Raw genomic sequence first — 55,384 nt, forward strand, 5'->3', positions numbered from 1 at the left:
GAGATCCATGCCGCGGCCATGCGCGAAGCGCAGCATGTCCGGCATCTCCGCCTCGTTGAAATCCTTCAGCGCCACGGCATTGAGCTTGATCTTCAGACCGGCCTTCTGGGCTGCATCGATGCCTTCCATCACCCTGGCGAAATCGCCCCAACGGGTGATCTTGCGGAATTTTTCCGGATCGAGCGTGTCGAGCGAGACGTTGATGCGGCGCACGCCGCAATCAAAGAGTTCCTGCGCATGGCGGGCGAGCTGCGAGCCGTTGGTGGTAACCGTCAGCTCGTCGAGGCCGAAGCCGATCTGCTTTCCAAGCTGGCGCACGAGATGCATGATGTTCTTGCGCACCAGCGGCTCGCCGCCGGTCAGCCTGATCTTGCGCACACCCTTGGCGATGAAGGCGGAACAGAGCCTGTCGAGCTCTTCCAGCGTGAGCAGATCCTTCTTGGGCAGGAAGGTCATGTTTTCCGCCATGCAGTAAGTGCAGCGGAAATCACAGCGGTCCGTGACGGAGACACGCAGATAGGTCACCGCACGACCGAAGGGGTCGATCATCGGGCCTGCACCAGCTACCAGCGGGGAGGCATTGCCAATCGTTCCGACACTGCTGTTCACGTCTGTCTCCGTACTCGTTTCAATGTGGGCATATGCTATTGTGGCGTCAAGGGAAACAGGCCGCGGCATCAAGCGAATTTGCGCTTGCGCCGAAAAAGATCAGCGCCTACTCCTCGCATCAGAAGAGGACATTGACATGAGCGATATCTGGCCGACCGAAATCAGGATCTCGAAGGACCGCCAGAGGCTGGTGATAAGCTTCAATGACGGCCAGAGCTTCGATCTCTCGGCCGAGCTGCTGCGCGTACTGTCGCCCTCGGCCGAGGTGCAGGGGCACGGGCCAGGGCAGAAGGTCACGGTGCCGGGCAAGCGCAATGTCGCCATCGTATCCGTCATCCCGACAGGCAATTATGCCGTGCGTATCGGCTTCGACGACATGCATGATACCGGCATATATACCTGGACCTATCTGCGCGAACTCGGCGAACGCGGCTTCGAACTCTTTTCCGCCTATGAAGAAGAGCTCAAGGAAAAGGGGATGAGCCGCGACGTGACCGAACGGCCGCGCTAGAGCTATACACTTTTGCTGGAATTGCTTTGAATTTCACCAGCTGCCGGGGGGCACATGACGCAAACGCATAACAAGAGCTGGCTGCGGGCCCATGGGCATACCGGCAGCAGGGTCACATTCCTGGAACTTTTCTTCGATCTCGTTTTCGTCTTTTCCGTCTCCCAGCTCTCGCACGCGCTCTTTGCGCATTATACGCTGCTCGGTGCTGCCGAAGCCGCACTGATGATGTTTGCCGTCTGGTGGGTGTGGATCTTCACCGCATGGGCCACGAACTGGCTGGACCCGGAGCGCATGCCGGTACGATCGATGCTGGTCGTGCTGATGCTGCTCGGCCTCGTGCTCTCGGCTTCCATTCCCGAGGCCTTCGGCGAGAAGGGTCTGCTCTTCGCCTCGGCCTATGTGTTGATGCAGGTCGGCCGCTCGCTCTTCACCACCTATGCGATGCGGGCTGCAGGCCGCTCGGCCGTCATCAATTTCGTGCGCATCACCATCTATCTTGCGGCGGCCGGTGTCTTCTGGATTGCAGGCGGTCTGCTGGAGCATGAAGCGCGGCTGATCTGCTGGGTGATCGCGTTGCTGATCGAATATACAGGACCTGCGCTTGCCTTTGCCGTACCCGGTCTCGGCCGGTCGAAGACGGAGGAATGGGACGTTTCCGGCGCGCATATGGCGGAGCGTTGTGCGCTCTTCATCATCATCTGCCTCGGCGAGGCGATCCTCGTTTCCGGCCGCACCTTCTCGGAGATGGAATTTTCCGCCATCACCGGCGTCGTCTTCCTGATCGGCTTCATCGGCACGGTCGCCATGTGGTGGCTCTATTTCCGCTTCGGCCATGAGCGGGCGGCGCACCGTATCGAACATGCCGATACGCCCGGCAGTCTCGCGCGGCAGGCCTTCACTTATGCGCATATCCCTGTTCTTGCCGGCATCATCGTGCATGCCGTGGCGGTGGAATGGATGTTCGAGCATCCATATGACACGGGCAGCCTCGCCATCGCTGCTTCCGTGCTCGGCGGCTCCGGACTGTTCCTGGTCGGCAATCTCTGGTTCAAGGGCGCCACCAGCGGCCGCATGCCGCTATCCCATCTCGCCGGCATCGTCATCCTGATCCTCTGCACATTCTTCGCGCCCTTCATGGAAGTCTATGTGTTGGGCATCCTGGCGGCACTGGTGCTGATCGTCGTGGCGGCCTGGGAATACAAGTCGCTGACGAAAGCGCCAGCCGGCCCGGCGCTGCACTGAGGCGGCTGGACAGTATTCCGATCCTGTGAGAAAACCGGCGCATGGAACAGGTTTGCGCCAACCGCCCGCTGATTATTCGCACCATCTTGTGAATGGTGGGTTTGCGCGCATAAAGCTTCCAGAATGCGACCCGCCGGCGAGGCGGGTTTTCTTTTGTCCGTCGCCCGGCCCTACAGGAGACAGACATGGCATTTCACGAACTAAAGACCGTTATCGATGCAGCCGACCGCGCTATCATGGCCGAGGATTTCGATGCGCTGATGGATCTTTACGACGAGCAGGCAACGCTCGTCATCCGGCCGGGGCTGGAGGTCTCGGGCAAGGAGAAGATCGGCAAGGCCTTCGTGGCGATCGCCGATTATTTCAACCATTCGCTCAAGATCACGCAGGACAGGATGCAGGTCGTCGAGGGTGGCGATACCGCGCTCGTTCTTGCTGAGGCGGTGCTGGAGACGACGGGAGCCGATGGCGTGGTGAGTAAGATCACCCGCCGGGCGACCTATGTGTTCCGTAGGCTTGATGGCAAATGGCTTTGTGTGATCGATAATTCCTATGGGACCGATCTGCTTGACGAGGGCCGGACCACGGAGACATAAAGCAACGAGAACAAAAGCTGGCTCGTCTCTGCGGAAGTCATTTGGGATGAAAGTTATGGAAAACGAACCATCTCCGCGCGTGCTCGATCAGCGAGTCCGCAACAGGATCATCGAGGTAATCGGTATTCTGGCGGATGGCGTCGATGGTTTGCGCCTCTTCGGTGTCAGCGGCTACTTCAATTTCTTTTTCGATTGGGTTGCCGACGAAGGCGATATCGCTCCGAATTCAGCGATGTCTATCGAAGAGCGCGAGCAGTTAATGGTGCTGCGCCGGTTGGTCGTCGCGGCGTGCGACGATACTCCGGCTACCATTACAGAGCACGCTCTCATCGAAACGGGTTGGCTCGACCGCATCGTCCCCGAAGCGAAGCGGGCATTGGAGGTTTTCCTAAAGCGCGGCCGGTTCGATGAAGAAAAAGAAGAACTGGAGCCTTCCGCCTAGAAAGGCCTATTCCTCGTCCCGCAAATCCTGCAACAGCACGCCGATGATGCGCTCCATCGAATCGGCCGTTGCCATGCATTGCTCGATCGGTTCTGCCGAGAGCGTGCGCTCGATCAAAGCGGTCTGGATGGCCATGGCCTCCTCGGCCAGCTTGCGGCCCTCGGGGGTCAGGTGCAAGCGCAGCACGCGCTTGTCGCGCTCGTCGTCGCGGCGAAGGATCAGGCCGCGCTTTTCCATCTGCGGCAGGAGCATGCTCATATTGGAGCGGCCGACCAGGAGCTTGCGGGCCAGTTCCTGCTGCGAAATGCCCTCGAAGCGGTAGAGATTGACGAGGATATCGAGATGCGGCGGCTTGATATCGAGATCGGAGAGCGAGCGGGTGAGGGACTGCTGCATGAGCTGGCAGGCGCGAGCCACCGCGATCCAGCTGCGAAAACGCGGATGATCCCAGGGCAGGGATTGATTTTTGTTCATCGTTGTACTTTATTGTTCAGTGTTGAACATTATTGGAATCCCATCATGGCAAAATTTGCGCTGGAGGTCACGCGCCTCGGATTTTCGCTCATGCAAGCCGTTTCCCCACGCCTTGCCGGCGAGGCGGCCTTCCGGCTGTTCTGCCGAACGCCATCCGCCAAGCCGAAAGGCGAGAAAGCCAGGGCAGCGTATGCGGCAGGTGTCGCCAGGCTGGCCGGCGCGGAGCAGTTCACGTTGCCCGTGGAAGGCCGGCGCGCGCATGCGTACCGACTGAATGGCGGGGCGCTCGGGCGGCGCAAGCGTTATCTCGTTACCCATGGATGGGGCTCCGGCATGGCCTATATGGCCGATCTGGTGACGATGCTTGCCGGGACGGGCGCCGAAGTGATCGCACTCGATTTCCCCGGTCACGGGCGCGCCGGCGGGCGCTTCCTGCATATGGGGCTGGCGGTCAAGGCGATTGCGGCAGCGGAAGCGCGTTTCGGGCGGTTCGATGCGGTCATCGGCCATTCCTTCGGCGGCGCCGCGCTAATGGTCTCGGCCTCCGCCATTCTGCCGGACATAAAGCCCGTCTCGTGCGAACGCATGGTGCTGATCGGCTCGCCGAGCGAAATGCAATGGCTGTTTACCGATTTCGGACGGATGCTGCGGCTGAAATCGGCCGCACAGGCCGCGCTCGAGGATGCCGTGCAGCGTATCACCGGCCGGAGACTAGAGGATTTCGACGCGGGAAAAACGGCCGCAGGCATCGGCAAGCCGGTGCTCGTCATTCATGCCGAGGACGACAAGGAAGTCAGTGCCGCCCACGCGCGGCGCTATGCGGCTTCGGGCAGTCACGTGCGGCTTTCCTGGGCGAATGGCTTCGGCCATCGCCGTATCATGTCGGCAGGGCCGGTTCTCAGCGAAGTCGTGGCTTTCCTTGCCGACGAAGACATCAAAAAAGATGCTGAGATCATTCCGATATCAGAGCTTCCGGCGCGGCGCGCATCGGTGTAGCGTCCGGCCGGCCGCAAGTCAGGCGGCCGATACCATGGCGGGACACAGATGAAGATCATCAGCACGATCGAAGAGCTCAATGCGATCTATGGAGGCGGGCTGTCGCAGGCTTCGGTCGACAAGGTAACGAAGGCGCTGACACCGCTCTACCGCGGCATGATCGAGATTTCGCCCTTCGTGGCGCTGGCAACTATCGGGCCTGAGGGGCTCGATTGTTCGCCGCGCGGCGATATCGGCGGCGTGGTGCGTATCGTCGACGATACCACGTTGCATCTGCCGGACTGGCGCGGCAACAACCGCGTCGATTCGCTCTCCAACATCGTGCGCGACGCGCGCCTCTCGCTGATGTTCCTCATTCCCGGCTCGAACACAGTGATGCGCATCAACGGGCGCGGGGTAGTGTCCAATGACGAGGCGCTGCTCGAAAGCTTCGAGATGGACGGCAAGCATCCTCGCACGGTCATCGTCATCAGCATCGTCGAGGTCTATTTCCAGTGCGCCCGTGCGGTGATGCGCGCCGAGCTCTGGAATGCCGAACATTTCGTCGACCCTGCCAATCTGCCGACGCCCGGTCAGATGCTGAAGGATGCTGTTGGGGATTTCGACCACGAAACCTACGATCGCGAATGGCCGGCACGAGCTGCGAAGACGATGTGGTGAGGGGGTTGCTGCGTAAGGCTCGTTTTAGAGGCGACAAGGAACCCGCCCCAAACCCTCCCCACAGGGGAGGGCTTAATTTGCGGCCCCCGCTCTCTAGACCTTCGAGGTTTGAGAGGAAGTAAGGAGTTAGCCCCTTCCACCTGTGGGGAGGAGTTTGGGAGGGGCCTTGCCGTGATGTCGTGAGGCTGCTTCCCTCCTCGGAAACAGCACAGCTTCCGACGCCGTCTTTACTCCATCAATCACAAGCGGCGCCCCGTACACCTCAGGCACCGCAATTCCCAATCTTCCATGCAATGCCACGGCGGAGCGCGGCAGAAACGGCAAGAGGCAACGCGCCACCACCGCCAACCCATAGACCTGCTCGGCAATGCAGGCACCGAGGCGGTCGCCGGTCGCTTTCCTCTCCGCCGTCGTCAGATCCCCCGCAAGTGCCTTTGCATCTACCCACGGTGCACCCTTGGCGAAGCGCCGGTTCGCCTCACCGACGAAGGCGAAGATATCCGCAAGGCCGACATGCAGCTCATAAGCGTCGAAGGCCTCAGCCACTTTCGCTGGAAGCCGTGCCGCCTCCTGCGTGAAATCACTCTCCTGCAGCGGCGGAACGACCCCTTCGAAAGCTGAAGAGACCAGTGCCAGGACCCGGTTGGCGAGATTGCCGAGCTGGCCGCCGAGCTCTCCTGTCCAGGCTGCCTCCAGACGCTCGGCTGAGAAGTCGCCATCATCGCCCGAGCGGATATGCCGGAGCAGGTAATAGCGCAGCGCATCCGGCGTACCGTAGGCATCGATGACGCTATTGGGGTCGATGCCATTGCCGGCGGATTTGCCGATCTTTCTGCCGTCGACCGTCACATAGCCATGCACCAGGATCGACGACGGTGGCGGCAGACCGGCCGAGAGCAGGATGGCCGGCCAGTAGATGGCATGGAACTTGGAGATGCCCTTGCCGACGACGTGGATGCGCTCACCGCCAGCGGTCCAGTAGCGATTGAAGAGTTCCCCATCGGTGCCGTGGCCGAGCCCGGTCAGGTAATTCGCCAGCGCATCGAACCAGACATAGACGACCTCATCGCTCAGAGGCACGGGAACACCCCAACCCCGCGCCCGTTCGGCGCTGCGCGAGACGCTGATATCCTCAAGGCCGCGCCGCAGCAGCGCCAGCACTTCGTTGCGCCGGTGGGCCGGCACGATCTTCAGTCCGTCGCTCTCGATGAAGTGCAGCAGCCGGTCGCCATAGCGTGAGAGGCGGAAGAACCAGTTCTCCTCCCGCACCAGTTCGAGCGGAATGCGGTGCTCGGGGCAGCGCCCATCGATGAGTTCGGATGGCTCATAAAACTGCTCGCAGCCGACGCAGTAGAGACCTTCATAGGCCTTGCGGTAGAGGTCGCCATTGTCAGCACAGGCATTCCACAGGGCATGCACGCAGGCGACATGCCGCGGGTCGCGCGAAGTGCGGACGAACTCGTGGTTGGAGATATCGAGCCGTGTCCCCAGCTGCTCGAAGCGGTCGGCATTGGCATCGACGAAATCCGCCACAGGCAGGCCGGCAGCTTCCGCCGAGCGAACGTTCTTCAGGCTGTTGTCATCAGTGCCGCACTGGAACCGCACATCGCGGCCGAGCAGTCGGAAGTGGCGCGCATAGGCATCGGCCTGCACGAGTTCGAGCGCAAAGCCCACATGCGGGGCAGCGTTCACATAGGGGATCGAAGTGGTGATATAGATCTTGTTCATCGGTTGATCCTTTCGAGGGCTAGTTGCCCCGCGAGACGGATCGACTCATGAAAAGACCGCCTCGAGGGCGGTCGCTGGTGCATTATGGACGCACGAAACCCGCCACGCTATGAGCGCGGCATCATCATCACCGACGTGCTGATCACGGTTCTGTCCATGCGGAATTGGTAACACCTGGAGCCGCATCCGACAAGCGGGGTGCTTTCGACGCATTGTCAGCTATTCTGCGGTACCTTGATGCGTGGAGGAAGCGATGGTGACGGAAAGCGTGAGGATGGGTGGCTGTATGTGCGGCGCGGTGCGCTACGAAGTCGAAGGCGAGCCATATCAGTCCGGGCTCTGCCACTGCACCAAGTGCCGGAAGCTGACGGGCTCGATCTTCTCGGCCACAGCGAACTGGCGGCGCTCGAAGTTCAAGATGGAAGGTGAGATCAGCACCTACGACAAACGGTCGTTCTGCCCGATCTGCGGCTCTCGGCTGTTCTTCATGCTCGACGACGCTGTGGAAGTCTTCATCGGCACCCTGGATCAGGCACCGAACGACATCCACCCGATGGTCGAAGTCTGGACTATCAGGCGCGAACCCTGGCTGCCCGCTGTACCCGATGTCCGGCTCTATGACGAAAACGAGCATGCGCCTGAGCCCTGACATTGCCACCCGAGCCGCTGGCATCGCGCCGGATTCACCAGTTGACGCGCAATCCGACCTTGCCGTTCCAGGCGTAGTTGTCGCCGTCGAAACTCGTACTGAAGCCGACGTTGCCATACAGCGAGGTGTTGTTCGACACCTGTCTCGTTCCCCCGACGCCCACCTCGATCCACGTCTCGTCGAGATCGGTCGAGAACGGTACATAGCCATCCGCCGATGAGATCTCCGTCTGCGCCTTTGCAGTGAACTCATGCCAGAGGTTGACGCGTCCCCATATCGTCGCGAGGCGGGCAGGCTCCGTGGCTGTCGCTTCTTTGGCCTCCCAGGTGCGAGCGATCCGCGCGCCGATGCGCCCAGCCAGGGAGTTCAGCTCGTCGTAGCGGATATCGGCCGCGCCGTCGTTGAAGTCGCCCATGTGGATGGTCTGCCAGACGACCTGCGCCTGCGGCTCGAGCTGCCACCCGTTGCCAAGGTCGAAGGGGTAACCGCCTTCGAGGGAGGCGGCGAAACCGAAGCCGTCTACATCCTGATCCGGAAACCCGAACTCAGTGGCGCGGTTCGATCTGGTCGTCATGTCGTACCAGGTGCCCTGCAGGACGCCGTCGAGATACCAGCCGTTCTCGCCGAAGCGCGTCCAGTAGCCGCCGACGGAAAATGCATTGAACTCGTTCCGGCCCGCATCCCTGGTTTCGATCAACCTGTCCTGGGTCACATCCATCACGCCGCGACCGTAAGCGAGATACATGCCGGCATGGTCGGTGACGCTGCCCGTCTCGCTCCTATAGAAGTCGAGCCCTCCCTGCATAGCGCCAAAACGATAGTCGAATTCCGGTGCGCCATCGTAAATGCCGTTCGGGTCGCCGTTACGATGCCCCCAATGGCCGATGCCACGCATCCAGAAGCCGTTAAAAGTCTCATTCCCTCCGCCGTCGTCCCGGCTGCCGAGTTGCTCTTCCTCGCCGACGCGTTCGTGCAGCGTGTCGATCAGGTGCCGTCCGTAGATCGCCCCCATCGCGGGTATCGCGGCATAGAGAGAGACTTCGGGACGGTAATCGGGCGTCGGTTCCGGCCCCGGCCCGGGAGGAGAGGGTGAAAGGTCTGAGCGGAGGTACCAGTTCTGCGGACCTGAGGCGTCGAGGCTGCTGCGGTAGAGCGAATACTCGTAGGGACCTGCGACCGCCGGTCCGGCGAGATGGAATGCTCCGCTATCGGTCACGCCCCCGCTGATGGCGTCGACGACGAGGATACCGTTCCCGGTCGTCAACGCGCCGCCGCCGGTGGTGTCGGAAATCAATAGACCGGTCGTCCCCGTCGCAGTCCCGCCGTTTATGATCAGGAGGTCGGACGGCGACCCGTCTGCAGCGAGATAGGTGTTCAGTCCGATGCGGCCAGCGTTGCCGGCGTAGTTTACGGCCGTCAGCGCCTTGTAGGCGCCTCCCGCGGGATCGCTGAACTGGATCAGGCTGTCGTCGTTTGAAAGGGCGGTGATGTTGGAATTGCCGGTGAGGTTCCATACCGTCCCGTCGAACAGGGCGACATTGGAACTGCTGCCGGCCGCCGTGACGGCCGCTCCTGTCATCTGCGAGCCGAAGGCGTCGAGAGTGAGCGTCGCACCGCCGCCGATTTCGAGGGCCAATGGATTTCCGATGATCGATGAATTGATCAGATCCACGTTGAAGACGGCGGTAGCGCCAAACGCCAGGATGGCCGACGATCGAGACGACGTTATGTCCGCACCCGTGATCGTTGCGGTGTTGGTGCCTGGGCCGCCATAGATCGCCCTGGCGCCGCTGCCTGCCGTCTCGATCGAGCCGCCGTTCATCGTAAGGGCGCTACCGCCGCTGAGATACACGCCATAGGCGGAAGTCCCGGTGGTGCTGACCGCGGTGTTGTTCAACGTCACGGTTGCGCCGGTCGCGGTTTGGACGCCTATGGAGCTGCTGCGTATCGACGAGTCCGTCAGAGAGAGAAGGCCCTGCTGGACGTAAGCTCCCTGCACTGTGTTGGACGTGACTGCCACACCGGTCCCGATGATGCTGGAGTTTGGATTGACCCAAAGAGCCAGGCCGGACCCAGTCTCGACAATGCTGTTTTCGAGCGTAACCTGGCCGCCGGTAAAGGCGGCCACGCCTGTGCCAGTCAGAGCTCGAACGGAGCCGTTCGTCATCAGGATGCGGCCGTTCGTGCCGGCGATGAGGCCGTAACCGATGTTCTCCGTCAGAACGTCCGTGCCGATGGCCGTCACCAGGCTGCCGGCACCGGAGGAGACGATCCCATCGGCCTGGCTACCGGTGGTGTGGATCGTGGTGCCGTCGAAGAGATAGATGCGAGAATTCGAGAGCGCCTGAGCGCCGATGGCGCTGCTGCCGCGGGTTATGATCGTCAATGGAGAGAAGCTCTGGATCGTGCCGCTATTGCGGGCCCGCAGGGCGATGCCGGCGTCTCCGTTGATCGTGCCCATGTCGATCACGCCGCTGGCGATGACAGTGGTGCCGTCAGCGAAAACCTGCTGGGCAAGCGCCATATGCGGCCAGGACGACGCCAGGAAAGCCGCCGAAGACATCAGGAACAGCAACAGGCTGTTGAACGGTCTTCTTTTCCTCGGCGATTCCGCCAACGACAGATTGAACATCAGCATCTCTCCGTCACTTATGCGCGAAGATTAGCTCATGTCTTCCTGCTAAAGGAACCTTGTTACCGTAAACGTGTATCGCCTCAGCGTAACAAAAACGAAAAAATGCAGACCTTTCCTCGGCTTATCCCGATGCTGAGTCTGTGGTCAAACGGACGTAAATGGGAACTTTCGCGATTCAGTGGCGACTAAAACACTGAAAGGTTGATTCTTTGCGCTTGGCGGAGCGGCCATCAGAACCCGGTGATGAGAATGCGACATAGCGGTCGCTCAAGCATCTGCGTCAATCCCGGCGGCACCTGGCCGCCGAAGACGATCGCCTGCGGGTCGTAGATCGCCCAGATGGCATTGACGAGACGGTTATAGGCGGGGGTGATCTCCTCGACCCATTCCGCGACGCCTGGCCATTTCGGATCGAAATGCTTGCGCAGATAGGGGATCGACGGCACATCGAAATCTGCTGGCCACGTATCCTTTCGGCGCGACCGTCCGTCTTGGTTATTGTTGGCGGTCGTCCTCGACGTCGCCCCTTAACGAATTGGAGCGTGACAATGGATAGCAAGCAGAGTTTGGCAAACAAGATATACTACGAAACGAACGCGGAAGCTTGGCGCAACGGTCGGGAATTGCCACCGGAAGTCTCCGAGTGGTCGGTTCTGACGGCGGAACCGGGCGGCGTCGACTACATCGAGACGAACCTTGGCGGCAAGACCGCGCTGTGGGTGCAGCCCAAACTGGCGGCCAGGGATCGCGTCATGCTTTACGTACACGGCGGCGGTTATGTTGGCGGGTCGATCTGGACCCATCGCAAGATGGTCGGACACATCGCCAAGGCAGTAGGCTGCCACGCTTTGATCGTGAGTTACGACTACTCGTTTCAGAGCAAGTTCCCACGGCAGATAGAGCAGGTCGTGGCCGCGTTGGAGTGGCTGGCCGAGCAGGGCATAGGGCCGGAGCACACTATAGGTGCAGGCGATTCCGCTGGCGCGGGCCTGATCGTTGCAGCCGCGATGAAACTCCGCGATACGGGACGGCCGCTGCCGGCCGCGCTCTTCAGCATCTCTGGCTGGCACGATCTGTCGGCGAGCGGCCTGTCTTACGAGGCTAACCGCGAAAAGGACGCTTTCTTCCAGAAGGCGACCGTGGATATGTTGGCATCACAGGTGCTCGGAGGGGCCGATGCTCGAAATCCACTCGCCAGTCCAATCTTTGCCGATCTCAAGGGCTTGCCGCCGATCTGTCTGCAAGCTGGCGAAGACGAAACCCTGCTTGACGACAGCCGAGTGCTCGCAGACCGTGCGAAGGCGGCGGGCGTCGAGGTGCGCCTAGAGGTATTTCCGGAGATGCTGCACTCGTTCCAGATGATGGCTGGCCGCGCTCCCGAAGCCGATGAAGCGATAGAGCGGTTTGCACAGTGGGTTCGCCCCAAGCTCGGCCTGACCGGAGCCGCGGCAGCACGCCTTGAAAGTCGCGAAGTCGCATGACTCGTATCTATTTCCTCAAAAACGTTGGGATGTGACAGGTGAAGGACATGCGGGAGCGACCGATCGGTCTATTCGACGTGCGATATCGAGCCTTCCTCGAGACGGTGTCAGACATTCGTGCCCAACTGCATCGCTACTGCGCCCGCATGACCGGCTCACGGCTCGACGGTGAGGATCTCATGCAGGAAACGCTATTCGAGGCCTACATGAAGATCGAGACACTTGATGAGGCCCACAGGCTGAAGTCCTGGCTGTTTCGCATCGCTCACAATCGCTGCATCGACTTTCTGAGGCGGCGCGACGCGCGCGAGCGCGCGGAGAGCACCTATTCGGATGACATCGGCGTCGTCGTCGCGGAGCCGGCTGCGAGTGATGCACGTCGCGCCATCGAACGGCTGGTCGGCAGCCTGCCGCCCAAAGAGCGCGCCTGCGTCCTCCTGAAGGATGTGTTCGACTATTCGCTGGAGGAGACCGCAGAACTCGTGGATTCGTCGGTTGGCGGCGTCAAAGCCGCGCTCTCCCGTGGACGGGCGAAGCTCGCCGGCTTGCCCGCTGAACCGACCGGCGAACCGAGCCGTCCGCTTGATGCCGACACGGCGCTGCTGCTGCAGCGCTATGTTGACCTCTTCAACCGCCATGATTGGGATGGTGTGCGGGGTCTCACCAGCGCCGATGCCCGATTGCGGGTCGCCGACTGCTTCGACGGTCTGCTCAGAAACTCTCCCTATTTCGTCGAATACGAGAAAAACACGGAACCGTGGATCATGGAGTTTGGGGCGATCGACGGGGAGCCTGTCCTGCTCGTGCTCTTCCAGCGTGGAGACCTGTGGCAGGTCGCATGGCCGGTTCGCGTCCATGTCGTCGGCGGCATTATCGACCGCATCGAAGACTATTATGCCTGCCCGTGGATCATTGGAAACGCCTCGGAGGCTGATCTAGAACTCATGGCCGGGTCCGTCGTCTCGCAAGGAGGATGACGGAGGCGCAGAGGAAGTCTCGGCGGTTGCGAGTCCTTGGGGAGGCCACGGTTTCGGCTGATCGAGGCGAAACCAGGCCGGCTACCCGCAACGGGCGCGCCGACCTGCACCTGTCACAAGGCTATTTCACCGGCACGACGAGCGGCGAGCCCTTCGTGACGATATAGGTTGCGAGTTCGGAGGCCTTGCCGTCGCCGACATTTCTGGCGGAATGGGCAACGCCCGAGGGGATGAACAGCGACTGGCCGGCTTTCAGTGTCACCGGCTTCTGGCCGTCCAGCTCATATTCCAGCGTCCCTTCGACCACATAGGCGATTTCCTCGCCCGGATGGTGATGCTTCACGGCGAAGGCGCCGGGGGCGAAGTCGACGCGAACCTGCACCGCCTCGTGACCGGGCACGTCGATGTCGTTCTGAACGAGATCGGTACGCTGGATGGGCTGCTCGGCGTTGGCCTTGGTCAGCTGCATTGCACCCGCAATGAGGAGTGCGCCTGCTGCCATGATCATGATGGTCCTCATCTGTCTGTCCTTCCGTCAGATGGCTAAGGCCCGCAACCGGGCGACGGGTTCATATGAACAGACGGATGAATTGGAAATGTTTCAGCGGATGACGTTTTTTGTATCGCCGTGTATCTGCGAGCTGCTCTCGTCACTGATGTTCTTGAAGTGCTTCGAGGTGCTGATCCAGCGTCGTCCTGCCCCAATGGCGGCGGGTGGGCATTTCAAAGCCGGTGTCGATGGTGACCTCTGCCATCTTTGCGTAGCAACGGGCGGCAGCCCAGGAGAAGCCAAGTCCGAGATAATATTCCTCGAACCTTTCGCGAGGGATCGTCTCGGCTGTAACCGGGCGGCCGAGACGCGATGAAAACGCCTTGGCGACATCGGCGAAGGAATAACGCTCCGGACCTTCGACATGGTCTATCCCGATATCCTCGCTCGGGCTCCTGAGGCGCGCAGCTGCGGCTTCCCCCAGATCCCTTGGCGACACCATCGGTATCTTCATGTCCTCGGGGAAGGGGGTGAGCAGGCGCCCGGTCTCTTTCGCAGGCTGCAGAAGCATGTCGAGATTGGTGAAGTAATATGCACCGCGATTGATCGCCACCGGAATGCCGGTTGCCTTCACGAGGCGTTCGAATTCGTACAGCACCGAGAGATCGCCGATGCCGGAGCCATCAAGCGCTCCATAGGTGGACACCAGGACGAGCTTCTCGAGCCCGGATCCTTCAAGTGCGGCGGCAATACTGCTGGCTGTCTTCAGTTCCCCGGCGTTGGTGTCGCCCTTGATATCGGCCGGCGGGTTCAAGAGAAAAGCGCGACGCCCTTTTTGCAGGATCGATCGAAGCTGCCCGGTATCGGTGACATCGGCGACGACAGGTTCGATACCGTCGCGTGCGATGGCGGCGGCCTTGTCTGCACTGTGAGCGACAGCGATGACTTTCTCGCCCGACGCCCGCAATGCGTCGATAACGACAGAGCCTATATGTCCGGACGCGCCAAGGATGACATACATGGGTGAAACTCGCAGACAATTATCAGGATAACTGCGCACACCGCTTCGAGGTTCCGTCGCTGACGTCGCCGGAACGGTGAAGTTTGACTTTCGGGTAGGGACGCCGCCTACGCACGCCAGAAGGGTCGGTGGCTCTGCTCGAAGGCGGCTTCACGGGTCATACCGAAATCCCTGAGCGTTTCGTCGGGCAAAGTATCCAGCTCGCGTGCGAAAAGGCGACGTTCGGTCCAGCGTTCGCGCCACATGCGGAGCGTGTCGGTCATATGCATGATGAAATTTCCTTTCTCTGTTGGCAAAACTCACCTATGATTGACGAAGGTGGAGGCGAAGATTTCCACTCGCTTTGCTCTTGTGTCATGGTTTTATGCCCATATCTGAATTCGAAAAAGCGCGTTATCTTCACGTCATCCGTTAGAAAAACTCACACAAGAGAAGACCATGGCCCGCCATCTGCCGCCGCTCTCCTATCTCCGGGCCTTCGAGGCCACTGCACGTCTCGGTTCGGTGACACGGGCAGCCGACGAGCTGGGGCGCACGCACGGTGCCGTCTCGAAGCAGCTGCAGCTTTTGCAGGAGCAGCTTGGGCTTCCCGTGTTCGAGAAGTCGGGCACCGGCCTTCGGCTGAATGAGGATGGGGCAGCCTTCTTCACCACGGTGTCGCGGGCCTTCGATCTTCTGGAGGAGCGTTATCAGGAGCTGAAGTCGAGCCGGAACGAAGCGAGCGTGCATCTTTCCTGCAGCGCCACCTTCGCCATGGTCTGGCTGGTGCCGCGTCTGGCGGAATTCTACAGCCTCTATCCGAATTGCCGCGTGCAGCTGACCATGTCATCGAGCGCCCGCGACGCCGGTCCGAACCGGGCGAGGGACGGGGTGGATATCATGCTGAGCTGGGATCGCCTGTCACGGCCGCAGTTCAGACGCGAGCATATCCCGCTCGCCTCCGTCTCCTTTGGCCTCGTGTCGGCACCGGATTATCCGTTCAGTACCGATGGCGATGATTTCAGCTTCCCGGCCCGCATTTCGCCCGACAGTTTGAGCGAGCAATGGACAAACTGGCAGGCGGCGACTGGGCACAGGATCTCGGCGCAGTCGGAGCTCTACTTCCCGCATATGTATCTTTGTGTCAGCGCCGCCGTCAGCGGGCTTGGCGTGGCTTTGGTGGAGCGGCGTTTTGCGCTGAACGAGCTGAAAAGCGGCAAGCTGGTGGAACGGTCGGAATTCCTGACTTGCGAGAACGGTTTCGTGGCCGTCATCCAGCCTGGCCGTGCGCTGTCGCCGGCAGCGGGCCATTTCCTCGAGTGGCTGCGCAGCGCCTTCGTGCGGGAATAGGCCGGGTTAAACTCGCTTTCGCTTCAGTGACGAAACAGATCCCGCGCAAGCCAGAGGCAGAGGGCGGCTGCGAGAAGCCAGACGATCACGATCGCAACAAGCCCCGAACGGCTGACCGGGCGCTGCGTGCGCTCGGTGGCCATGTCCCTGAATTCCGACATCAGCGGCGCGGGAATAAGGCGGATCGCGATGAGGATGCCGAGCGGAACGATGATGAGATCATCGAGATAGCCGAGCACCGGCACGAAATCGGGTATGAGGTCAACAGGGGAAAGGGCGTAGGCAGCAACCGCGCTGGCGACGATCTTGGCCATCAGGGGCGTGCGATCGTCACGCGCGGCAATCCAGAGCGCGACGACATCGCGCTTCACGCTCCGCGCCCATCGTTTTGCCGCAGTCAACCATTCACCCATCATTGCGCCGCCTGTCGGTTCGAGGATTGGGATGATCGCACATGCAGTTTAACATTTGATCGATTGGACAAAGGGCGAATTGGAGCCCAGATGTTTTCTGTTTGTTCTTTTTCGCCGTTCAGTTACATTGCATGCGTGCGTGGCGTTTATTTTCGCGAAAAGAGAGTTGAATGAAGACGGTTTTGTTTGGGATTTTCTTGCTGACGGCCGGGAGCGCGTCTGCATCGTGCGAGCTGGTTTCGGCTCCGTGTTCCACCGACAGTTCAGGCAATACCTATATCAGGGAGCAGAATCTCGGCGGCGGCTATAACACCTATCGAAACGGCGATCTCTATTCGCAGACGCATCAGCAGCTCAACGGCACCTATCGAGAGACCTATTCGAGCGGCGGCTACCGGACTTATTACAGCGACCCCAACCGCAGCAGCCCCTATCAGGGTGATTCGAAGGGTACGGTTGGCCGCTGAGGCGAAAGCGATCTGCCGTACACTTGAGACGTTGTCGGCAACAACGGCGCTATCGCTGCTGCTCGCTACTCTCGCCGGAATTGCTCTAGTGATGCTTGAAGTACTGCACCTCGCGTTCATGCTTCTCAGCCGCTTCCCGGGTCTTGAAGGTGCCAAGGTTCTTGCGTTTGTTCGTCTTGGCGTCGGGTTTGCGGGAATAGAGACGATATTCGCCTGACTTCAGTTTGCGGATCATCGGAACCTCCTCTGCTGAGGGATAAATCCCCTCAGCCTCATCCGGTTCCGTTTTGCCGGAACGACCCTGCCTAAAGTCACCGTACGGCGACAACAGGCCTCAGCGCGTCGACAAGTTCGGTGGAGCCTTTTCGGATATCGCGCGCATTCGGCTCGACCTCGATGAGGCCGCCCCTGCTGTGGACCTCGTAAAGCTCGGTCAGAAGATCGGCGGCACTGGCGCTCATCACCCGGCCCAGGCTTTCCCGCCATTGCGAGCGGGGCAGGGCGTCAGCGGTAATCGTGCGCCCCAGCAGCTGGCTCAGCGCTGCAGCCACGTCGCTTGCGCTATAGCGGCGCGGGCCTTCCGCGTGAACGATCTGTTCGCGCGTCTCGATATCGGGCCGAAGCAGGAGATCGGCGGCGATGCGTCCGACATCCTGTGCCGAGACGTTGGGAATCTGCTTTTCGACCGGGTCATGAAAGCTCGGCAGGATGCCGGTTGCGATCGCTATCGGCGCGACGCGGCCCCAGCCTTCCATATGCTCGGCCGACCGCAGAAAGATCCGGCGCATATCGAGCTGGCGAAGGCGCTGTTCGAACAGGTAGAACATGCTCGGCATGGCGAAGCCTTCGCCAAGATGGGCGCCGTAATCGGAAATGGCAAGCACGAGGGCAGGGTGCGCCTCTTCCAGTGCCGCGGCAATGCTTTCGATCGAGCGGCGCATATCGCCTTTTATGTCTGCGGCCCGCGGGTCGGCCGGCAGAATGACCTGAACGCTGTCGGCATCCGATATCGCTGCGGCAAGCGCCCTGGCGTCCTGCAGATCGGCAAATGCGACTTCGCAGCCGATGGCGCTCAGGCGGTCAGCCTTTGCCGGATCGCGCAGGATGGCGCGCACCGGCACCCCTGCCTCGCGCAGCGTCCTGGCGGTCGAGTAGCCGATCTTTCCGGCCGCTCCGAGGATTGCAATCATGTCTTTCTCCTTGCTGGTGACGCGCAAGGACTAGGGGGCAGCACCGAAGGCGTCGCACAAATTCAGGCCGGTCTTTGCAATTTCGGGCGGAATTCGCCCACTTCGCGCAAGATCTCTCCGGGTGTCTGGCCGATGAGCCGTCGCATGGTCGTCGCCATATGGCTCTGATGGGCAAAGCCTGCGGCAAGGGCAATCTCGCTTGCGGCCATATCCGTCGTCGTCATCAGGGAACGGGCATATTCGACGCGGCGGCGGATGACATATTGGTGCGCGGAAAGGCCCGTGCTGTTGCGAAACAGGCTCTTCAGCCTTGTGACGCTGACGCCGGCAACGACAGCCAGATCCGCCAGATGCAGCTTCCGGTCCAGATGGGTCTCGATGAATTCCGTCAACATCCGCAATTGCCGGGACGAAAGTTTCTGTTCACGGCCGATCTCGGGCCGAGGCGCACCATTGCTCGACGTCTCGATCAGCCGGATGGCGAGCGCGTTGGCGAGAAGATCGATATAGAGCGGGTCGGACGGGATATCGGCCTCCAGATCCGCCTTGATTGCCCGGCAGATCGCCTCGATGCCGGCATCGCGCAGCTGGAATCTTGGCTGCAGCTCGATCTCGCTGAAATCCCGCCCGAGATCTTCCGCGACCTGCTGCAGCCGCGAGGGGGCGAGACTTACACGCAGGATCCGGCAATCGGCATCATCCTCCCAGGACCCGTCGAGGCCGGCCGGGACGACATCGATATCGCCCGGCTTCTGGACGCGGCGCATGCGCCTGCCGCCACAGTGGCAATCGGCATTGACGGGTGGACCGAAGTGGATGCCGAGACGATGCATGTCACCACCCGGTACGCGGGAGATTCCGCGCGGGATATGCAGGAACTCGGCCGCGAGCCCATTCCACGCCCGTCCAGCGCTGGTCAGCAGGGTCTGCGGCGAGGTCTGCAAGGATGAAGCTGCCATGATCTGTCTTTGCTTTTAGCAGGGCTTTTAGCTGGGAGCTTTCGGCTGGGGGCTTTCTGCTGGGGGCTTTCGGCTTGAGGCGGAGATGCTATGTCGCAATCGCCGCCTTGCCAACCGGGGTCGCCTGAACGCTCAAATGATCGCTTCGATGAGAAACGGCCCGCGGCGCCTGAGTGCGCTTTCGAAGAGATCGGCAAATTGCTCGCAGCTATGCGCGCCTGCGGCATCGACGCCCATGCCCTTGGCGATCGACACCCAGTCCCAGGCCGGGTGATCGAGGTTCATCATCCGCCGGGCGTTCTCACCGATACCGTTGACGCCGACATTGCGCATCTCGGCATGCAGCACGGCATAGGCGCGGTTGGCGAAGATGATCGTGATCACGTCGAGATTTTCACGCGCCTGCGTCCACAGGCCCTGGACCGTATACATGCCGCTGCCATCCGCCTGCAGGTTGATGACCTTGCGGTCGGGGCAGGCGACCGCTGCACCCGTTGCCAGCGGAATGCCGCAGCCGATCGAGCCGCCCGTGTTCATCAGGTAGTCATGCGGCGCCGCGCCGGCCGAAAGTTCGAAGAAACGGCGGGCGGAGGTGACACCTTCGTCGCAGACGATGGCATTGTCTGGAAGTCGCGCCGCCACCATCACGGCGATCGCATCTTCGGTCAGATGTCCGAACGGAACGATATCGTCGGAAAGCACCGGCGATCGCGATTGAGGCAGCGACTGCCTCACGTCGAGTTCATCCCGCAGCGCCTCCAGCGCGCCTTTCAGATCCTCGCCATGCCTGGCAAGCGTCAAAACCTTGCAGCCTTTGCGCACCAGACGTCCGGGCTTTCCCGGATAGGCAAAGAAGGCGACGGGCTCCGGCGCGCCCGCGAGCACCAGCACATCGATATCGGCCAGCAGGTCCAGCGCGGCGTCGATCGGGTAGGGGATGCGGGTGAGGGCGACACGGCCGCGGCCGCGCTCGACCCTTGGCAGCTGCATCTCACAGAAGAGACGCACATCCCTGGCGGCCGCAATTGCACCCGCGATCTCCAGGGAGTCTGCGCGGGCTGCCGCACCGCTAAGAAGAATGCCGACCTCGCCGGGCGCATCTCTGATGGCGTCGGCAACCCCGCGCACGCTGTCCATGTTTACGGCATGAGGCTCCGGCCGAGGCAGCCTGATCGGCTGATCCACTTCGACATCGCCCCAGGCGGCATCTGCCGGCAGGATGAGCGTTGCCACACCGGGCGGTGACAAGGAGGCGCGATAGGCAGCCTCCGTCGCGCCGACAATATCTTCCGGGCTGCTGATGCGGTGCACCCAGTTGGACATCGTGCCTGCCAGGCCCTCAATGTCGGATGTCAGCGGCGCATCGAGGGGCAGATGATAGGAGGCATGGTCGCCGACAATGTTGATGACAGGTATCCGCGCGCGCCGCGCATTGTGGAGATTGGCAAGGCCATTGGCGAGGCCCGGCCCGGTATGCAGCAAGGTCGCGGCCGGGCGATCGGTCATGCGCGCGTAGCCGTCGGCTGCGCCCGTCACCACGCCCTCGGAAAGACCGAGGATGCAACGCATCTCGGGCTTGCGGTCGAGCGCCGCCACGAAATGCATTTCCGATGTACCGGGATTGGCAAAACATACGCTGACATCGTTTGCCAGAAGCGTATCACACAGGCTGTCTGCACCGTTCATGACAGTTACCTCCCGCTTTCAACAGCCTTGCACGGGAAGAGCATGAGCACAACCTCCAATAATGTCTCAGGTAAGCGCGTTTTCGTGACAGGGTCGAAAGCCGCCACTATAGTCATTGCCATCGCTGCGGCGGCAGCCATTGGTGGAGTTGGCGATGAGCATGCTGTTCAGGAACGAGTTGCATGAGGATTTCGGCAGCTGGCCGATTGCCTATATTCCCTATGGCGGGGCGGATTTCGGCGAGATCCGGGCTGTGGCGGAAGCCGTCGGAGATGGCGATGACGGCGCATTTTACCAGGCGTGGATTTCGGCTGGCGACCGGCTGAAAGAAGAGGCCGAGGCAGCGCTCTCCAGGGGCCATAAGGTCAGCGCGCGCGAGCTTTATCTGAGAGCGAGCGTCTTTTATGCGGCTTCCTATCATCCGCTCTATGGTGCGCCCGTCGATCCGCGCCTGCTTTCCGCCTTCCGCAAGCAGACGGACGCACTGGAAAGAGGGCTTGCGCTCTCGGCGCCGACGATCGAGCCGCTCGCCATACCATTCGGCAAGACGCCGATGCCCGGATATTTCGTCCCGGCACAGGGTCTCGAGCATGAGGTGCGGCCGATCGTCATCTTCAACAACGGCTATGACTGCACCATCACTGACACCTATTTCGCCTGCGCCGTCGCGGCTTCGCGGCGGGGCTATCACAGCCTGCTTTTCGACGGTCCCGGCCAGGGCGCCATGCTCTACGAGCACGGCATTCCGCTGCGGCCGGACTGGGACGTGGTCATCAGGGCGGTGGTGGATTTTGCGGTCAACCATCCGCTCGTCGACCCTGATCGGATCGCGCTCAGCGGCTGGAGCCTCGGCGGGCTCCTGGCGCCGCGCGGGGCGGCGGGAGAGCTGCGCATTGCCGCGCTCATTGCCGATCCCGGCACGTGGAGCATTGCCGACGGTTTTCGCCGGGTCATCATCCAGAAATTCGGCGTCCCGGCGGAAGCGGCGGCCGATCTCGGCGCTCTCGGCCAGAAACTGCTCGATACGATGGACGCTTTCGTGCGCGCCAACCCGGTGCTGAACTGGAAGGTCGTGCAGCGCGGTTTCTGGGTGCATGGAGTGGATAATCTCAGGGCCTTCCTCGCCTCGGCCGAACTTTTCACCATGCGGGGACATGCCGAGCGCATCCAGTGCCCGACATTGATCACCCACGCCGAGAATGACGGGCTTGCTGCCGACGCCGGCTTCTTCTTCGCTGCATTGCGCTGCCCGAAGACGCTGATGCGGTTCACCGCCGCAGAGGGCGCGGATGGCCATTGCGAGATGAAGAACCGGTCACTGCTCAACAGGCGCGTTCTGGACTGGCTCGACAAGCAATTCAGGGCCTGATCGTCGGACACCCAGACATTGCTCAGGCCGATGTCAGATGGTCCAGAAGGTTGCGGGCGTGAACCGGCAGGTCCGCGCCTTGCGCCGTGCAGACCACCAGCCGTCGGGTTGCCCAATCGTCCGCCAGACCGATCACGACAATTCCGCATGATCGCTTCGCGCGGCGGGCGGCCGTATCCGGCACGATGCCGATGCCGGCGCCTGCACCGGCCAGCCGGCAGATGGCCTCGAAATCGCGCAACCGCACGCGGATCTTGAGCCTGACGCCGATGCGGCTCGCCTGGGCATCGATGTGATCCTGAAGGGCGCCGCCGGCAAGTGCGATGAAATGTTCGCAGGCAAGATCAGCGAAACGGACGCTGCTCTCCCGCGCCAGAGGATGGCCGCTGCCTACGATGACGACGAGCCCATCGGTCGCGAAAGGTCTCGCCGTCAGGCCGGCCATCTCAGCCGCGGCTGAGAGGATGCCGATCTCGGCATGGCCGGCTGCGACACTTCTCGCAATCTCGACGCTCTGGCGCTCCTTCAATTGCAGATCCACCTGCGGGTTGGCTGCCATCCAGTGCGCCAGCTTTTCCGGCAGGTGTTCCGATATGGCGGCTGTGTTGGCGAGAATGCTGATCGTCGAGCGCAGCCCGCGTGCATATTCGCCGAGTTCGCCGTGCATCTGCCTGAGCTGGCCGAGGATCAGGCGGGCATGATGAGCAAGTGCCGCGCCGGCCTCAGTCGGGGAGACGCCGCGCCGGCCGCGCTCAAGCAAAGCGACTTCGCCAAGCGCCTCCATGTCGCGCAGGCGTTCGCTGGCAGCGGCGAGCGAGAGGCCCACGTCTGCCGCCCCATGGGTAATGCTGCCGGCATCGACGACGGCCAGGAAAAGGCGAAGGTCAGTCAGATCGAAACGCATTTTTCAAGGATAGGCTATTTTCAGCCTTCGGACCAGCCGAAGGCTGGGCGAGGGACTTCCGCATTGTGCCGATACTGGAAGCTGCTACCGATGCGGCATGTCCGATCTTTCCATTACCTTTCTCGCAGCAGTCACCGCCACGTTCTTTGTCGCCGGCATCGTCAAGGGTGTCACCGGCATGGGACTTCCGACGGTCGCAATGGGTGTCCTGGGTGTCTTGACCTCGCCACTGACGGCGGCAAGCCTGCTAATTGCGCCGTCGTCAGTGACCAATATCTGGCAGTTGTTCGCGGGGCCAAGCTTGCTTCCGCTTCTGCGACGGTTCTGGCCGATGATGGCGGCAGTTATTGCGGGAACGCTTCTCGGATCGGCATTGCTGACCACAGGCGATACCAGCCTGACGACCAGAGGTCTGGGCGTCGCGCTGATGCTCTATGCCGCCTATGCGCTGTTCAGCCGCCAGATCCGCGTGCCACCGGCGATGGAACCTTGGCTTTCGCCCGTCATAGGCGCTGCCACCGGACTGGTGACGGGCGGTACCGGCGTCTTCGTCATTCCCGCCGTGCCCTATCTGCAAGCGCTCGCGCTTGAGAAGGATGATCTGGTCCAGGCACTCGGCCTGTCCTTTACCGTCTCGACGTTCGCCCTTGCGGCGTCGCTCGGGCTGCGTGGCGCCTTCGAAGCGGGCAATCTTGCGCTCTCCTGCCTCGCCATTCTTCCGGCGCTGGCCGGCATGTGGGCGGGGCAGGTGCTGCGAGGGCGAATTGCGCCCGACACGTTCCGCCGCGGCTTCCTCATCTGCCTGCTGCTGCTCGGGGCGGAGATGTGTCTGGTGCCACGTTGACGCCGCGTGTCAGCGGCTTGGGCCGCCGGTCGCGGCAATCGCTTCGATTTCGATCATCGCCGTGGGGTCATAGAGCGCCGTGATTTCGGCAATCGTATCGGCGGGGAAGGGCTCGGAGAAATATTTGCGGCGCAGTTCCACCACATCGGGGAAATGCCTCATATCCGTGACGAAGATCGTCACCTTGACAACGTCCTTCAGGCTTGAGCCGCCGGCTTCGAGCGCGCGGCGCAGATTGGCGAAGGCCTGCTCTCCCTGTGCGCGAAAACCGCCGTCGACGATCCGGCCTTCGTCATCGGCGCCGGCCTGGCCGGAAATGAACAGGAGATTGCCGAACCTGATGCCCTGCGACAGCAGGAAAGGTTCATAATTGTCCGGTTGGGTGACGACACGTTCAAACATTGATTGCTCCTTGCGCGGCGATGATCAAGTTCAGATCATCTTGATGACCTCGGCATTATCGGGATAATGATCTGGAAATCCTGTGTTCTACAAATTCCAAATCATCAACTGTCAGGTGAACTGAATTCATCCGTCATGGTCATGCGCAAACTTCCACCCCTGTCATCGCTGCGTGCGTTTGAGGCTGCCGCCCGCTTGCTGAGCTTCAAGCGGGCGGCGGAGGAACTCGGCGTGACGCCGACGGCCATCAGCCACCAGATCCGCTCCCTGGAAGATCACACCGGCCTTGTTCTGTTCAACCGGCAGGTCCGCAAGGTGGTGCTGACGGAGGCGGGTGTGCAGCTTTATCCCGTCCTGAGGGACGGATTCGATGCCGTCGAGGCAGTGCTCAACCGTCTTGTTCAGGTCCAGAGACGCGCCAGGGTGACGATTTCGGCCACCAGCGCGTTCACGTCCAAATGGCTCGTTCCGCGCGTGGCGCGTTTTCACGCCCTGTATCCGGATATCGACCTTCAGCTTCACGCTTCCGACGATGCGGTCAGTCTCACCGAGACCGGTGTCGATATCGCGATCCGCTACGGGAGAGGACCCTATCCCGGCCTGAGTGCCGAGGTAATGTTTGCCGATGACTTCGCCCCGGTCGTCAATCCCCGCCTCGGTCCGCTGGGGATCGGCGACCTGGATAAGGTGCCGCTCATCCATTTTCAATGGCGGCGACAACACCCGCTCAATCCGACCTGGGAGCGCTGGTATTCGGCAGCCGGTCTTGCCCCGTCTTCGCCCCGTGGACAATTGCACTTTTCGGATGAAAGCCATGCCATTCAGGCCGCCGTTGCAGGCCAGGGTATAGCGTTGCTGAGCCTTGCGCTTGTGCGGGAGGAGCTGGCGGCCGGTCATCTGGTCCAGCCGTTCGGCCCTGCAGTTGCCGGCCATACCTACCATATGGTCACGAGCAGCGATCAGCCGCCCGGTGCCGGCGTTCGCGCGGCGGTCGACTGGTTGCGGGCGGAGGTGGCGTCAGGCTGATCGCCGGGCGTCGTGCCGTATGATGCCCGCCGCCTTGTTTTGGCCCCGCTCGCCTATCACTAAGCAGGTCCCACGCGATGGGCGATTCTACCGTTCAACAAGGGTTTGAAAATGATCAAGATAATGACGATTGCGGCAACCGCGATGCTGGTATCGGCCCAGTTTGCCGCTGCCTCCAGTGATGCCGCGTGGAATGCGCTTTTTGCCAAGGTGAACGGCACCTGCATCGGCCAGTCGGGCATGGATACGCCAGAGGCGACCGCTCCCATCGTCTTCGACGATGCGACGGGCAAGGTTGCCGTGCTGCTGCGCGGCTCGATGGGCAAGGGCAAGAGCAAGGTCAAGAACGTCAACCTGATCTGCCTCTACGACAAGAAGACCGGCAAGGCCTCTATCCAGGAATATCGCTGGCTCGGCCGGTAATGCCATGCGGCCATCATGCGCGCGTGATGGCCTGCCGCCGGAACAATATGCCGGCCCGATCGGATGACGCTTTTTGCAGCCGCAGGCTGGACAGGGTCGCGTCTAGAAGGAGGTGCCGTGCGGTATCAGCCTGATGGCGATCGCACCAGCCAGCAGGAGAAACAGAACGACCGCAGTCGACAGGCTCGCCAGAAAGTGGCGATAGGTCTTCCGGTTTCGGGCGCTGCCGGCAATGATTTCGCGTTCACGCGCCAGGTAAATTACGCCGTTGCGGCCGAACATAGGTTTCTTCCTCGAAGTCTTCGACTGGATAGACGAGGGAATTTGCCCGAAAAGCCCATAGGAAATCGATATTGCCGCGGGGCAGGGCAGATAAGATTTGCATAAGTGCCAAAGCGCGCTCGCTGCCACCGTCAGCGTGAAAACTCGCAGGCCCGGCTGTTCAAGCCCGATAGCGGTCGATCGCGGTGCCGAAGACCAGGGCGACGATATCCATCATGCCGTCGGGATTGGCCGGGCGCCGGTCCGGATCGAAGGCGACGCCGATGACGGCACTTTGGCCGCAGGCGTTTGCGACCGGCCAGAAGTCGAAGCGGGATTCGTCATAGGGGTAGACGCCGCCAGTGACGGCAAGGCGCGAATCCCACGCGGATCTTGCCGCCTCGATCTCGATGGCCGAGAGTTGTTCTGCGCCCGTCACCTTCGGTTTGCCATCCGCCCGTTCTCGGAAGATGACGACGGCCGGCGACTGGAAGAAGCCCGTGACGGCAGCAAGCGTCAGCGTCGTCGAGTCCTCCAACGAGCGGCTTGTCGTCATCCGTCCCGCATAGGTCTTCAGCGCGGCCTGCATGCGGCGCGTTCTCTCGAGATCGATACTCTTGTGACGTCCCCAGGCGGTGATGGCGCTGATGATGCAGGCGACGACGAAGAGCAAAACGATCGCCCAGATATTGGCGGTATCACCCACAGCAAGCGAAAAACGCGGCTCGGTGAAGAAGAAGTTATAGGCGAGCGCGCCGAGGACGGCAGAAAACAGCGCCGGCCCAAAGCCAAAGAACACGCTGCCGATGACGACTGGAATGACATAGATGAGCGACAGGTTGGGAATGGCCTCATAGCGGTCGAAACCCGCAGCAATGGCTGTCGCCATCACGGTCATGAGGAGGCAGATGACATAACGGACGGCCGGCGGCACCTCCGAGAAATCCAGGCCTTCTTCGATATCAATGTCGGCAATCGAGGCTTCGGCCGGCGACGCAGTGAAATTCTTCTCAAGAGACATGACCACAATCCTTCTGAGAGGAAAGTGGATCGCCTCGTATTTGAATTCCATGTGGAAAAAGGCGGCGTTTCATAAAGGCGGCATAAAGCCTCTGCCGGACGAACGCGTCTTTGCGTCCTTATACGACGCTTATGCCGCTTCCCGTCTGCTCCAATCGAAAACATATGCGCGAACCGATAGCTTTGCATCGTCCGTTCGGACAAGTGCATTTTGATCGGAAGGAATGGCTATGTACGGTCGCTGGTGGGCTTATTACATGCAGGCGCGCATGCGCGATGTGACCTTGTCTCATCCATCCAGGAATACGCAGAACAGAACCGGGGTCGCGTTCGATCACGCAGACGATCTCTGGATATTCGTCAGGCTCGCTCTGGTTCTGGCCGTCTTCTTTGCTGGCGTCGCCTGCATCCTGTGGGTGGCGAACTGACAGGAATGATGAAGTAACTGCAATGCCGTTGCACCTCGGCGGATCGATACCCGCCGATCTGCGCGGTCGACGCAAAGAATCCTCTCCGAAGGTGGACTTTTGCGTTTGATATTTGCAGCAAGATTTAACAAGCGATCTTAGTTCTGCCTGTTTCCGACGAAAATCAGGAATTTCGCGAGGGAGCCACATGGGCCTGGAAAGCATCTGGTCGATCGGCGAGATGCTCGGCTACGAAATCCACAAAGGCCCGAACCTTCGGTGATAACTGGCGATTTGACGGCCAGACGAGAGACAGTGAACCAAACGCGACCATGTATGAGGTCAGGGCGGGAACGAGCAATCCTCCGCGAATATGCTCCGCCGCCACATAGACCGGCAAATGGGCAACGCCCAAACCATCCAGCGCGGCTCGCAAGCCTGCGTCCGTATTGTTGAACGTCAGGCTCCTCGGCAAGATCAGTTTTTCGTTCGGATGAGTAAAAGCCCAGGGCGCCAGGCGACCGCTGGTTGGATATTTGAAATGTATGCAGGCATGCCCGGCAAGATCGGCTGGCGTTGTCGGCAGCGTATGGCGAGCGAAATAGCCGGGACTTCCACAAACGACAAAGTGCTGCTCACCGAGACAACGGGCGATCAGACCGGTATCGGCAAGTTCTCCGCTGCGAATGACAACATCCAGCCCTTCTGTCACCAGATCGGCGACGCGATCCTCAAAGTCGATATCCAGCTCGATCTCGGGATATCGTTCAACAAAGGCCGGCAGGATCGGCATCAGGAGATGATGACCGACGATATGCGGAACGCTGACGCGCAGGCGTCCCTTCGGGCGTTTCCGGCTTTCGATAATGCTTGTCTCCGCATCTTCGAGATCATCGATAATGCGCTTGCAGCGTTCGTAGAAGGCTGAACCTTCCTCCGTCAGGCTGATATTGCGCGTCGTCCTGTTGAACAACCGGACGCCAAGCCGCGCTTCCAGGCGAGCGATGGCCTTTCCGATGGCCGATGGAGAAACACCGGCGACGCGGGCCGCCGCGACATAGCTGTGTCGCTCGGCGGCATGAACGAAGGCGGTAAGGCTGCTGAGACTATCCATGGTTTATATCATAGAGGACATTTTGTCCTTTATGTAAGTCCATACCCCGTGATTGATCCATATTGAAGACAGAATATCGTTTCCTCCGACAAGAAGCCAATTCGGCTTCTGCTTTCCTTTAGCCGGAGAAAAAGATGAAGTTGACACAAAAGGAACGACAGAGGGCAGGAGCCAATTCATCACTAGCGGTGCTGCTGGCCGGAAATTTCGTCACCATCCTCGACCTTTTCATAGTCAATGTGGCCTTGCCGAACATTCAACGGGACCTGCACGCCTCGAATGCCGAATTGCAGATGATCATGGTGGCTTACAGCGTTTCTTACGGCGCAATGCTGCTCAATGGCGCGCGGCTCGGCGACTTCTATGGTCGTCGACGGATGTTCCTCTCCGGCATGGCAATCTTTGCGCTGGCGTCCCTGCTGTGTGGCATCGCTTTATCTCCCTGGAGCCTTATCGCCTCCCGAGCGCTGCAGGGCATCGGCGCAGCCCTGATGATGCCGCAGGCCTACGCGTCGCTGCGATTGTTGTTCGATGGTGACGAGCGTCGGCGGGCTTTTGCCGTGATGGGCGCGGTGCAAGGTATCGCAGGAGCGGCCTCGCAACTGCTCGGCGGCGGCTTGATGGCACTCGACATTGGCAGCCTCGACTGGCGCCTGATCTTCTTCGTCAACCTTCCCATCGCCGCCTACGCCCTCATTGCCGGGAAATGGTTCATTGTCGAAACCAGAGACGCTAAATCGGCAAGGCTCGATCTCATGGGCGCACTACTTGGCGCCTCGGCACTCACGGCGATCCTCTTGCCAGCAATGGTCGGACAGGAACAACATTGGCCATGGTGGACGATCCTCGGCCTACTGTTGTCCGTGCCTTTGTTCGCGGCCTTCATTGCCTACGAAAACCGCGTGAGGCGGCTCGGCGGCATCCCAATCATTGATCCCTCGCTGTTCAAGAAAAACGGTGTGGCCCTCGGCATGTTGGCATCGTTTCTATTTTTCTCCGCGATCAGTTCGTTCTCGCTGTCTCTGACGATCTTCTTGCAGATCGGCCTCGGCCAGAGCCCTCTCCAGGCGGCCATGCTGTTTCTGCCTTCTACTGTCGCGTTCTTTGCCGGTTCCGTGGTTTCGGCCTGGTTTGCGAAACGGCTGCAGCATGGGGCGCCGACATTTGGCATGGGCGTCTTCAGCTTAGGCTTGCTGATCGCGGTTATCGACGGCTTTGTCGGCGGAGATGGATCGGCATTGACTGTCTCAGTGATCCTCCAAGGGTTTGGTCAGGGAATCATCATTCCGCTTCTGCTCAACATGGTTCTAAGCACTGTTGCAGATACTGAAGCCGGGATGGCGTCAGGCGTTTTCAGCACCATCCAAACCGCGGGCTCGGCTTTTGGCGTGACGATCGTCGGTATGATCCTGTTCGGCATCAGTAACGGGAGCGGCGCAGAACCAGCTTCCGCTGTTCGAACCGCCGGTGCCTATGGGACGGCATTCGCGGTCGCGACGCTCTATAATTTGGTCGCAGTTGCTCTGGGCCTCATCCTGTTCCGCGCATTGCAAAAAGGGACAACCATAGATCACGCATGCAGGTGAGGCCTGCGTTTGACGCTATATTCCCAAGTCATTCTCCGCCGTCAAAGCCTGACGGCGGATTTCACCTACAATCAGATGTTTGAGCCTCAGGTGCGTGTTTCGCCCATTTGCCTTCGTGGTCCGAAATAGGGCTGACGCTCCGTCTCGGTTGCCTTCAGCGAATGGCGCAGGCGCAGCAAATCCTTGCGGGCGACGAGGCCGCGCAGCTCTCCGCTTTCGGGATCGACGATCGGGATGCGACCGGCGTCCGTCGCCAGCATCAGGTCGGCGACATAGCCGACCGTATCGTCCGGGTGGGCGAGCGGCAGGGAGGTATCGGAGACGAGATCGCCGAGCGTCTGGTCGGCAAGCGTCCCATCCTGCTGCCAGCGCAGCGCATCGCCGCGCGAGACCAGGCCTTTGACGATGCCTCTGCCATCGACGACGGGATAGACGCGGTGGGTCTTCGCGGTCGCCGTGAAGAAATGGGTCGCGTCACCCACCGTCATATCCGCCGGGAACGTATCGACCTCCCTGATCATGATGTCACGGGCGCGGGAGAACTCGAACGGGTCAATGCCATATTCACGGGTGATGTGCTGGCCGCGGCGGGCAATCTTTTCCGTCAGGATCGACCGGCGCAGCAGAAGTACCGTCACCGCGTAGGCGGAAACGGTTGCCGCCAGAAGCGGCAGCAGCGAGGAGACGTCGCCCGTCAGTTCCACGGCAAAGAAGGTGCCGGTGAGCGGCGCACGCATGGTGCCGCCCATCATGGCAGCCATACCGAGCAACGCCCAGAAACCGGGATCGCCGGGAAGGAAAAGGCCAACCAGCCAGCCGAGCGCTCCGCCGAAGATCAGCAGCGGCGCCAGCACGCCGCCTGACGTGCCCGACGAGAGGGCGACAAGCCAGATCGCGGCTTTCACCAGGAGGATCGTCAGCACCGCCGCCGGCAGGATGGAGCTGTTCAGCAGGCCGTCGATGATGTCGTAGCCGACGCCGAGCACCCGAGGCTCGATCAGGCCGCCAAGGCCGATGAAGAGGCCGCCGAGGGCAGGGCACCACATCCAGTGGATCGGTAGCGCCTCGAAAAGATCCTCGACCTTGTAGAGCAGCGTGGTCAGGATACCGGATTGCAGCCCGGCGATAATGCCCATTGCGGCGCAGAGCAGGATGCCCCACCACGGCAGATCCATATGGAACTGCTTGGGAAAGAGCGGACCGGCCTGAAACAGGAAGGGGCGCCAGCAGATCGAGACGCAGGCAGCGACCGCAACGGGAATGAAGCTGCGCGGCTTCCATTCGAACAGCAGCAGTTCTACGGCAAGCATGATTGCGGCGATCGGCGAACCGAAGATCGCGGTCATGCCGGCGGCGGCACCGGCGACCAGCAGCGTCTTGCGTTCGGCCGAGCTCAGATGAAAGCACTGGGCAAAGAGCGAGCCGATTGCGCCGCCCGTCATGATGATCGGGCCTTCCGCGCCGAAGGGGCCGCCGGTGCCGATCGAGATGGCCGAAGAGAGGGGTTTCAGGACCGCCACCTTCGGCGACATGCGGCTGCCGCCGATCAGGATCGCCTCGATCGCTTCGGGAATGCCATGACCGCGGATCTTTTCGGAGCCGTAGCGGGCCATCAGGCCGATGACGAGGCCGCCGATGACGGGAATGAGCACCATCCAGACGGAGCGCGGCGCCTGCGCCATCGACACGGCGGCGATGCTGAAACGGTGGAACCAGACGAGGTTCGTCACCAGCGAAATGAGGCTGACCAGAACCCAGGCGGCAAAGGCGCCGCCCGTGCCGACGATCAAGGCCATGCCGACCAGGGCCAGAACGCGCTTGTCGGTGGTGAAATCCCCGGCCCCGCGCCGGGAGAGGCCACCCATGAAATCATGGGGGCGATGAGCATTTTTTTGGGGAGGCATTGCTGGTCCTGTTGACGGCTTCGTTCTCATCGCAAATATATCGTAGTACGATATAAATCAACAGCCAAAATCAGGAGCTGGAACCATGCCGAACGTAGACCGCGCCCTATCGGAAACCGAATATGAGGCGCTCGCCAATCTGAGATACAGGATCCGCAAATTTCGCCAGTTCAGCGGGAAAGCGGCCGAAAAGCTCGGCCTGACGCGGCAGCAGCATCAGGCGCTGCTTACGATCAAGGGGCTCGGCGCCGGCGGGCGCATGAGCCTGTCTGCGCTTGCTGACAGGCTCTTCCTCTCGCCGCCCGAGGCCGCAGAGCTTGCCGCCTCGCTGCAGGAGGCCGGCCATGTCACCATCGAGGCGAAGCAGAAACGCCGGCCGGTCGTGCTGTTGACAGCACAGGCAGAAAAGCTATTGCGTCGGCTGACATCCGCCCATCTCTACGAGATCCGCGAGATGGCGCCGGAACTCATGCAGGCGCTGCGCATGCTGCAGGATCACCGGCAGATGGAAGTGGCAGCATGGATGCAATGATCGCAGGGGAGGCATGGTGAAGAAGCCCAGAAACGATCTGACGGATGCCGATTACGAGGCCCTCTCCAACCTGCGCTACACGCTGCGCCGCTTCATGGATTTCAGCGCATCCGCCGCGCAGGAGGAGGGCTTGCCGGCCCAGCAGCACCAGGCGTTGCTTGCGATCCGCGGCCATCGCAGCGAAGACGCCATGACGATCGGCCTGCTTTCCGAGCGGCTGCTGATCGCCCCGCATTCGGCGACCGAACTGGTCGGGAGGCTGGTGGCCGCAGGCTACGTCTCCCGCAAGGCCGACCCCGCCGACAAGCGGCGCCAGACGCTGGAGCTGACCGAAAAGGCAGACGATGTGCTGAAGCGGCTGACAGCCATTCATATGACCGAAATCAGGGACATGGCGCCGAAACTCATCGATATCCTGCAAGGTCTGCAGACGGACGGCGAGATCAAGACCGACCCCTGGTCGCGCTGACGCTCAGGCCCGCCGGTTGTTTGCCTGTTTCAGGTGATGGCAAATGTCGCGGTCCGCAAACGGCTCGTCGGCAAGGCGGCCGATGACATGCAGATGGGCGTGCTGGACGGTCTGTCCCGCGCCTTGCCGACATTCCAGCCGACATTGTAGCCATGCAACGCTCAAGAACCTGACGGATGTATCGATGCCGGAGGAAAGGCAGTTGCTGCCATCTGTCAACGGCTTTCGGAGCCATTAGACCTGCAGAAGCGCCCGACAGCAACTGGATCCAGACCGTCCCGGGCCGCAACTTCATCGCCGCCCTGCGCCTCGATGGCACCGGCGCCGAGGATGACGTCATGAAGCTCAAGTGCCGTTCGGCTCAGCGTAAGTTTACGGCCAATGTTTACCGTAACGTACTTCCGCGATCACGGAAATTGGCAAAGCATTCCCGTGCAGGTTTCATCTCAAGGAGAAAATTCGATGAAAGACGTCGATATTCAGAAGCAGGATGACCCGATCGTTCCCGTCAGCCGCCGTGATCTTCTGCTGGGCGGAACGTCGCTGGCGCTCACGGCTCTTGCCGTTTCAGCTGCGAGCGGGCCGGCGGTCGCCCAGACGCAACAGAACACGGCCAGCCAGACCGGCGGTTCCACGAAGCCGCCGAACATTCTCGTCATCTTCGGCGACGATATCGGCATTCCGCAGATCAGTGCCTATACGATGGGACTGATGGGCTATCGCACGCCGAATATCGACCGTATTGCCCGGGAAGGGGCGATCTTTACGGATTCCTACGGCCAGCAGAGCTGCACGGCCGGGCGTGCCTCCTTCATCCTCGGGCAGGAGCCGTTCCGCACGGGCTTGCTGACGATCGGCATGCCGGGCGACCCGCATGGCATACAGGACTGGATGCCGACCATTGCCGATGTGATGAAGACGAAGGGTTATGCCACCGGCCAGTTCGGCAAGAACCATCTGGGCGACCAGGACCAGCATCTGCCGACCAAGCACGGTTTCGACGAGTTCTTCGGCAATCTCTATCACCTCAATGCCGAGGAAGAGCCGGAGGGCTATTTCTATCCCAAGGACCCGGCCTTCCGTCGGCAGTTCGGCCCGCGCGGCGTGATCAAATCGACGGCGGACGGCAAGATCGAGGATACCGGCGCGCTCAATACCAAGCGTATGGAGACGGTGGATGAAGAATTCCTCGCCGCCGCCAAGGATTTCATCGGCCGGCAGGCCAAGGCCGAAAAGCCCTTCTTCTGCTGGTTCAACTCGACCCGCATGCATGTCTTCACCCACCTGAAGGCAGACTCCCTCGGCAAGACCGGCAAGGGCATCCACGCCGACGGCATGGTGGAGCATGACGGCCATGTCGGCCAACTGCTCGACCAGCTCGACGAACTCGGGATCGCCGAGAACACGATCGTTCTCTATACGACCGATAACGGCGCGGAGATCGCGCTTTGGCCCGATGGCGCCATGACCATGTTCCATGGCGAAAAAGGCACGACATGGGAAGGCGGTTTCCGCATTCCGATGATGGTGCGCTGGCCGGGCGTCGTGAAGCCCGGAACCGAGGTCAACGACATCGTCACGCTGATGGACTGGATGCCGACATTCGCAGCGGCGGCCGGCATGGACGATCTCAAGGAGCAGATGAAGGTCGGCTTCGCCTCCGGCGCCAAGAACTTCAAGGTGCATCTCGATGGCTACAATCTGCTGCCGATGCTGAAAGGCGAAGTCAAATCCGGCCCGCGCGATTCCGTCTATTATTTCGATCAGGGCGGCAATCTCAACGCCATCAGGTGGAACGACTGGAAGCTCAGCTTCGCGGTCAATAGCGAAGGCAACATCGCCACGGCAACGCGCGAGGTGCCCGCCTGGGCCAGCATCGCCAATCTGCGCATGGACCCTTATGAGCGCGGATTGAAGGAGGGTGGCGGCGCCATCGAATTCCTTGCCCGCAACATGTGGCTGATCGTGCCGGTGCAGGGCAAGATCAAGGAATTCTTCTCCGACTTCAACCAATACCCCTATCAGGAGGGCAGTTCGCTGAATGCGAGCGGCATCAACTACAGCCTTCTGCGGCAGGAAGCGGCGCTGAAACGGCTGAATGATCTTGAGCGGCTCACGCCGCAATAGGTCTCGCAAGACCGTCGCGGGAGTGCGGCCGGAGCTCCCGCGGCGGATAAGATCAAAACCGCAGCGATAGAATGCGTTCATGGCCGATGCTGGGGAGGCCTCGATGAGCTCGTTTTTGAAGGTATTGTTCGTCCTCGTTCTGGCTGCCGTATCGCTGGGGACCAGGGCTGCTCTGGCCGAGACCCCGGCACCGCTTGAGAAACCGGCCCTCATCGACAAGCATGTGATCGATCTCGACGCGATGAAGGAGCGCCGGATCGTGCGTGTGCTCGTGCCCTACAGCAAGACGATCTATTTCGTCGACAAGGGTCGCCAGTACGGCACGGCGGTGCAATTCGGGCTGGAGCTTGAAAAGGTCCTGAACAAGGACCGCAAGAAGCAGATCGACCACATCACCATCGTCTTCGTGCCGATGCCGCGCGACAGGTTGCTCGACGCGTTGAACGAAGGCTATGGCGATATCGTCATGGCCAATCTGACGATTACCGACGAGCGGCTGACGCAGGTGGATTTTGCCGATCCGCTCTATGAAAATGCCGAGGAAGTGCTGGTGAGCGCCCCGAACAGCCCGGCGATTGCCAGCCTTGACGATCTCTCCGGCCAGCATATCGCGGTGCGCGCCTCGAGCAGCTATTACGAACATCTTCTGGCGCGCAACAAGGCGCTGGCCGCGGCGGGCAAGCCCGAGATCATCATCGACCTGATGGATGAGAGCCTCGAAGACGAGGACCTGATGGAGATGGTCAATGCCGACCTTTTGCCCTTCACGACGGTCGATGCCTACAAGGCCGATATCTGGACGCACGTCTTTGGCGACATGAAGGTGCGCCACGACATCGTCCTGTCATCGCAGGGCAGGATAGCCTGGGCAATCCGCAAGAACAGCCCGAAGCTGAAGGCGGACCTCAATGCCTTCGTCGCCACCCACAAAGTTGGCACGACCTTCGGCAACATCCTGCGCAACACCTTCTACAAGCAGGACAAGATCGTCAAACGCGCCTACTCGCCCTCCGATGTCGCACGTTTCCAGACGCTCACCGAAATCTTCCGCAAATATGGCGGCAGCTATTCGTTCGACTATCTGATGCTGATGGCGCAAGGCTATCAGGAATCGCAGCTCGACCAGTCGCGTCGCTCGCCGCGCGGCGCCGTCGGCATCATGCAGATGCTGCCTTCGACGGCGAAGGACAAGGTGATCGGCATCAGCGGCATCGACAAAGACCCTGATCGCAATGTCGAGGCAGGCGCCAAATATCTGCGCCACCTGATCGATACCTATATCGATGATGAGGGGCTCACGCCCAAGGACCGGCAACTTTTCGCCTTTGCGGCCTATAATGCCGGGCCTGGCAATCTGCACAAGTTCCGGGAGAAGGCCAAGGCCATGGGCCTCGATCCCAATATCTGGTTCGGCAATGTGGAGAATGCCGCTTCCGAGATCGTCGGCCGAGAGACGGTCCAGTATGTCAGCAATATCTACAAATATTACGTGGCCTATTCGCTGCTCGTGGCGCGCATGGGAGAACGCTCGGATGCCGGCGAAGCGGTGCAGAAATAGGATTTTCGGCAGCATCACCTGATGGTGACACGAGCCGAACCATATTCCCTGCGATGCGGCTGGCGGCCCTGCCATGCCCGCAAAGCCCTGGCGCGCCCATTCGCGCCAGCACGAAGGCTAGCAGACAGGAATGCCGGCGACGACGACGCCGGCATTTTGAGCCTCACGGCTTTTTCGTGAAGACGCCGAGATTGTAGAGCTGGACGCGCCTGTTGTTGGCGGCTTCCGATTTCGAGCCGTCGATCGGGAAATATTCGCCGACGCCGACCGCATAGAGACGGCCGGGATCGACGGCGAATGTGGTCGACAGGATCTCCTTGATCGCATCGGCACGCTGCTGGCTGAGATCGAGATTGTGCTGGTCGGTTCCGGTCGAGCTCGTATGGCCGACGACGAGGAACTTGTAAGCCCAGAGGTTCGGGTGGTGCAGCGCATCGGCGATCATGCCGAGCGTGCGGTAGGATTCCGGCTCGATGGCAACGGAGTCGTTGGCGAAGGCGATCTCGACCACCATCTGCGGCAGGCGCGCGACCTTGCTCCAGTTCGGCAGGCCGGACATCTGCTTGCCGGAGCCGTTCATGGCCTCCTGCCGCAGGATCTCGACATCGACGATCGGGGCAGCACCCTGCAGCTTGCCGAGGCCGGTGATGATGCGCTGCTCGGAAACCTGCTGGGCCAGTGCAAGGGCGGGTAGAAGGAAGGCCGCGGCAAAGCCGGCGAGGGCGGTTTTTCTCATGGTCATGATCTTACCTCCAGCCCGCATCGGTGATCGTCTGGCTGCATTGCTTGCTGATCGTTTTCGTCTTGCCGGCAAGGCAGGCGAGAATGTAGCCGTCGCCTTTGACGCCGTTGCAGCGCCGCGCCATATCGGTTGCGCAGACCTGCTTGTAGCTCGTCTGCGCCTGCTCGCGTTTCTGGATCGACGCTGCAACGCTTGCCAGCGTCGATGTGCAGGTCGGCGAGACCTTGGCGGAATTCTGCGCCAGGCAATCGGCAATGCGGTTATTGCCGAGGTTCAGCCCCTTGCAGAGTTTCTTGATATCGCTGCCGCAATCCTTCGCCAGCACAGTGATCGCATCGGCATAGCTGACCGTGTCGGCCTTGGCGGCACACGTCCCGGCGATGACGGCAATCGCCACCGCACCTGCCAGTCTCCATACTCCAGGCATGTATGAGCCCTCCTGTTACGGCCGCCGAAATGGCGTCCCCTCAGGGCCATTGAATGCAGATCGCGAGAGCGCGGATAAGTACGTTACCGTAAACTCGCTGTAAATCGGCAGGCTGTCAGGTGGTCGCCCGCCGATAGAGCGCCAGCGAGCCGGCAAGCGTCAGCAGGGCACCGCCGCAGATCCGGTCGAGCCAGAGCGCGCCCGATTTCCTGAGCAGCCGGACGGCCTGCGAGCCAAGCAACGCGTAACCGAACATGACCATGAAATCGATGGCAGCGAAGACGAGGGCGAGCACGGCATATTGCTCGATCTGCGGACCCGCGGGGTCGATAAACTGCGGCAGAAAGGCCGAGAAGAAGAGATAGCCCTTGGGATTGGTGACGGCGACAAGGAAGCTCTTGAGGAAGATCGTCACCGGCGAAGCGGACGTGTTGCCGCTTTCAGAGCGCATCGAGACGTCAAGCGTTCCCTTCGAGCGCAACAGCATGACGCCGAGGAAGGCGAGGTAGCAGACACCGACCCATTTGACGACAGTGAACCAGAATTCCGAGGCAGCCAGCAGAGCACCGAGCCCGAGGGCAACCGCACCGATCAGCACGAAGTCGGACATGACAGCGCCAATCATGCCCGACATCGCCCGGCGCACTCCGAATTTCGAGCCGTTCGTCAGGGCGAGAAGCACGGTCGGGCCGGGTGTGGCGATGCCGATGAATGCCACAAGCGCAAATGCAAGAACCGTCATTTCAGTCATGTCGTCCTCCTCCGTGTCAGGAATCGAGTTATGGCATTCACCTGACATTTGCGGAAGGGTCTTCAAGGAAAGCCAATAGCCTGCACCCGACAGAAGCACAAAGCTCTGTATCCCGGCCATTTACGGCGCCGTTTACTGTAACGTACTTCCGGATATACGCCCGGTATGTTTCGCTTTTCATGGGTCGCCAGTAGGTCCCCAGTATCTTTGCATCCTGGTCTTGCCAGCGATGCCCGACGTCAATCGAAGTCCTGCCACGTTCTACATTTCGTTCCGGGGGAAACGCACATGACAATCCAGTTTGGAATCAAAAGCCTATTGCGGACACCTATGTCGTTCGCATTTCTGGCAATCGCTTCGATGGCCATTCCGGCTGCACAGGAGGCCGCGGCCGCTTCTCTGACGGAAGAGGAAGCGCGGCAGATCGGCATCGAGGCCTATGTCTACTTCTATCCGCTGATAACGATGGATATTACGCGCAAACAGCTGACCAACATGGAAGCGAAGGAAGGGGCGATCGGCGGGCCGCCCAACCGGTTCGACAATGTGCGCGCATTTCCGGCCGCAGATATGAAAGCCGTGGTGCGGCCGAATTTCGATACGCTCTATTCGAGCGGCTGGCTCGATCTGACGAAGGAGCCGGTGGTCGTGACCGCGCCGGATACGGCTGGCCGCTACTATCTGTTGCCGATGCTGGACATGTGGACGGATGTGTTTGCCGCGCCGGGCTGGCGCACGACCGGGACATCCGCCGGAAACTTCCTGGTCGCACCGCCCGGCTGGAGGCCAGAACTTCGCGACACGTTCGGCGAATTCAAGCTGCCGGAGGGGACCGAACGGATCGATGCTCCGACGCCCTATGTCTGGATCATCGGCCGCACCAAGACCGATGGCCCCAATGATTACGATACCGTCCACAAGATCCAGGACGGTTACAAGATCACCCCGCTGTCGCAGTGGGGTACGGACGCCAAGCCGGCCGCGGTCAAGATAGACCCATCCATCGACATGAAGACGCCACCGAAGACGCAGGTCGACACGGCGTCGGCGGAAGATTATTTCGCCTATGCTGCCGAACTCCTGAAACTTCATCCGCCGCACAGCACCGATCAGCCGATCATTGCCCGCATGAAGCGGATCGGCATCGAGCCCGGGAAGAGCTTCGATCTTTCCAAGGCCGATCCTGTCGTCCAGAACGCCTTGAAGACGGCGCCACAGGATGGGCAGGCACTGATGGGCTGGAAGCTGAAGACATCGGCCCGCGTGGTCAACGGCTGGTCGATGAATACCGACACGATGGGCGTCTACGGCAATTACTACCTGAAACGGGCGATCGTGGCGCAGCAGGGGCTTGGCGCCAATCTGCCCGAAGACGCCATCTATCCGCTCAACCTTGCGGATGAAAGCGGCAACCCGCTCGATGGACGAAGCAATTACACGCTCCATTTCGAGAAGGAGGAGATCCCGCCGGTCAATGCTTTCTGGTCTGTCACCCTCTATGACAATGACGGTTTCCAGGTCGCCAATCCGCTCAACCGGTTCGCCGTCAGCAGCTGGATGCCGTTCCAGTACAACGCCGACGGCTCGCTCGACCTCTACTTCCAGACGGAAAGCCCCGGCAAGGACAAGGAATGGAACTGGCTGCCGGCGCCGAACGGCCCGTACAATCTGACGATGCGGCTTTACGCGCCGAAGGGGACGGCGCTGATCGGCAAGTGGAACCCGCCGCCGGTGACGCGTGCGGCTCCAGCCGCTCCGCTCGCCGCTCAGTGACAAGGCTAAAGGCATCGAAAACATTGGGGCGCGCGCCATGATCCGCGCGCGTCCCGCCAAGCCTTTCTTTTCAATCGACAGTTCGGCCCGTATCGAAGCATTTCGCGCCCGCACCCGTTAAACAGGCAGTCGGTTTTGCACGGCTGACGAATGGGACTGCGATGGAAAAGACGGCGACGATGACAATGGAACTGGCGCTGCTGCTCACGCTTTCGACGCTCTGGGGAGCCTCCTATACCTTCATCAAGATCGGCGTCGAAACCATCCCGCCGCTGACACTGGTGGCCGCACGAACACTCGTTGCCGGCGTGCTGCTTCTCGCCATCATCAGCTGGCGTGGCCTCAAGCTGCCCCGCGACCGAAAGACCTGGACCTATTTTCTTTTTCAGGCCTGCCTCAACAGCGTCCTGCCCTTCACGCTGATCGCCTGGGCCGAGCGGACGACGGATGCGGGCCTGGCGGCGATCCTGAATTCGACGACGCCCATCTTCGCCTTTCTGATCACGGCACTGGTTACCCGGCACGAGGCCCTCACAGGCCGCAAACTGTTCGGCGTGTCGGCGGGATTGGCCGGCACCGCGCTGGTCATTGGCCTTGGCGCGCTCGGCACTCTGGGGCAGGGGCTCTGGGCGCAGCTCGCAATCGTTGCCGCCACGATCTGCTATGCGGGCGCTGCCGTCTTCGGACGGAATTTCAGGGGGCTTGATCCGATGATGCCGGCCGCCGGTTCGTTGCTCGCAGGGGCGGTGATCCTCATCCCCATCAGCATCGTCATCGATGCCCCGTGGAAATTGAGCCCGAGCCTCGATTCGATCTTCGCGCTCCTTGCCCTCGCAGTCTTCTCGACGGCGCTCGCCTTTGTGATCTACTTCCGGCTCGTGCAGACACTCGGTTCGGTCGGCGCGACGGCCCAGGCCTATCTCAGGGTGCCGATCGGCGTTGCAATCGGCGTCGTCTTCCTCGGCGAAACGCTGTCTTCGACGGCAGGCCTTGGGCTTGCCTGCATCATGGCCAGCGTCATCGCCATGACGCTGCCTGCCAGAGCGCGGGTCCGTCAGGCAATCCAGTCCATGCCGCCATCGACATGAACGCCCGGCCGCGGTTCAGCCTCGCGGCCGCGGGCACCGGGGCCGCGACCGCTATTTGACAGATATCGAAAATCGCCTGTTGTCATCGCGCCGTCATTAATGATGAGGATACGGGGCGGACAATGGGGGATATTGGCGTGGATGCGAATGAAATGACCAGGGAGAAGACAGCGGCTCCACCGGCAGGTACGCCTGCGGAGGTGTTCGGCGCCTTTCTGAAGCTTGGCCTCACATCGTTCGGCGGACCGATCGCGCATCTCGGCTATTTCCGCAACGAGCTCGTGACGCGGCGGAAATGGATCGACGAGAAAGGCTATGCCGATCTCGTTGCACTCTGTCAGTTCCTTCCCGGTCCCGCATCGAGCCAGGTCGGTTTTGCCATGGGCCTCTTGCGCGGTGGGCCGCTGGGCGCGCTTGCGGCATGGAGTGCATTCACGCTTCCGTCCGCGCTGATCCTCTTCATCTTCGCAACCGCCGCCACCGCGCTCGACAATCCTCTTGGACAGGGACTGCTGCACGGATTGAAGCTCGTTGCTGTCGCCGTCGTGGCACAGGCTGTCTGGGGCATGGCGCGATCGCTGACACCCGACAAGCCACGCGCCGCCATTGCGCTGGCCGCGATCTTCATCGTGACAGCCGCGGGCGCGCTCGGCCAGCTCGCCGCCATCGCCCTGGGTGCAATTGCCGGGCTCATCCTTTGTCGCCAGGCCGCCGTCGAGCACAAGGCGGGTTTTTCGTTCGGAATATCGCGATCAACCGGCATTGTCTGCCTGCTGGCGTTTCTGCTCCTGCTGTTCGGATTGCCACTTGTCGTCGCTGCCTTCGATTCCCAGGGGCTGCGCCTCTTCGATGCCTTCTATCGCTCGGGCGCGCTGGTGTTCGGCGGCGGCCATGTCGTCCTGCCGCTGCTCGAGGCGGAGGTTGTGAGACCGGGCTGGGTTTCGGAAAACGCGTTTCTCGCCGGTTACGGCGTCGCGCAGGCGGTGCCTGGGCCGCTCTTTACCTTCTCGGCCTATCTCGGGGCGGTTGTGGCGCCGGCTCCCAACGGTGTCGCGGGCGCAGCGATCGCCTTGGTGGCGATCTTCCTGCCCGGTTTTCTGCTGCTGCTCGGTACCCTTCCTTTCTGGGACAGGCTCAGCGCCTATCCACTGGCGCAGGCGGCCATGCGTGGCGCAAATGCCGCCGTGGTCGGCCTGCTCGGTGCAGCGCTCTACAATCCAGTATGGACGAGCGCGGTCCTGACATCGGCGGATTTTGCTCTTGCCTTGACTGGCTTTCTTCTGCTGGTCATCTGGAAGGCGCCGCCATGGATTGTGGTGGTGCTGATGGCGGCAAGTGCGATCCTGCTGCAGCTTTCCGCCTGACCGGTGCCAGGCCATCAATCCCCTGGCGATAAAGCGGCTTCTATCGCCGCCCACGCCATCTGGCCAAGCCTTGCATCCGCAATGTCGCTGCCGCCATGAGTACGAAGGCTGGAGCGAGGCGTCGTCTCGCCCGGGAGCAGCACACGATGGCCGGCCTCGGCGTCAACGACCAGTGACACCGGCCTGCCGCTTCGTTCACGCCGGCTGGCAAGCTCGCGTGCGAACCTCTCCGATGGCCAGAGCGCATCATCACCACCGGCCACGAGGATGAGCTCTGCGGCGGTTTTCTCGATGGGGATCTCGGCCCGCCCCAGGGTCTCTTGGTCCGTCTTCAGGCATTTTTCGAAAAAGGAACGATAGGATATCAGCCCGTCGCGATAGTCCCGCTCCCAGGCAGTGTCGGCGGAAACGAAATCCAGCGGCTCTCCCTTCCAGGACCAGGACGAGCGTTCGGGCCATTCCACGCCGTCTTTGCCGGGGCCGATATTACCCCAGACGAAGGCGGTTGGGCTGATCGCGACAACGGCGTTGATGCGCGGGTCCCGGATCGCGACGAGCAACGCGGCTTCTGCGCCTTTCGATGTCCCGACGAAGACGATGCGCCGGCATCCCCGCGAGATCAGATAGTCGATTGCCTCACAGAAGGTCTCCAACGGGATTTCGCAGATTCCAGGCGGTTGCCCCATTGCGCCGAACCATTGCAACGCCAATGCCTTTGCGCCGGCCTCGGCAAAGAGCCTGGCGCGGTCGGTATCGACCCTGCCGCTGGAACCGCCGAGCACGACGACGCCGGTCTCGCCCGCATCTGGCCTGAAAACGAATGCACCGTTTATCCGGCCCTGGAGACGCTCGATTTTGCAGCCCTCCGTCGCGCTTGTTACCATACTGACATCTTCTTGAATTATCGGATGGTTCTCGACTGTCACTAGAGGCGGAGCCTACCATGGTCGAGCATGCGCGTGCAGGGTCTTCCTTCGAGGATGCCGATGTCGTCAGCAACTATCGCTATCGTCCGCCTTATCCCGAGGCGGTCTACGAGAAGCTGCTGGCCATCGCGCCGAAACGTGGCTGTCTGCTGGATATAGGCTGCGGCCCCGGCAAGGTTTCGCGACCTCTCTCGCGGCATTTCGACAAGATCATAGCTGTCGATCCGTCCCGCCACATGATCGAACTCGGTCAGAGCCTGGAAGACGGCCGGGCCCGCAATCTTCACTGGATCGTGGGTTTCGCCGAGGATATCGACATCCCCGATCGTCCCGATCTCATCGTCGCCGCCGCCAGCATTCACTGGATGGATCACCGGCGCCTTTTCTCGCGGCTGAAAACCTATGCCGCTGCCGATCACTACGTGGCCGTGATTTCAGGAGATGCGCCCTTCCAACCTGCCTGGGAGGCCGATTGGCACTCGTTTCTTGCAAGGTGGGTTCCGGCCATGACGGGCAGAGCCTTCGATCCCGTCGGCAAGGAAGAGAGCTGGTCGGCTTACAAGGCGTTCCTCGACATCGATGGTTCCGAGAGCTTTCTGTCCGCCCCGTTTGAGCAAAGCGTCGAAGACTTTATCCGCTGCCAGCAATCGCGCGATACATTCGCGCCATCGCGCCTCGGCGACAGGATGACGGCTTTCGATGGGGAGATCAGGGAAATTCTCGCCCCCTATGCCTCTGCCGGAAAACTCAGTTTCACGGTCAAGACCAAACTGGTCTGGGGTTCGATCAGGTCATGACCATCGCCAGAGACTGAATTCAAAGCCGCAGGCTATCGTCCAGCCAGACACGGAAACCGCCGCGGAAAGCATTGTCATTGTTGCCGCGCCGGCACTTCGGGGGCAAATCCTTCAGCTTTTCGACATTGCCGCCGCCGATGACGATATAGTCGGGCAACAGAGCAGCACTCAGGCGATCGGCAACGTCGAAGACCGATTTTCGCCATTTGCTCTTGCCGCGACCTTCCAGGCCGCGTTCGCCGACGTAGTCTTCGAAGGTCTTCTTCCTGTAGGGCATATGCGCCAGTTCCAAAGGCAGGCAGACATTGTCCGCGACCAGGGCCGAGCCGAGGCCGGTGCCGAGACCGAGGAAAAGCATACGGCCGGCCTCGTAACTGCCGATCGCCTGCATCAGCGCGTCATTGACCATGCGAACAGGTTTGCCGAGGGCCTGCTCGAAATCATAACCCTTCCATCCCGGACCAAGGTTGAACGGGTCCGCCGCGGCACGGTGGGCGGAGACGGGGCCGGGATAGCCCATGGCGACGACGTCATAGTGCCAGTCGGCGGTGAGATCCTTGAGGGCGGCGACCATCTTTGCCGCCGTCATTTCGCGCCCCGAGACGACCGACCGCCGCTCGCTGCCGCTGCTGAGTTCCGCCTTCACATGCGAGCCGCCGATATCGACGGCAAGCACGATACGGCTCGCCGATGCGGCCGCCTCCTTGCCATGCTCGCCTGCCTGAGTCGCATCTGGTGCTTCCGTCATGTCCGTCATGCTGGCGCTCCTCTCCGGGTGGCCTCAATCCTTCCCGCGCCATTCTATCGGGCGCAAGATAGGTGCCGGCTGTCAAGCCCGGTATATTGCGGATCGCCCAATTTCATCTCAGGATAGCGCATTCAGTGGAGAACCCTTAAGCGGAGGAACAGCACTTGGCCTTTCCGACACTGCCACCCGGTTCCGTCGAACCACCAGGTGCTCCCGGCATCGAGCCCCGCTGGACCTCCAGCGACAAGAGTGCGGTCGGCACATCAGTCAGCTCGGCGAGCTGCGTCTGGTTCACCACGAGCCACGGCATTGTGAACGAAATCTACGCGCCGCGGCTCGACATGGCCTGTGTGCGCGATTTCGGCTTCATCGTTACCGCGCAGGGCTATTTCTCCGAGGAGAAGCGTGACGCCGATCACAGCGTGCAGGCGATCGAGGACGGCGTTCCGGGCTTCCGCCTGGTCAATACCGCCCGCGACGGTCGCTATCGCATTACCAAGACCATCTTTTCGGACCCGGAGCGCGAAGTGGTGTTGCAGGACATCCGCTTCGAGGCTTTGACGGGCAGTCTCTCCGACTACAGGCTGCACGCACTGATCGCTCCGCATCTCGTCAATGGCGGCGCAGACAACACCGGCTGGTATGCCGATTTCAAGGGCAGGCCGATGCTCTTTGCCGAGGGTTCCGGCCGCTCGCTCGCCGTCGCCGCCTCTGTGCCCTGGCTTGCGCGCTCGGCGGGTTATGTGGGCTTTTCCGATGGCTGGCAAACGCTGTCGCGCGGCGAGGGACTGAAGGAGGAATATTGCTATGCCGGCTCCGGGAACATCGCGTTGTCGGGGACACTGGATATTCAATCAAGCGGGGGCCGAGCAGACCAGGGACGGGCGCTGATCGCCATCGGTTTCGGCACGCAGCCGGAGGAGGCGGCCCTGCGTACGCTGCTCAGCCTGGAACAGGGCGTCGAGCCGGCGCTGAAACATTATCGCAGCGGCTGGCGCGAATGGCAGGCCGGACTGCTGGCGCTCGACGAGCCGCATGATCCGACCCAGCTGAACCGGTACCGCGTCAGCACCGGCGTGCTCGCCACCCACCGGGACGATGCCTCCGGCGCCATCATTGCCAGCCTTTCCATCCCCTGGGGCTTCAGCAAGAGCGATGACGACCTTGGCGGCTATCATCTGGTCTGGACGCGCGATCTGGTGGAAACGGCGGGCGGACTGCTCGCAGCCGGGGCCATAGCGGATGCACGCTCCGTGCTCGACTATCTCGCCGTCATCCAGGAAGGGGACGGCCACTGGGTGCAGAATGCCTGGCTCGATGGCCGGCCTTACTGGAACGGCATCCAGATGGACGAGACGGCCTTTCCGATCCTGCTCTACGACATGCTGCTGCGCGCAGGCGCAATCGATGCCGCCGAGCGGGGGCGCTATCTGCCGATGATCGAGGCTGCGGCGGGCTATATCGTCAGAAACGGGCCTGCCACCCAGGAAGACCGGTGGGAGGAGGATGCCGGCTATTCGCCTTTCACGCTCGCTGTCGAGATTGCCGGCCTGCTTGCAGCGGCCGATGCCGTGGAAGCGGCCGGGCGGCTGGATGCGGCGCGCTATCTGCGCGAAGTGGCTGACGGCTGGAACGAGCGCATCGAGGAATGGACTTACGCCACCGATACCGAGCTGTCGCGCCGTGTCGGCGTCGAAGGCTATTATGTTCGCATCGCCTCGGCGACCGATGGTAGCAGCCCGTCACTGCGGCGTGACTTCATTCCGATCCGCAATCGGGACGATCTCGGCGAGGTGCTTGAAGCGGACCTGCTGATCAGTCCAGATGCGCTGGCGCTCGTACGTTTCGGCCTGCGTGCCGCCGACGATCCGCGCATACTTGGCACGGTGGCCGTGATCGATGCGGAGTTGCGCCGCGACCTTCCTGCCGGTCCCTACTGGTATCGCTACAATGACGATGGCTATGGCGAGCGCATCGACGGCGCGCCCTTTGCCGGCAGTGGTGTCGGACGGCTGTGGCCGCTCTTGACCGGCGAGCGCGCCCATTATGAACTCGCTGCCGGGCGAGCCGGCGAGGCGCGGCGGATGCTCGCAGCACTCGAAGCCTCGGCAAGCGAAGGCGGGCTCCTGCCGGAGCAGATCTGGGACAGCGAAGACGTGCCGCGGCGCGAACTCTTCCTCGGCCGCCCCTCCGGCAGCGCCATGCCGCTCGTCTGGGCGCATGCCGAACATATCAAGCTGCTGCGATCGCTGCGCGACGGCGTGATCTTCGATATGCCGCCCCAGACCTTTGCCCGCTATGTCGCGGCAAAACCGGAACCGGCGCCTTTCTCCTGGCGGCTGACGGCGCGGCAGGACCGTATGCCGGCCGGACGCAAGCTGCGCATCGAACTGCCGTCACCCGCCCTGGTGCGCTGGTCCACCGACTGCTGGGCAAGTGCTACCGACAGCCCGTGCCGTGACACCGCCTTCGGAACCCATGTCTTCGACCTGCCAACGGAGGCGCTTGGTCCCGGCAAGATCGACTTCACGATTTTCTGGGCAGATGCGCAGCGCTGGGAGGGCGCGGATTTTCAGATCGAGGTGGTTTGAGGTTCGTGCCGTGCGCCGCCGAGCGGACACAAAGAAAAAGCGGCCGTTGCGGCCGCCGAAAAAACTCAGTTCATCGGGTCCAGAAATCAGGCCTTGTAGATCAGCCAGCTCTTGGTGAACTCCTTCTGCATGCCGTCCTCATAGACGGCGGTGCAGTTACGACCAGCGTTCTTGGCGCTGTAGAGCGCGATATCGCTCTTGGAATAGAGTTCGCCGGCATCGTCGGCATGCGAGGCCATGCAGATGCCGATGGAGACGGTGACCGGGCCGTAATTGACGCGCGTGCGGGAATTCTTGAAGGGTGTCGATTCCAGCGTCCGGCGGATGCGCTCGGCGATCGCAGTGACTTCATCCAACGTATTGCCGTCGATGATCAGGGCGAACTCCTCGCCGCCGGTGCGAGCGACGAAGACGTCGCGGCGGACGTTGCTGCGGATGACGGAGGCGACTGTCGCCAGCACCTTGTCGCCCACCGGATGACCATAGGTGTCGTTGATCTTCTTGAAATTGTCGATGTCGGCCAGGAGCAGGGCGGTTACCGGGCGTAGCGCCGGAGTGTTGAAGACGGCCGCCAGACGGTCGTCGAACGCGCGACGGTTGGAAAGGCGTGTCAGCGAGTCGGTATTGGCGATGCGCTTGTATTCGTCGAGTTCCTTGCGGACCTGATCCATCTCCTGCGAGCGCTGAACCATGTCTTCGACGGTCTTTTCGCCATGGGTGATCGTATCGCCAGTTGCCTGGGTCAGCAAGTCGATGGCGTTTTCGATCAGGTCGGCGCTCGTCGTGCTCTTGGAGCTGATGCGCTTGCAGGTCTCGTTCAGCAGCCGATTGTAGCTTTCGAGCGAAGTCTGCTCCTGGCGCAGCACGCGCAGCAGGCCTTCCAGCTCACCGGCGATGCGGCTGTGGGCGTCGTCGAAAATCTTGGCAGGCGCCGTGTGGGAGCAATGTTGCGAGCCAAGCGCATCGAGCTCTGCCTGCGACGCCTGGCTGCCGAGGGCGGCAAGGTCGCGGGTGAGTGCCGGGTTGGAGCCGATATAGGCTTCGTAGAAGAGTTCGTAGTTGCGGGGAATTGGCGCAACGCCCATGGAGCGCATGGCATAGGTGATCTGACCCGCCACATCGGGAACCTGCACCTTGGGCGCAACAGCCGTGTTCATCCGGCAACTCCTCATCCAATTCTTAAGCAATCTTCTATTTGTTACCTTAGATTTCTTGGGAAATGATTAAAGCGACATATACCAAAGATTACATACGATAAGTTTGACGGGCATCAATACTACGATCAGCCCTATGATTTTTCACAAATATTTGTAAGTTCGACTGCAACGCAGACACCTCTTATGCGCGAGGTGTTCCAAAAAAGTTCAATCGTTTTCTCTTTTTAGGGATTGTTTTCGCTTTGTTGACGGTCGGTATCCTTTGTCTGATCTACAGACCGGCATGGCGAGATCACAGATTCCATCTCAGGAAATCGAATTCATGGGGACCGGATCGCGGTCCCCGTCTTTGGGCATGAGATCATGGAATCGTCTCGCCACACGTCACCCGTCATTCTTGGTCTCGCCGTTCTCGCCGGCACCATCTTCCTTCTGCAGCAGAGCGGCTTTTTCAACGGCATCTTCAGCACAGACATCGTCGCCAGCGTGAAGGCAGAGGATGTCCTGAGCGCTGCCGATATCGCCACAATGGAGAAGCGGCCGGCCCCGTCCATGACGGCCGTCAATCTCGAAGGGCCTCAGGCGGCTTCGGTGCGGTAGAATATTGGGTTGTCAGGGCGATACGGCACGCGGCCGATCGCCCTTCGCCGGACTTCCTTAGCCCAGATTCAGCTCCTGGAAGAAGTCGTTGCCCTTGTCGTCGATGACGATGAAGGCCGGGAAGTCCTCAACCTCGATCTTCCAGACGGCTTCCATGCCAAGTTCAGGATATTCCAGCACCTCAACCTTGCGAATGCAATCCTGCGCCAGACGGGCGGCCGGGCCGCCGATGGAGCCAAGATAGAAGCCCTGGTGCTTCTTGCAGGCTTCGCGCACGGCGCGCGAGCGGTTGCCCTTGGCAAGCATCACCATGGAGCCGCCGAAGGACTGGAACTGGTCGACATAGCTGTCCATGCGGCCGGCAGTCGTCGGGCCGAAGGAGCCGGAAGCGTAGCCGGCGGGCGTCTTGGCCGGGCCGGCATAATAGACCGGGTGGTTCTTCATGTAGTCGGGCATGCCTTCGCCCTTCTCCAGTCGCTCGCGGATCTTGGCATGGGCTAGGTCGCGGGCGACGATGATCGTGCCTGTCAGCGACAGGCGCGTCTTGACCGGATGCTTCGAAAGCTCGGCGAGGATATCGGCCATCGGCCGGTTGAGATCGACCCGCACCATGGACTCGGAGAGCTTAGCCTCGTCGATCTCGGGCAGGTACTTGGACGGATCGGTTTCCAGCTGCTCTATGAAAATGCCATCGCGGGTGATCTTGCCCTTGGCCTGGCGATCGGCGGAACAGGAGACGCCGAGGCCGATCGGCAGCGAGGCGCCATGGCGGGGCAGGCGGATGACGCGCACGTCATGACAGAAATACTTGCCGCCGAACTGGGCGCCGACGCCGAGGCTTTGCGTCAGCTTGTGGATTTCCTTCTCCATCTCGATATCGCGGAAGGCGTGTCCGTCTTCCGAGCCTTCAGTCGGCAATTCATCGAGATAGCGAGTGGAGGCAAGCTTGACGGTCTTCAGGTTCATCTCGGCCGAGGTGCCGCCGATGACAACAGCCAGATGATAGGGGGGACAGGCTGCCGTACCCAAGGTGAGAATCTTTTCCTTGAGGAAGTCCAGCATGCGATCATGGGTCAGGAGCGAAGGCGTGCCCTGGAAGAGGAAGGTCTTATTGGCTGAACCGCCGCCCTTGGCGACGAAGAGGAAGTCGTAGCTGTCGGTGCCTTCCTCATAGATATCGATCTGTGCCGGCAGATTGTTCTTGGTGTTCTTTTCCTCGAACATCTTGATGGGCGCGAGCTGCGAATAGCGCAGGTTCTTCTTTTCATAGGCGTCGAGAACGCCCCTGGAGAGGGCTGCGGTATCGCCGCCTTCGGTCCAGACGCGGCGGCCCTTCTTGCCCATGATGATCGCAGTGCCCGTATCCTGGCACATGGGCAACACGCCGCCGGCGGCGATATTGGCGTTCTTCAGGAGGTCGTAGGCGACGAAGCGGTCATTGTCGGTCGCTTCGGGATCGTCGAGGATCGCGGCCAGCTGCTTCAGATGGCCGGGGCGCAAAAGGTGGTTGATATCGGCAAAGGCCGCCTCTGCAAGCAGGCGGATACCTTCAGGATCGACGGTCAGGATCTCCTGGCCCTTGAAGCTGTCGACCGAAACATAGTCGCTGCTGATCTTGCGGTAGGGTGTGGTGTCGGCGCCGAGGGGAAAGAGATCGTCAGCCAAGGAAGTGACCTTTCTGGGTGGGATAGTTTGGAACCGATCTAAATCTGGCTGGGGGTAAAAGCAATTGGAAAGGGTGGAGGACTAGTGGTGAAGATGACGCGGCGGTTTCGCTACGCATCAGGGCAGACGACAAGCGAGGTCGTGCGTCCTAGCCCCCTCATCCGACCCTTCGGGCCACCTTCTCCCCGCTGGGTAGAAGGGGGTATCCGTGTCACCGTCAACGATCGAATGGAACGTCTGATGGGGAACGAGACGCCGCAAAGACACCCCTTCCACCCTGCGGGGAGAAGGTGCCGGCAGGCGGATGAGGGGGCCACGATGCAACACTGTCCTGGTTATCTGACTTGGCGATAGAGCAAGGCTCGTTACCCTACCACACAAAAAAGGCCGGCTAAGCCGGCCTTTTCATACTTCAATTCATCAGCTCACATTGGGCCGATCATCGTCTCCGGGCGAACGATCGCATCATACTCTTCCGACGTCACAAGCCCGCTTGCCAGCGCCTCGTCCTTCAGCGTCGTGCCGTTCTTGTGCGCCGTCTTGGCAATCTTTGCCGCCGCGTCGTAGCCGATCTTCGGGGCAAGTGCGGTCACCAGCATCAGCGAGCGTTCGAGGCCGGCCTTGATATTGTCCTCGCGGGCCTCGATGCCGACGACGCAATTGTCGGTGAAGGAGACGGCAGCGTCGCCGAGCAACTGCACCGACTGGAGGAAGTTATAGGCCATCATCGGATTGTAGACGTTGAGCTCGAAATGGCCCTGACTGTCGGCGAAGGTGAGAGCCGCGTGGTTGCCGAAGACGTGGATGCAGACCTGAGTGAGGGCTTCGCACTGAGTAGGGTTCACCTTGCCGGGCATGATCGAGGAGCCGGGCTCGTTTTCGGGCAGCGCCAGTTCGCCGAGACCGGCGCGCGGGCCGGAGCCGAGAAGGCGGATGTCGTTGGCGATCTTGAAGAGTGCGGCCGCTGCCGCATTGATCGCACCATGGGCGAAGACCATCGAATCATGCGAGGCGAGGGCCTCGAACTTGTTCGGCGCGGTCACGAAGGGCATGTCGGTGATGACGGCGATCTCTTCGGCAACCTTTTCGGCAAAACCGACCGGTGCATTCAGCCCGGTGCCGACGGCGGTGCCGCCCTGGGCGAGTTCGCAGAGGCCGGGCAGGGTCATTTCGATGCGCTTGATGGCGGAGCCAACCTGCGCTGCGTAACCCGAGAATTCCTGACCTAACGTGAGCGGTGTCGCATCCTGCGTGTGCGTGCGGCCGATCTTGATGATGTGGCTGAACTCCGTGACCTTCATGTCGAGCGCGGCATGCAGGTGCTTCAGCGAGGGCAGCAGGTGATGGGCGATCTGTTCGGCGCAGGCGATGTGCATGGCCGTGGGGTAGGTGTCGTTCGACGACTGACTCATATTAACGTGATCGTTCGGGTGCACGGGCTTCTTGGAACCCATGACGCCGCCGAGCATTTCTATCGCGCGATTGGAGATCACTTCATTGGCGTTCATATTGGATTGCGTACCGGAACCAGTCTGCCAGACGACCAGAGGGAAATGGTCGTTCAGCTTGCCGTCGATCACTTCCTGGGCGGCATCCACGATAGACTTGCCGATGTCGGAATCGAGCTGGCCGAGCGCCATGTTGGCGCGGGCGGCCGCCTGCTTGACGATGCCGAGCGCACGCACGATCGAGAGCGGCTGTTTTTCCCAGCCGATCTTGAAATTGCCGAGAGAACGCTGCGCCTGCGCGCCCCAATATCGGTCGCTGGCGACTTCGATCGGGCCAAATGTGTCGGTTTCGGTGCGGGTTGAACTCATGGCTCATGCCTTCCTGTCACATGCTGTTGGGCAGTCTTTGAAGATGAGGACTTATAGGGTGGAAAACCTGCCAAGAAAACCAGACGCCATACGAAATATTGAAGACGGATCTCATGTTTTGCATCCCCGCTCAGGCGCTTCAGCGGCGTGTTTTTTCGGCCACGCAGGGAAATTAATGCAAATAGCGACAGAAAGCGCACTTTCTCAAACCGGAAAATTCGGTAAAAAATTAACTAATAATTTCATAATTTTGTGTGAACTGCTGCACGGCGCTTGCGTTCGACTCCGTCACACAAAGTTGAGCCTGAAAACGCTGGCGCCTCAGGCCGGTTTCTGATGAATGGGCCGCGGCTGCCGTGAAGAATTGATCTGAGCCATTTGCTCGACAACAGCATTATACTGGGACTGGAAAACAAGATGAAGTTCGTTTTGAAAAGCGCGGTTTCCGCATTGGCACTTTCCTGCGTAATGGGCGCGATTCCTGCGCATGCCTATACGCTGATGGATATGCTGCGCGGCGACCGGGCAAGAAGCGGTCAGAGCACGATCATCATGGACCCTTCGGCTCCAATGCGCGGCAATCCGGGCAATCGTAACGGGCTTGGCGGCGATATCGATCCGGAAGCGGCGCTGCCGAAGGTTTCCAGCCCGCGTTATTACACCTACAAGGCCGAAACGCTGCAGTTCGTCGATACGACGAAGTTTGCAGATCCCGTCGTCACTGGTGCAGTCGCCGACGTCTCCGGTTCGACCACCACCGACGGCGCTCCGCAGCGCCATTTTCTGACCGAAGCCAAGGTCCGCGCCAATCCGGATGTCGCCAAGGCTCTGCAGGGCTATTACGGCGACGGCAAGAACCCGCTGGTCTGGGTGTCCGGCGAGGGTGTCAACGAGCGCGGCAAGGCGGCGCTGAGCGTGCTCGCCGATGCGGCAAGCGTCGGCCTCGACCCCGCCGATTACGCAGTATCCGAGCCGAGCATCGATCCCGCCAATCCGGATCCTGACGTCCGTGACCGTGCGCTGACGCAGTTCGAGCTCGCGCTTTCCTCCAAGGTTCTCTCCTATGTGCAGGATACGACGCGCGGCCGCGTCGACCCGAACAAGCTCTCGGGCTATCATGATTTCCAGCGCAAGGTCGTCAAGCTCGATCCGGTGCTGAAGCTGTCGCGCATGAGCCCTGACGTTGCGGCCTATCTTTCCAGCCGCAACCCCGACGGCACGCAGTTCCTGGCGCTGAAGGCCGAGCTTGCGAAGCTGCGTGGTCTCGGCGGCGGCTATGAAGAGCAGATCACCATTTCGCTCGACAGCCTGCTGCGGCCGGGCGACAGCTCGCCGGAAGTGGCCAATATCGTCAAGGCAATCCAGAAGCATGGTTCGGAAGAGCTGAAGACGGCGCATGCGGCGACCTTCTCGGCCTATACCGGCAGCAGCGACTATTCGCCCGAGATCGTGTCACTGGTCGAGGACTTCCAGAAGGAGCATGGCCTGAAGCCCGATGGCGTGATCGGCCAGGCGACCGTGCGCACCATGACTGGCGGCGACTCGAACGGCTCCAGGATCGGTAAGCTCGTCGTCGCCATGGAGCAGGCGCGCTGGCTGCCCGCAGATCTCGGCCCGCGCTACGTGATGATCAACCAGCCGGCCTTCATGGCCTACTACTATAACGACTCCAAGCAGCAGCTTGCGATGCGCACCGTCGTCGGCGGCAAGAATAACCAGACCTATTTCTTCGACGACGAGATCGAAACTGTCGAGTTCAACCCGTTCTGGGGCGTGCCGCAGTCGATCATCATCAACGAGATGCTGCCGAAGCTGCGCTCGGACCCGAACTATCTGGACCAGATGGGCTACGAGGTCCAAGTCGGCGGCCGCGCCGTTCCGTCCTCCAGCGTCGACTGGTACGGCTCGACCCAGAACATCTCGGTCCGCCAGCCGCCGAGCAGCGACAATGCGCTCGGTGAGTTGAAGATCCTGTTCCCGAACAGCCACGCCATCTACATGCACGACACGCCTTCGAAGAGCTTCTTCAAGCGTGACATGCGTGCACTCAGCCACGGTTGTGTGCGCCTGTCCGATCCGCGCGCGATGGCCGCTGCCGTTCTCGGCACGACGGTCGATGACGTCGCCAAGCAGATCGCTACCGGCCAGAACCATGCCGTGAAGGTGCCGCAGAAGATTCCGGTCTACGTGTCCTATTTCACCGCATGGCCAAACAAGGACGGCGTGATCGAGTATTTCGACGACGTCTATGGCCGCGATGCCTATGTGGAAAAGGCATTCGATGTGACGACCAAGTCGCGTGAGGCGCAGATCTGACGCTTGGCGCCGGATGAGGATTTTGACGGGCGGTCTTCGGGCCGCCCGTCTTGTATTTGAGGGTGCGAGTTGAGAAGAGGGGAGCCCTAAGCGCAATCGGCACGGCCAGCTCTATCAGCCC

Annotated in this window: 55 protein-coding genes and 1 pseudogene (1 of these 56 running past the window's edge); 29 read left to right on the forward strand and 27 right to left on the reverse strand. The window is 61.2% G+C overall.

The features are described from left to right. On the reverse strand, positions 1–609 hold the 5' portion of the coding sequence (gene moaA / locus FHX06_RS07845) for a GTP 3',8-cyclase MoaA (protein ID WP_112968292.1). 438 nt of this gene lie to the left of the window's left edge; 609 of the gene's 1,047 nt are visible here — the first part of the coding sequence; it begins with the start codon at positions 607–609; its stop codon lies off the left edge, out of view. Positions 610–745: 136 nt separating this feature from the next. Here moaA and FHX06_RS07850 point away from each other — a divergent pair, with 136 nt between their 5' ends. The 4 genes from FHX06_RS07850 (at position 746) to FHX06_RS07865 (ending at position 3,400) form a co-directional block, all read left to right on the forward strand. Beyond that, the gene (locus FHX06_RS07850; RefSeq protein WP_112547419.1) at positions 746–1,120 is read left to right on the forward strand and encodes a gamma-butyrobetaine hydroxylase-like domain-containing protein; all 375 of its coding nucleotides are present in this window, start codon (positions 746–748) and stop codon (positions 1,118–1,120) included. Positions 1,121–1,174: 54 nt separating this feature from the next. After that, entirely contained in the window at positions 1,175–2,362 is a 1,188-nt protein-coding gene (locus FHX06_RS07855) for a low temperature requirement protein A (protein WP_183878820.1), read from the forward strand. A gap of 185 nt (positions 2,363–2,547) precedes the next feature. Further along, positions 2,548–2,958, forward strand: a complete 411-nt coding sequence (locus FHX06_RS07860; RefSeq protein WP_183878828.1) for a YybH family protein — start codon at positions 2,548–2,550, stop codon at positions 2,956–2,958. A 55-nt stretch (positions 2,959–3,013) separates the two neighbouring features. Next, positions 3,014–3,400 carry a hypothetical protein gene (locus FHX06_RS07865; RefSeq protein WP_113206335.1) on the forward strand — a complete coding sequence of 129 codons (387 nt, stop codon included), beginning with the start codon at positions 3,014–3,016 and terminating at the stop codon, positions 3,398–3,400. A 6-nt stretch (positions 3,401–3,406) separates the two neighbouring features. Here FHX06_RS07865 and FHX06_RS07870 read toward each other — a convergent pair whose 3' ends face one another. After that, complete coding sequence (locus FHX06_RS07870; RefSeq protein ID WP_183878830.1) at positions 3,407–3,874, reverse strand: MarR family winged helix-turn-helix transcriptional regulator; 468 nt, start codon at positions 3,872–3,874, stop codon at positions 3,407–3,409. Between the two features lie 45 nt (positions 3,875–3,919). On the opposite strand from FHX06_RS07870, the gene FHX06_RS07875 reads away from it, so the two are divergent. Beyond that, positions 3,920–4,870: an alpha/beta hydrolase gene (locus FHX06_RS07875; protein ID WP_183878832.1), complete on the forward strand. Its 951-nt coding sequence runs from the start codon at positions 3,920–3,922 to the stop codon at positions 4,868–4,870. A 48-nt stretch (positions 4,871–4,918) separates the two neighbouring features. After that, positions 4,919–5,530 (forward strand): pyridoxamine 5'-phosphate oxidase family protein, encoded by a 612-nt coding sequence (locus FHX06_RS07880; protein ID WP_183878834.1) that lies wholly within the window; start codon positions 4,919–4,921, stop codon positions 5,528–5,530. A 126-nt stretch (positions 5,531–5,656) separates the two neighbouring features. On the opposite strand, the gene FHX06_RS07885 is transcribed toward FHX06_RS07880, so the two are convergent. Beyond that, positions 5,657–7,258, reverse strand: coding sequence for a methionine--tRNA ligase (locus FHX06_RS07885; protein ID WP_183878835.1), 1,602 nt, complete (start codon positions 7,256–7,258; stop codon positions 5,657–5,659). 253 nt (positions 7,259–7,511) lie between these two features. On the opposite strand from FHX06_RS07885, the gene FHX06_RS07890 reads away from it, so the two are divergent. Further along, positions 7,512–7,907 (forward strand): GFA family protein, encoded by a 396-nt coding sequence (locus tag FHX06_RS07890; protein ID WP_183878837.1) that lies wholly within the window; start codon positions 7,512–7,514, stop codon positions 7,905–7,907. Between the two features lie 34 nt (positions 7,908–7,941). Here the strand turns inward: FHX06_RS07890 and FHX06_RS07895 are convergent, their stop codons facing one another. Beyond that, entirely contained in the window at positions 7,942–10,539 is a 2,598-nt protein-coding gene (locus tag FHX06_RS07895; protein ID WP_183878839.1) for an autotransporter outer membrane beta-barrel domain-containing protein, read from the reverse strand. Between the two features lie 272 nt (positions 10,540–10,811). Further along, positions 10,812–10,991: pseudogene (locus FHX06_RS07900) on the reverse strand (ROK family transcriptional regulator); the annotation flags it as partial. A gap of 99 nt (positions 10,992–11,090) precedes the next feature. On the opposite strand from FHX06_RS07900, the gene FHX06_RS07905 reads away from it, so the two are divergent. Next, on the forward strand, positions 11,091–12,023 hold the full coding sequence (locus tag FHX06_RS07905) for an alpha/beta hydrolase fold domain-containing protein (protein WP_183878841.1): 933 nt from the start codon (positions 11,091–11,093) through the stop codon (positions 12,021–12,023). Between the two features lie 47 nt (positions 12,024–12,070). Further along, positions 12,071–13,000: an RNA polymerase sigma factor gene (locus tag FHX06_RS07910; protein ID WP_183879227.1), complete on the forward strand. Its 930-nt coding sequence runs from the start codon at positions 12,071–12,073 to the stop codon at positions 12,998–13,000. Positions 13,001–13,121: 121 nt separating this feature from the next. On the opposite strand, the gene FHX06_RS07915 is transcribed toward FHX06_RS07910, so the two are convergent. The 3 genes from FHX06_RS07915 to FHX06_RS07925 all read right to left on the reverse strand — a co-directional run bounded on the left by FHX06_RS07915 (position 13,122) and on the right by FHX06_RS07925 (position 14,780). Beyond that, a complete protein-coding gene (locus FHX06_RS07915) occupies positions 13,122–13,520 on the reverse strand; it encodes a cupin domain-containing protein (RefSeq protein ID WP_113206321.1) in 399 nt (132 codons plus the stop codon). Positions 13,521–13,650: 130 nt separating this feature from the next. After that, positions 13,651–14,511 carry an NmrA family NAD(P)-binding protein gene (locus FHX06_RS07920; RefSeq protein WP_183878843.1) on the reverse strand — a complete coding sequence of 287 codons (861 nt, stop codon included), beginning with the start codon at positions 14,509–14,511 and terminating at the stop codon, positions 13,651–13,653. A 107-nt stretch (positions 14,512–14,618) separates the two neighbouring features. Next, on the reverse strand, positions 14,619–14,780 hold the full coding sequence (locus FHX06_RS07925; protein WP_183878845.1) for a DUF1127 domain-containing protein: 162 nt from the start codon (positions 14,778–14,780) through the stop codon (positions 14,619–14,621). A 169-nt stretch (positions 14,781–14,949) separates the two neighbouring features. Here FHX06_RS07925 and FHX06_RS07930 point away from each other — a divergent pair, with 169 nt between their 5' ends. Beyond that, positions 14,950–15,840 (forward strand): LysR substrate-binding domain-containing protein, encoded by an 891-nt coding sequence (locus tag FHX06_RS07930; RefSeq protein WP_183878847.1) that lies wholly within the window; start codon positions 14,950–14,952, stop codon positions 15,838–15,840. A 23-nt stretch (positions 15,841–15,863) separates the two neighbouring features. Here the strand turns inward: FHX06_RS07930 and FHX06_RS07935 are convergent, their stop codons facing one another. After that, positions 15,864–16,253 (reverse strand): YkvA family protein, encoded by a 390-nt coding sequence (locus FHX06_RS07935; protein ID WP_183879229.1) that lies wholly within the window; start codon positions 16,251–16,253, stop codon positions 15,864–15,866. A gap of 170 nt (positions 16,254–16,423) precedes the next feature. On the opposite strand from FHX06_RS07935, the gene FHX06_RS07940 reads away from it, so the two are divergent. Next, positions 16,424–16,720: a hypothetical protein gene (locus FHX06_RS07940; protein ID WP_183878849.1), complete on the forward strand. Its 297-nt coding sequence runs from the start codon at positions 16,424–16,426 to the stop codon at positions 16,718–16,720. An 85-nt stretch (positions 16,721–16,805) separates the two neighbouring features. On the opposite strand, the gene FHX06_RS07945 is transcribed toward FHX06_RS07940, so the two are convergent. The 4 genes from FHX06_RS07945 to FHX06_RS07960 form a co-directional block, all read right to left on the reverse strand. Next, positions 16,806–16,955 (reverse strand): hypothetical protein, encoded by a 150-nt coding sequence (locus FHX06_RS07945; protein WP_112547375.1) that lies wholly within the window; start codon positions 16,953–16,955, stop codon positions 16,806–16,808. 76 nt (positions 16,956–17,031) lie between these two features. Further along, complete coding sequence (locus FHX06_RS07950) at positions 17,032–17,910, reverse strand: NAD(P)H-binding protein (protein ID WP_183878851.1); 879 nt, start codon at positions 17,908–17,910, stop codon at positions 17,032–17,034. A 62-nt stretch (positions 17,911–17,972) separates the two neighbouring features. Further along, a complete protein-coding gene (locus FHX06_RS07955) occupies positions 17,973–18,869 on the reverse strand; it encodes a helix-turn-helix transcriptional regulator (RefSeq protein WP_183878853.1) in 897 nt (298 codons plus the stop codon). A 132-nt stretch (positions 18,870–19,001) separates the two neighbouring features. Beyond that, the gene (locus tag FHX06_RS07960) at positions 19,002–20,555 is read right to left on the reverse strand and encodes an acetolactate synthase large subunit (protein ID WP_183878855.1); all 1,554 of its coding nucleotides are present in this window, start codon (positions 20,553–20,555) and stop codon (positions 19,002–19,004) included. A 154-nt stretch (positions 20,556–20,709) separates the two neighbouring features. Here FHX06_RS07960 and FHX06_RS07965 point away from each other — a divergent pair, with 154 nt between their 5' ends. Then, entirely contained in the window at positions 20,710–21,924 is a 1,215-nt protein-coding gene (locus tag FHX06_RS07965) for an alpha/beta hydrolase family protein (RefSeq protein ID WP_183878857.1), read from the forward strand. Between the two features lie 22 nt (positions 21,925–21,946). Here FHX06_RS07965 and FHX06_RS07970 read toward each other — a convergent pair whose 3' ends face one another. Further along, positions 21,947–22,828 (reverse strand): LysR family transcriptional regulator, encoded by an 882-nt coding sequence (locus FHX06_RS07970; protein WP_183878859.1) that lies wholly within the window; start codon positions 22,826–22,828, stop codon positions 21,947–21,949. A gap of 97 nt (positions 22,829–22,925) precedes the next feature. On the opposite strand from FHX06_RS07970, the gene FHX06_RS07975 reads away from it, so the two are divergent. Further along, entirely contained in the window at positions 22,926–23,672 is a 747-nt protein-coding gene (locus FHX06_RS07975) for a sulfite exporter TauE/SafE family protein (protein ID WP_183878861.1), read from the forward strand. Between the two features lie 9 nt (positions 23,673–23,681). Here FHX06_RS07975 and FHX06_RS07980 read toward each other — a convergent pair whose 3' ends face one another. Beyond that, positions 23,682–24,074: a RidA family protein gene (locus FHX06_RS07980; protein WP_183878863.1), complete on the reverse strand. Its 393-nt coding sequence runs from the start codon at positions 24,072–24,074 to the stop codon at positions 23,682–23,684. A 135-nt stretch (positions 24,075–24,209) separates the two neighbouring features. On the opposite strand from FHX06_RS07980, the gene FHX06_RS07985 reads away from it, so the two are divergent. Further along, positions 24,210–25,100: a LysR substrate-binding domain-containing protein gene (locus tag FHX06_RS07985; RefSeq protein ID WP_246715516.1), complete on the forward strand. Its 891-nt coding sequence runs from the start codon at positions 24,210–24,212 to the stop codon at positions 25,098–25,100. Between the two features lie 111 nt (positions 25,101–25,211). Next, entirely contained in the window at positions 25,212–25,523 is a 312-nt protein-coding gene (locus FHX06_RS07990; RefSeq protein WP_112547367.1) for a hypothetical protein, read from the forward strand. 102 nt (positions 25,524–25,625) lie between these two features. Here FHX06_RS07990 and FHX06_RS07995 read toward each other — a convergent pair whose 3' ends face one another. Together FHX06_RS07995 and FHX06_RS08000 are read right to left on the reverse strand one after the other, a co-directional pair. Continuing rightward, positions 25,626–25,805 (reverse strand): hypothetical protein, encoded by a 180-nt coding sequence (locus FHX06_RS07995; protein WP_112547366.1) that lies wholly within the window; start codon positions 25,803–25,805, stop codon positions 25,626–25,628. 160 nt (positions 25,806–25,965) lie between these two features. Then, positions 25,966–26,805 carry a DUF4118 domain-containing protein gene (locus FHX06_RS08000; RefSeq protein ID WP_112547415.1) on the reverse strand — a complete coding sequence of 280 codons (840 nt, stop codon included), beginning with the start codon at positions 26,803–26,805 and terminating at the stop codon, positions 25,966–25,968. 223 nt (positions 26,806–27,028) lie between these two features. Here FHX06_RS08000 and FHX06_RS08005 point away from each other — a divergent pair, with 223 nt between their 5' ends. Then, positions 27,029–27,232 carry a hypothetical protein gene (locus FHX06_RS08005; RefSeq protein WP_162710225.1) on the forward strand — a complete coding sequence of 68 codons (204 nt, stop codon included), beginning with the start codon at positions 27,029–27,031 and terminating at the stop codon, positions 27,230–27,232. Between the two features lie 163 nt (positions 27,233–27,395). Here the strand turns inward: FHX06_RS08005 and FHX06_RS08010 are convergent, their stop codons facing one another. After that, positions 27,396–28,325, reverse strand: a complete 930-nt coding sequence (locus FHX06_RS08010) for a LysR family transcriptional regulator (protein ID WP_112547364.1) — start codon at positions 28,323–28,325, stop codon at positions 27,396–27,398. A 134-nt stretch (positions 28,326–28,459) separates the two neighbouring features. Here FHX06_RS08010 and FHX06_RS08015 point away from each other — a divergent pair, with 134 nt between their 5' ends. After that, complete coding sequence (locus tag FHX06_RS08015; RefSeq protein WP_183878865.1) at positions 28,460–29,911, forward strand: MFS transporter; 1,452 nt, start codon at positions 28,460–28,462, stop codon at positions 29,909–29,911. Between the two features lie 86 nt (positions 29,912–29,997). Here the strand turns inward: FHX06_RS08015 and FHX06_RS08020 are convergent, their stop codons facing one another. Next, positions 29,998–31,815: a chloride channel protein gene (locus tag FHX06_RS08020; protein WP_183878867.1), complete on the reverse strand. Its 1,818-nt coding sequence runs from the start codon at positions 31,813–31,815 to the stop codon at positions 29,998–30,000. Between the two features lie 85 nt (positions 31,816–31,900). Here FHX06_RS08020 and FHX06_RS08025 point away from each other — a divergent pair, with 85 nt between their 5' ends. The 4 genes from FHX06_RS08025 (at position 31,901) to FHX06_RS08040 (ending at position 36,501) form a co-directional block, all read left to right on the forward strand. Continuing rightward, positions 31,901–32,347 (forward strand): MarR family transcriptional regulator, encoded by a 447-nt coding sequence (locus FHX06_RS08025; RefSeq protein ID WP_112547361.1) that lies wholly within the window; start codon positions 31,901–31,903, stop codon positions 32,345–32,347. Positions 32,348–32,360: 13 nt separating this feature from the next. Then, a complete protein-coding gene (locus FHX06_RS08030; protein WP_113206309.1) occupies positions 32,361–32,816 on the forward strand; it encodes a MarR family winged helix-turn-helix transcriptional regulator in 456 nt (151 codons plus the stop codon). A gap of 462 nt (positions 32,817–33,278) precedes the next feature. Further along, a complete protein-coding gene (locus tag FHX06_RS08035; protein ID WP_113015769.1) occupies positions 33,279–34,943 on the forward strand; it encodes an arylsulfatase in 1,665 nt (554 codons plus the stop codon). A gap of 103 nt (positions 34,944–35,046) precedes the next feature. Beyond that, a complete protein-coding gene (locus tag FHX06_RS08040) occupies positions 35,047–36,501 on the forward strand; it encodes a transglycosylase SLT domain-containing protein (RefSeq protein WP_246715517.1) in 1,455 nt (484 codons plus the stop codon). Between the two features lie 163 nt (positions 36,502–36,664). On the opposite strand, the gene FHX06_RS08045 is transcribed toward FHX06_RS08040, so the two are convergent. The 3 genes from FHX06_RS08045 to FHX06_RS08055 all read right to left on the reverse strand — a co-directional run bounded on the left by FHX06_RS08045 (position 36,665) and on the right by FHX06_RS08055 (position 38,421). Next, positions 36,665–37,243 carry an OmpA family protein gene (locus FHX06_RS08045; RefSeq protein ID WP_113015771.1) on the reverse strand — a complete coding sequence of 193 codons (579 nt, stop codon included), beginning with the start codon at positions 37,241–37,243 and terminating at the stop codon, positions 36,665–36,667. Between the two features lie 4 nt (positions 37,244–37,247). After that, entirely contained in the window at positions 37,248–37,670 is a 423-nt protein-coding gene (locus FHX06_RS08050) for a hypothetical protein (RefSeq protein ID WP_112547357.1), read from the reverse strand. A gap of 115 nt (positions 37,671–37,785) precedes the next feature. Continuing rightward, positions 37,786–38,421 carry a LysE family translocator gene (locus tag FHX06_RS08055; RefSeq protein ID WP_113202518.1) on the reverse strand — a complete coding sequence of 212 codons (636 nt, stop codon included), beginning with the start codon at positions 38,419–38,421 and terminating at the stop codon, positions 37,786–37,788. Positions 38,422–38,751: 330 nt separating this feature from the next. Between FHX06_RS08055 and FHX06_RS08060 the strand changes: the two genes are divergently transcribed. The 3 genes from FHX06_RS08060 to chrA all read left to right on the forward strand — a co-directional run bounded on the left by FHX06_RS08060 (position 38,752) and on the right by chrA (position 42,646). Next, entirely contained in the window at positions 38,752–40,194 is a 1,443-nt protein-coding gene (locus tag FHX06_RS08060; RefSeq protein ID WP_246715518.1) for a DUF1254 domain-containing protein, read from the forward strand. Positions 40,195–40,355: 161 nt separating this feature from the next. After that, positions 40,356–41,282, forward strand: coding sequence for a DMT family transporter (locus tag FHX06_RS08065; RefSeq protein WP_113210391.1), 927 nt, complete (start codon positions 40,356–40,358; stop codon positions 41,280–41,282). Between the two features lie 152 nt (positions 41,283–41,434). Continuing rightward, positions 41,435–42,646 (forward strand): chromate efflux transporter, encoded by a 1,212-nt coding sequence (chrA, locus tag FHX06_RS08070; RefSeq protein ID WP_183878871.1) that lies wholly within the window; start codon positions 41,435–41,437, stop codon positions 42,644–42,646. A gap of 14 nt (positions 42,647–42,660) precedes the next feature. Here chrA and FHX06_RS08075 read toward each other — a convergent pair whose 3' ends face one another. Beyond that, positions 42,661–43,530: an alpha/beta fold hydrolase gene (locus FHX06_RS08075; RefSeq protein ID WP_183878873.1), complete on the reverse strand. Its 870-nt coding sequence runs from the start codon at positions 43,528–43,530 to the stop codon at positions 42,661–42,663. Positions 43,531–43,589: 59 nt separating this feature from the next. On the opposite strand from FHX06_RS08075, the gene FHX06_RS08080 reads away from it, so the two are divergent. Further along, positions 43,590–44,369, forward strand: coding sequence for a class I SAM-dependent methyltransferase (locus tag FHX06_RS08080; protein WP_183878875.1), 780 nt, complete (start codon positions 43,590–43,592; stop codon positions 44,367–44,369). Positions 44,370–44,388: 19 nt separating this feature from the next. Here FHX06_RS08080 and FHX06_RS08085 read toward each other — a convergent pair whose 3' ends face one another. Further along, positions 44,389–45,117, reverse strand: coding sequence for an ROK family protein (locus FHX06_RS08085; protein WP_183879233.1), 729 nt, complete (start codon positions 45,115–45,117; stop codon positions 44,389–44,391). A gap of 164 nt (positions 45,118–45,281) precedes the next feature. Between FHX06_RS08085 and FHX06_RS08090 the strand changes: the two genes are divergently transcribed. Further along, complete coding sequence (locus tag FHX06_RS08090) at positions 45,282–47,708, forward strand: glucan 1,4-alpha-glucosidase (RefSeq protein WP_183878877.1); 2,427 nt, start codon at positions 45,282–45,284, stop codon at positions 47,706–47,708. Between the two features lie 86 nt (positions 47,709–47,794). Here the strand turns inward: FHX06_RS08090 and FHX06_RS08095 are convergent, their stop codons facing one another. Then, complete coding sequence (locus FHX06_RS08095; RefSeq protein WP_112547350.1) at positions 47,795–48,865, reverse strand: GGDEF domain-containing protein; 1,071 nt, start codon at positions 48,863–48,865, stop codon at positions 47,795–47,797. Between the two features lie 363 nt (positions 48,866–49,228). Here FHX06_RS08095 and FHX06_RS08100 point away from each other — a divergent pair, with 363 nt between their 5' ends. Further along, on the forward strand, positions 49,229–49,465 hold the full coding sequence (locus tag FHX06_RS08100; protein ID WP_112968253.1) for a hypothetical protein: 237 nt from the start codon (positions 49,229–49,231) through the stop codon (positions 49,463–49,465). Between the two features lie 57 nt (positions 49,466–49,522). On the opposite strand, the gene FHX06_RS08105 is transcribed toward FHX06_RS08100, so the two are convergent. Continuing rightward, positions 49,523–51,154: a fumarate hydratase gene (locus FHX06_RS08105; protein WP_312866507.1), complete on the reverse strand. Its 1,632-nt coding sequence runs from the start codon at positions 51,152–51,154 to the stop codon at positions 49,523–49,525. A gap of 401 nt (positions 51,155–51,555) precedes the next feature. Further along, a complete protein-coding gene (fumC, locus tag FHX06_RS08110) occupies positions 51,556–52,947 on the reverse strand; it encodes a class II fumarate hydratase (protein WP_112968251.1) in 1,392 nt (463 codons plus the stop codon). Here fumC and FHX06_RS08115 point away from each other — a divergent pair. Beyond that, the gene (locus FHX06_RS08115) at positions 52,946–53,284 is read left to right on the forward strand and encodes a hypothetical protein (protein ID WP_162732763.1); all 339 of its coding nucleotides are present in this window, start codon (positions 52,946–52,948) and stop codon (positions 53,282–53,284) included. The genes fumC and FHX06_RS08115 overlap by 2 nt on opposite strands. A gap of 80 nt (positions 53,285–53,364) precedes the next feature. Next, positions 53,365–55,263 carry a murein L,D-transpeptidase gene (locus tag FHX06_RS08120; RefSeq protein ID WP_112547346.1) on the forward strand — a complete coding sequence of 633 codons (1,899 nt, stop codon included), beginning with the start codon at positions 53,365–53,367 and terminating at the stop codon, positions 55,261–55,263. The last annotated feature ends 121 nt before the right edge of the window (positions 55,264–55,384 follow it).

The sequence above is a fragment of the Rhizobium sp. BK512 genome (genome assembly GCF_014194915.1).
Taxonomy (GTDB): Bacteria; Pseudomonadota; Alphaproteobacteria; order Rhizobiales; family Rhizobiaceae; genus Rhizobium.

What these genes read in the sequence shown, in the direction of transcription:
- FHX06_RS07850 (WP_112547419.1), top strand. Translation starts at nt 746, where the DNA reads ATGAGCGATATCTGGCCGACCGAAATCAGGATCTCGAAGGACCGCCAG.
- FHX06_RS07855 (WP_183878820.1), top strand. Translation starts at nt 1,175, where the DNA reads ATGACGCAAACGCATAACAAGAGCTGGCTGCGGGCCCATGGGCATACC.
- FHX06_RS07860 (WP_183878828.1), top strand. Translation starts at nt 2,548, where the DNA reads ATGGCATTTCACGAACTAAAGACCGTTATCGATGCAGCCGACCGCGCT.
- FHX06_RS07865 (WP_113206335.1), top strand. Translation starts at nt 3,014, where the DNA reads ATGGAAAACGAACCATCTCCGCGCGTGCTCGATCAGCGAGTCCGCAAC.
- FHX06_RS07870 (WP_183878830.1), bottom strand. Translation starts at nt 3,874, where the DNA reads ATGAACAAAAATCAATCCCTGCCCTGGGATCATCCGCGTTTTCGCAGC.
- FHX06_RS07875 (WP_183878832.1), top strand. Translation starts at nt 3,920, where the DNA reads ATGGCAAAATTTGCGCTGGAGGTCACGCGCCTCGGATTTTCGCTCATG.
- FHX06_RS07880 (WP_183878834.1), top strand. Translation starts at nt 4,919, where the DNA reads ATGAAGATCATCAGCACGATCGAAGAGCTCAATGCGATCTATGGAGGC.
- FHX06_RS07885 (WP_183878835.1), bottom strand. Translation starts at nt 7,258, where the DNA reads ATGAACAAGATCTATATCACCACTTCGATCCCCTATGTGAACGCTGCC.
- FHX06_RS07890 (WP_183878837.1), top strand. Translation starts at nt 7,512, where the DNA reads ATGGTGACGGAAAGCGTGAGGATGGGTGGCTGTATGTGCGGCGCGGTG.
- FHX06_RS07895 (WP_183878839.1), bottom strand. Translation starts at nt 10,539, where the DNA reads ATGTTCAATCTGTCGTTGGCGGAATCGCCGAGGAAAAGAAGACCGTTC.
- FHX06_RS07905 (WP_183878841.1), top strand. Translation starts at nt 11,091, where the DNA reads ATGGATAGCAAGCAGAGTTTGGCAAACAAGATATACTACGAAACGAAC.
- FHX06_RS07910 (WP_183879227.1), top strand. Translation starts at nt 12,071, where the DNA reads ATGCGGGAGCGACCGATCGGTCTATTCGACGTGCGATATCGAGCCTTC.
- FHX06_RS07915 (WP_113206321.1), bottom strand. Translation starts at nt 13,520, where the DNA reads ATGAGGACCATCATGATCATGGCAGCAGGCGCACTCCTCATTGCGGGT.
- FHX06_RS07920 (WP_183878843.1), bottom strand. Translation starts at nt 14,511, where the DNA reads ATGTATGTCATCCTTGGCGCGTCCGGACATATAGGCTCTGTCGTTATC.
- FHX06_RS07925 (WP_183878845.1), bottom strand. Translation starts at nt 14,780, where the DNA reads ATGCATATGACCGACACGCTCCGCATGTGGCGCGAACGCTGGACCGAA.
- FHX06_RS07930 (WP_183878847.1), top strand. Translation starts at nt 14,950, where the DNA reads ATGGCCCGCCATCTGCCGCCGCTCTCCTATCTCCGGGCCTTCGAGGCC.
- FHX06_RS07935 (WP_183879229.1), bottom strand. Translation starts at nt 16,253, where the DNA reads ATGGGTGAATGGTTGACTGCGGCAAAACGATGGGCGCGGAGCGTGAAG.
- FHX06_RS07940 (WP_183878849.1), top strand. Translation starts at nt 16,424, where the DNA reads ATGAAGACGGTTTTGTTTGGGATTTTCTTGCTGACGGCCGGGAGCGCG.
- FHX06_RS07945 (WP_112547375.1), bottom strand. Translation starts at nt 16,955, where the DNA reads ATGATCCGCAAACTGAAGTCAGGCGAATATCGTCTCTATTCCCGCAAA.
- FHX06_RS07950 (WP_183878851.1), bottom strand. Translation starts at nt 17,910, where the DNA reads ATGATTGCAATCCTCGGAGCGGCCGGAAAGATCGGCTACTCGACCGCC.
- FHX06_RS07955 (WP_183878853.1), bottom strand. Translation starts at nt 18,869, where the DNA reads ATGGCAGCTTCATCCTTGCAGACCTCGCCGCAGACCCTGCTGACCAGC.
- FHX06_RS07960 (WP_183878855.1), bottom strand. Translation starts at nt 20,555, where the DNA reads ATGAACGGTGCAGACAGCCTGTGTGATACGCTTCTGGCAAACGATGTC.
- FHX06_RS07965 (WP_183878857.1), top strand. Translation starts at nt 20,710, where the DNA reads ATGAGCATGCTGTTCAGGAACGAGTTGCATGAGGATTTCGGCAGCTGG.
- FHX06_RS07970 (WP_183878859.1), bottom strand. Translation starts at nt 22,828, where the DNA reads ATGCGTTTCGATCTGACTGACCTTCGCCTTTTCCTGGCCGTCGTCGAT.
- FHX06_RS07975 (WP_183878861.1), top strand. Translation starts at nt 22,926, where the DNA reads ATGTCCGATCTTTCCATTACCTTTCTCGCAGCAGTCACCGCCACGTTC.
- FHX06_RS07980 (WP_183878863.1), bottom strand. Translation starts at nt 24,074, where the DNA reads ATGTTTGAACGTGTCGTCACCCAACCGGACAATTATGAACCTTTCCTG.
- FHX06_RS07985 (WP_246715516.1), top strand. Translation starts at nt 24,210, where the DNA reads ATGGTCATGCGCAAACTTCCACCCCTGTCATCGCTGCGTGCGTTTGAG.
- FHX06_RS07990 (WP_112547367.1), top strand. Translation starts at nt 25,212, where the DNA reads ATGATCAAGATAATGACGATTGCGGCAACCGCGATGCTGGTATCGGCC.
- FHX06_RS07995 (WP_112547366.1), bottom strand. Translation starts at nt 25,805, where the DNA reads ATGTTCGGCCGCAACGGCGTAATTTACCTGGCGCGTGAACGCGAAATC.
- FHX06_RS08000 (WP_112547415.1), bottom strand. Translation starts at nt 26,805, where the DNA reads ATGTCTCTTGAGAAGAATTTCACTGCGTCGCCGGCCGAAGCCTCGATT.
- FHX06_RS08005 (WP_162710225.1), top strand. Translation starts at nt 27,029, where the DNA reads ATGGCTATGTACGGTCGCTGGTGGGCTTATTACATGCAGGCGCGCATG.
- FHX06_RS08010 (WP_112547364.1), bottom strand. Translation starts at nt 28,325, where the DNA reads ATGGATAGTCTCAGCAGCCTTACCGCCTTCGTTCATGCCGCCGAGCGA.
- FHX06_RS08015 (WP_183878865.1), top strand. Translation starts at nt 28,460, where the DNA reads ATGAAGTTGACACAAAAGGAACGACAGAGGGCAGGAGCCAATTCATCA.
- FHX06_RS08020 (WP_183878867.1), bottom strand. Translation starts at nt 31,815, where the DNA reads ATGCCTCCCCAAAAAAATGCTCATCGCCCCCATGATTTCATGGGTGGC.
- FHX06_RS08025 (WP_112547361.1), top strand. Translation starts at nt 31,901, where the DNA reads ATGCCGAACGTAGACCGCGCCCTATCGGAAACCGAATATGAGGCGCTC.
- FHX06_RS08030 (WP_113206309.1), top strand. Translation starts at nt 32,361, where the DNA reads ATGGTGAAGAAGCCCAGAAACGATCTGACGGATGCCGATTACGAGGCC.
- FHX06_RS08035 (WP_113015769.1), top strand. Translation starts at nt 33,279, where the DNA reads ATGAAAGACGTCGATATTCAGAAGCAGGATGACCCGATCGTTCCCGTC.
- FHX06_RS08040 (WP_246715517.1), top strand. Translation starts at nt 35,047, where the DNA reads ATGAGCTCGTTTTTGAAGGTATTGTTCGTCCTCGTTCTGGCTGCCGTA.
- FHX06_RS08045 (WP_113015771.1), bottom strand. Translation starts at nt 37,243, where the DNA reads ATGACCATGAGAAAAACCGCCCTCGCCGGCTTTGCCGCGGCCTTCCTT.
- FHX06_RS08050 (WP_112547357.1), bottom strand. Translation starts at nt 37,670, where the DNA reads ATGCCTGGAGTATGGAGACTGGCAGGTGCGGTGGCGATTGCCGTCATC.
- FHX06_RS08055 (WP_113202518.1), bottom strand. Translation starts at nt 38,421, where the DNA reads ATGACTGAAATGACGGTTCTTGCATTTGCGCTTGTGGCATTCATCGGC.
- FHX06_RS08060 (WP_246715518.1), top strand. Translation starts at nt 38,752, where the DNA reads ATGTCGTTCGCATTTCTGGCAATCGCTTCGATGGCCATTCCGGCTGCA.
- FHX06_RS08065 (WP_113210391.1), top strand. Translation starts at nt 40,356, where the DNA reads ATGGAAAAGACGGCGACGATGACAATGGAACTGGCGCTGCTGCTCACG.
- chrA (WP_183878871.1), top strand. Translation starts at nt 41,435, where the DNA reads ATGACCAGGGAGAAGACAGCGGCTCCACCGGCAGGTACGCCTGCGGAG.
- FHX06_RS08075 (WP_183878873.1), bottom strand. Translation starts at nt 43,530, where the DNA reads ATGGTAACAAGCGCGACGGAGGGCTGCAAAATCGAGCGTCTCCAGGGC.
- FHX06_RS08080 (WP_183878875.1), top strand. Translation starts at nt 43,590, where the DNA reads ATGGTCGAGCATGCGCGTGCAGGGTCTTCCTTCGAGGATGCCGATGTC.
- FHX06_RS08085 (WP_183879233.1), bottom strand. Translation starts at nt 45,117, where the DNA reads ATGACGGAAGCACCAGATGCGACTCAGGCAGGCGAGCATGGCAAGGAG.
- FHX06_RS08095 (WP_112547350.1), bottom strand. Translation starts at nt 48,865, where the DNA reads ATGAACACGGCTGTTGCGCCCAAGGTGCAGGTTCCCGATGTGGCGGGT.
- FHX06_RS08100 (WP_112968253.1), top strand. Translation starts at nt 49,229, where the DNA reads ATGGAATCGTCTCGCCACACGTCACCCGTCATTCTTGGTCTCGCCGTT.
- FHX06_RS08115 (WP_162732763.1), top strand. Translation starts at nt 52,946, where the DNA reads ATGGCTCATGCCTTCCTGTCACATGCTGTTGGGCAGTCTTTGAAGATG.
- fumC (WP_112968251.1), bottom strand. Translation starts at nt 52,947, where the DNA reads ATGAGTTCAACCCGCACCGAAACCGACACATTTGGCCCGATCGAAGTC.
- FHX06_RS08120 (WP_112547346.1), top strand. Translation starts at nt 53,365, where the DNA reads ATGAAGTTCGTTTTGAAAAGCGCGGTTTCCGCATTGGCACTTTCCTGC.